This window comes from Rhodoplanes sp. SY1 (assembly GCF_046000175.1).
Classification (GTDB): domain Bacteria; phylum Pseudomonadota; class Alphaproteobacteria; order Rhizobiales; family Xanthobacteraceae; genus Rhodoplanes.
The window spans coordinates 56535-112864 of sequence record NZ_JBEOMB010000064.1 but is presented as its reverse complement, the minus strand read 5'-3'; the positions used below and the strand labels follow the sequence as shown (position 1 = coordinate 112864).

The 56330-nt window shown below is 69.1% G+C and carries 54 protein-coding genes, 1 tRNA gene and 3 pseudogenes (1 of these 58 only partly in view); 30 read left to right on the top strand and 28 right to left on the bottom strand.

Going from position 1 to position 56330, the window contains the following annotated elements:
• Both ABTU92_RS17985 and ABTU92_RS17980 read left to right on the top strand, forming a co-directional pair.
• Positions 1-242 carry the end of an ABC transporter ATP-binding protein gene (locus tag ABTU92_RS17985; protein WP_408093005.1) on the top strand. The gene continues 538 nt to the left of window position 1, outside the view, so 242 of the gene's 780 nt are visible here — the last part of the coding sequence; the start codon falls outside the window, past its left edge; it ends in the stop codon at positions 240-242.
• A 281-nt stretch (positions 243-523) separates the two neighbouring features.
• Entirely contained in the window at positions 524-1333 is an 810-nt protein-coding gene (locus ABTU92_RS17980) for an ABC transporter substrate-binding protein (protein WP_408093004.1), read from the top strand.
• On the opposite strand, the gene ABTU92_RS17975 is transcribed toward ABTU92_RS17980, so the two are convergent.
• The 6 genes from ABTU92_RS17975 to ABTU92_RS17950 form a co-directional block, all read right to left on the bottom strand.
• Entirely contained in the window at positions 1334-1720 is a 387-nt protein-coding gene (locus tag ABTU92_RS17975; protein ID WP_408093003.1) for a Na+/H+ antiporter subunit G, read from the bottom strand.
• 8 nt (positions 1721-1728) lie between these two features.
• Positions 1729-1998 carry a K+/H+ antiporter subunit F gene (locus tag ABTU92_RS17970; protein ID WP_408093026.1) on the bottom strand — a complete coding sequence of 90 codons (270 nt, stop codon included), beginning with the start codon at positions 1996-1998 and terminating at the stop codon, positions 1729-1731.
• 5 nt (positions 1999-2003) lie between these two features.
• Complete coding sequence (locus ABTU92_RS17965) at positions 2004-2510, bottom strand: Na+/H+ antiporter subunit E (RefSeq protein WP_408093002.1); 507 nt, start codon at positions 2508-2510, stop codon at positions 2004-2006.
• Positions 2507-4096 (bottom strand): monovalent cation/H+ antiporter subunit D, encoded by a 1590-nt coding sequence (locus ABTU92_RS17960; RefSeq protein WP_408093001.1) that lies wholly within the window; start codon positions 4094-4096, stop codon positions 2507-2509. Before ABTU92_RS17960 ends, ABTU92_RS17965 begins: the two co-directional genes overlap by 4 nt.
• A 106-nt stretch (positions 4097-4202) precedes the next feature.
• A complete protein-coding gene (locus ABTU92_RS17955; RefSeq protein ID WP_408093000.1) occupies positions 4203-4568 on the bottom strand; it encodes a Na+/H+ antiporter subunit C in 366 nt (121 codons plus the stop codon).
• Positions 4569-7460, bottom strand: a complete 2892-nt coding sequence (locus ABTU92_RS17950; protein WP_408092999.1) for a monovalent cation/H+ antiporter subunit A — start codon at positions 7458-7460, stop codon at positions 4569-4571.
• Between the two features lie 565 nt (positions 7461-8025).
• Between ABTU92_RS17950 and ABTU92_RS17945 the strand changes: the two genes are divergently transcribed.
• The 3 genes from ABTU92_RS17945 to ABTU92_RS17935 all read left to right on the top strand — a co-directional run bounded on the left by ABTU92_RS17945 (position 8026) and on the right by ABTU92_RS17935 (position 10069).
• Positions 8026-8739 carry an AAA family ATPase gene (locus ABTU92_RS17945; RefSeq protein ID WP_408092998.1) on the top strand — a complete coding sequence of 238 codons (714 nt, stop codon included), beginning with the start codon at positions 8026-8028 and terminating at the stop codon, positions 8737-8739.
• A 244-nt stretch (positions 8740-8983) separates the two neighbouring features.
• A tRNA-His gene (locus ABTU92_RS17940) sits at positions 8984-9060 on the top strand.
• 79 nt (positions 9061-9139) lie between these two features.
• Positions 9140-10069, top strand: a complete 930-nt coding sequence (locus ABTU92_RS17935; protein WP_408092997.1) for an SDR family oxidoreductase — start codon at positions 9140-9142, stop codon at positions 10067-10069.
• Positions 10070-10101: 32 nt separating this feature from the next.
• Here ABTU92_RS17935 and ABTU92_RS17930 read toward each other — a convergent pair.
• The 3 genes and pseudogenes from ABTU92_RS17930 to ABTU92_RS17920 all read right to left on the bottom strand — a co-directional run.
• Positions 10102-11889 (bottom strand): annotated as a pseudogene (locus ABTU92_RS17930) (thiamine pyrophosphate-requiring protein); the annotation flags it as partial.
• An 88-nt stretch (positions 11890-11977) separates the two neighbouring features.
• Positions 11978-13072: an SDR family oxidoreductase gene (locus ABTU92_RS17925; RefSeq protein ID WP_408092996.1), complete on the bottom strand. Its 1095-nt coding sequence runs from the start codon at positions 13070-13072 to the stop codon at positions 11978-11980.
• 76 nt (positions 13073-13148) lie between these two features.
• The gene (locus ABTU92_RS17920; RefSeq protein ID WP_408092995.1) at positions 13149-16547 is read right to left on the bottom strand and encodes a DEAD/DEAH box helicase; all 3399 of its coding nucleotides are present in this window, start codon (positions 16545-16547) and stop codon (positions 13149-13151) included.
• Between the two features lie 466 nt (positions 16548-17013).
• Between ABTU92_RS17920 and ABTU92_RS17915 the strand changes: the two genes are divergently transcribed.
• Positions 17014-17880: a c-type cytochrome gene (locus ABTU92_RS17915; RefSeq protein WP_408093025.1), complete on the top strand. Its 867-nt coding sequence runs from the start codon at positions 17014-17016 to the stop codon at positions 17878-17880.
• Between the two features lie 19 nt (positions 17881-17899).
• Here the strand turns inward: ABTU92_RS17915 and ABTU92_RS17910 are convergent, their stop codons facing one another.
• From ABTU92_RS17910 to ABTU92_RS17885, 6 genes and pseudogenes are all read right to left on the bottom strand, one after another.
• On the bottom strand, positions 17900-18289 hold the full coding sequence (locus ABTU92_RS17910) for a c-type cytochrome (RefSeq protein ID WP_408092994.1): 390 nt from the start codon (positions 18287-18289) through the stop codon (positions 17900-17902).
• Complete coding sequence (locus ABTU92_RS17905) at positions 18277-18738, bottom strand: hypothetical protein (protein ID WP_408092993.1); 462 nt, start codon at positions 18736-18738, stop codon at positions 18277-18279. Before ABTU92_RS17905 ends, ABTU92_RS17910 begins: the two co-directional genes overlap by 13 nt.
• Positions 18739-18755: 17 nt before the next feature.
• Positions 18756-20135 (bottom strand): annotated as a pseudogene (locus tag ABTU92_RS17900) (cbb3-type cytochrome c oxidase subunit I); the annotation flags it as partial.
• Between the two features lie 89 nt (positions 20136-20224).
• Positions 20225-21232 (bottom strand): cytochrome c oxidase subunit II, encoded by a 1008-nt coding sequence (gene coxB, locus ABTU92_RS17895; protein ID WP_408092992.1) that lies wholly within the window; start codon positions 21230-21232, stop codon positions 20225-20227.
• Positions 21229-21792 (bottom strand): c-type cytochrome, encoded by a 564-nt coding sequence (locus tag ABTU92_RS17890; protein WP_408092991.1) that lies wholly within the window; start codon positions 21790-21792, stop codon positions 21229-21231. Before ABTU92_RS17890 ends, coxB begins: the two co-directional genes overlap by 4 nt.
• Positions 21793-21902: 110 nt before the next feature.
• On the bottom strand, positions 21903-23051 hold the full coding sequence (locus tag ABTU92_RS17885; protein ID WP_408092990.1) for a DUF305 domain-containing protein: 1149 nt from the start codon (positions 23049-23051) through the stop codon (positions 21903-21905).
• A 337-nt stretch (positions 23052-23388) separates the two neighbouring features.
• On the opposite strand from ABTU92_RS17885, the gene ABTU92_RS17880 reads away from it, so the two are divergent.
• Positions 23389-23616 (top strand): hypothetical protein, encoded by a 228-nt coding sequence (locus tag ABTU92_RS17880; protein ID WP_408092989.1) that lies wholly within the window; start codon positions 23389-23391, stop codon positions 23614-23616.
• A gap of 127 nt (positions 23617-23743) precedes the next feature.
• On the opposite strand, the gene ABTU92_RS17875 is transcribed toward ABTU92_RS17880, so the two are convergent.
• From ABTU92_RS17875 to ABTU92_RS17855, 5 genes are all read right to left on the bottom strand, one after another.
• Positions 23744-24640, bottom strand: a complete 897-nt coding sequence (locus ABTU92_RS17875) for an MBL fold metallo-hydrolase (protein WP_408092988.1) — start codon at positions 24638-24640, stop codon at positions 23744-23746.
• Positions 24641-24806: 166 nt separating this feature from the next.
• Positions 24807-25337, bottom strand: a complete 531-nt coding sequence (locus ABTU92_RS17870; RefSeq protein WP_408092986.1) for a DUF2243 domain-containing protein — start codon at positions 25335-25337, stop codon at positions 24807-24809.
• 58 nt (positions 25338-25395) lie between these two features.
• Positions 25396-26700: an NAD(P)/FAD-dependent oxidoreductase gene (locus ABTU92_RS17865; RefSeq protein ID WP_408092984.1), complete on the bottom strand. Its 1305-nt coding sequence runs from the start codon at positions 26698-26700 to the stop codon at positions 25396-25398.
• Positions 26701-26786: 86 nt separating this feature from the next.
• Positions 26787-27158, bottom strand: a complete 372-nt coding sequence (locus ABTU92_RS17860; protein ID WP_408092982.1) for a hypothetical protein — start codon at positions 27156-27158, stop codon at positions 26787-26789.
• 151 nt (positions 27159-27309) lie between these two features.
• The gene (locus ABTU92_RS17855) at positions 27310-28458 is read right to left on the bottom strand and encodes an ABC transporter ATP-binding protein (RefSeq protein ID WP_408092980.1); all 1149 of its coding nucleotides are present in this window, start codon (positions 28456-28458) and stop codon (positions 27310-27312) included.
• Here ABTU92_RS17855 and ABTU92_RS17850 point away from each other — a divergent pair.
• From ABTU92_RS17850 to ABTU92_RS17760, 19 genes and pseudogenes are all read left to right on the top strand, one after another.
• A complete protein-coding gene (locus ABTU92_RS17850; RefSeq protein WP_408092978.1) occupies positions 28451-29440 on the top strand; it encodes a Ku protein in 990 nt (329 codons plus the stop codon). The genes ABTU92_RS17855 and ABTU92_RS17850 overlap by 8 nt on opposite strands.
• 19 nt (positions 29441-29459) lie before the next feature.
• Positions 29460-29675, top strand: coding sequence for a hypothetical protein (locus ABTU92_RS17845; RefSeq protein WP_408092976.1), 216 nt, complete (start codon positions 29460-29462; stop codon positions 29673-29675).
• Positions 29676-29904: 229 nt separating this feature from the next.
• Positions 29905-30738 carry a chemotaxis protein CheW gene (locus ABTU92_RS17840; protein WP_408092974.1) on the top strand — a complete coding sequence of 278 codons (834 nt, stop codon included), beginning with the start codon at positions 29905-29907 and terminating at the stop codon, positions 30736-30738.
• Between the two features lie 57 nt (positions 30739-30795).
• Positions 30796-31749 (top strand): annotated as a pseudogene (cheB, locus tag ABTU92_RS17835) (chemotaxis-specific protein-glutamate methyltransferase CheB); the annotation flags it as partial.
• A gap of 154 nt (positions 31750-31903) precedes the next feature.
• Entirely contained in the window at positions 31904-32533 is a 630-nt protein-coding gene (locus ABTU92_RS17830; protein ID WP_408093024.1) for a HEAT repeat domain-containing protein, read from the top strand.
• Positions 32530-33402 carry a CheR family methyltransferase gene (locus ABTU92_RS17825; protein ID WP_408093023.1) on the top strand — a complete coding sequence of 291 codons (873 nt, stop codon included), beginning with the start codon at positions 32530-32532 and terminating at the stop codon, positions 33400-33402. The genes ABTU92_RS17830 and ABTU92_RS17825 overlap by 4 nt, the downstream gene beginning before the upstream one ends.
• Before the next feature lie 7 nt (positions 33403-33409).
• Positions 33410-33787, top strand: a complete 378-nt coding sequence (locus ABTU92_RS17820; protein ID WP_408092972.1) for a response regulator — start codon at positions 33410-33412, stop codon at positions 33785-33787.
• Positions 33784-36441, top strand: coding sequence for a chemotaxis protein CheW (locus ABTU92_RS17815; protein ID WP_408092970.1), 2658 nt, complete (start codon positions 33784-33786; stop codon positions 36439-36441). Before ABTU92_RS17820 ends, ABTU92_RS17815 begins: the two co-directional genes overlap by 4 nt.
• Positions 36441-36704 carry a hypothetical protein gene (locus ABTU92_RS17810; protein WP_408092968.1) on the top strand — a complete coding sequence of 88 codons (264 nt, stop codon included), beginning with the start codon at positions 36441-36443 and terminating at the stop codon, positions 36702-36704. The genes ABTU92_RS17815 and ABTU92_RS17810 overlap by 1 nt, the downstream gene beginning before the upstream one ends.
• Positions 36701-37522 (top strand): ParA family protein, encoded by an 822-nt coding sequence (locus ABTU92_RS17805; protein ID WP_408092966.1) that lies wholly within the window; start codon positions 36701-36703, stop codon positions 37520-37522. Before ABTU92_RS17810 ends, ABTU92_RS17805 begins: the two co-directional genes overlap by 4 nt.
• Complete coding sequence (locus ABTU92_RS17800; RefSeq protein WP_408092964.1) at positions 37519-37893, top strand: response regulator; 375 nt, start codon at positions 37519-37521, stop codon at positions 37891-37893. Before ABTU92_RS17805 ends, ABTU92_RS17800 begins: the two co-directional genes overlap by 4 nt.
• Before the next feature lie 3 nt (positions 37894-37896).
• On the top strand, positions 37897-39192 hold the full coding sequence (locus tag ABTU92_RS17795; RefSeq protein WP_408092962.1) for a methyl-accepting chemotaxis protein: 1296 nt from the start codon (positions 37897-37899) through the stop codon (positions 39190-39192).
• A gap of 128 nt (positions 39193-39320) precedes the next feature.
• A complete protein-coding gene (locus ABTU92_RS17790; RefSeq protein WP_408092960.1) occupies positions 39321-39701 on the top strand; it encodes a response regulator in 381 nt (126 codons plus the stop codon).
• Between the two features lie 110 nt (positions 39702-39811).
• Positions 39812-40675 (top strand): STAS domain-containing protein, encoded by an 864-nt coding sequence (locus tag ABTU92_RS17785; protein ID WP_408092958.1) that lies wholly within the window; start codon positions 39812-39814, stop codon positions 40673-40675.
• Complete coding sequence (locus ABTU92_RS17780; RefSeq protein WP_408092956.1) at positions 40672-41070, top strand: STAS domain-containing protein; 399 nt, start codon at positions 40672-40674, stop codon at positions 41068-41070. The genes ABTU92_RS17785 and ABTU92_RS17780 overlap by 4 nt, the downstream gene beginning before the upstream one ends.
• A gap of 189 nt (positions 41071-41259) precedes the next feature.
• On the top strand, positions 41260-41487 hold the full coding sequence (locus ABTU92_RS17775; protein WP_408092954.1) for an ATP-binding protein: 228 nt from the start codon (positions 41260-41262) through the stop codon (positions 41485-41487).
• On the top strand, positions 41484-41894 hold the full coding sequence (locus ABTU92_RS17770; RefSeq protein ID WP_408092952.1) for an anti-sigma regulatory factor: 411 nt from the start codon (positions 41484-41486) through the stop codon (positions 41892-41894). The genes ABTU92_RS17775 and ABTU92_RS17770 overlap by 4 nt, the downstream gene beginning before the upstream one ends.
• The gene (locus ABTU92_RS17765; RefSeq protein WP_408092950.1) at positions 41891-42475 is read left to right on the top strand and encodes a SpoIIE family protein phosphatase; all 585 of its coding nucleotides are present in this window, start codon (positions 41891-41893) and stop codon (positions 42473-42475) included. The genes ABTU92_RS17770 and ABTU92_RS17765 overlap by 4 nt, the downstream gene beginning before the upstream one ends.
• Complete coding sequence (locus tag ABTU92_RS17760; RefSeq protein WP_408092948.1) at positions 42472-43485, top strand: sensor histidine kinase; 1014 nt, start codon at positions 42472-42474, stop codon at positions 43483-43485. The genes ABTU92_RS17765 and ABTU92_RS17760 overlap by 4 nt, the downstream gene beginning before the upstream one ends.
• Before the next feature lie 329 nt (positions 43486-43814).
• On the opposite strand, the gene ABTU92_RS17755 is transcribed toward ABTU92_RS17760, so the two are convergent.
• Complete coding sequence (locus ABTU92_RS17755; protein ID WP_408092946.1) at positions 43815-45284, bottom strand: amidohydrolase family protein; 1470 nt, start codon at positions 45282-45284, stop codon at positions 43815-43817.
• Positions 45285-45296: 12 nt separating this feature from the next.
• On the opposite strand from ABTU92_RS17755, the gene ABTU92_RS17750 reads away from it, so the two are divergent.
• Positions 45297-45668 carry a DUF892 family protein gene (locus ABTU92_RS17750; RefSeq protein WP_408092944.1) on the top strand — a complete coding sequence of 124 codons (372 nt, stop codon included), beginning with the start codon at positions 45297-45299 and terminating at the stop codon, positions 45666-45668.
• Between the two features lie 354 nt (positions 45669-46022).
• On the opposite strand, the gene ABTU92_RS17745 is transcribed toward ABTU92_RS17750, so the two are convergent.
• From ABTU92_RS17745 to ABTU92_RS17715, 7 genes are all read right to left on the bottom strand, one after another.
• Positions 46023-46262 (bottom strand): hypothetical protein, encoded by a 240-nt coding sequence (locus ABTU92_RS17745; RefSeq protein WP_408092942.1) that lies wholly within the window; start codon positions 46260-46262, stop codon positions 46023-46025.
• Positions 46263-46576: 314 nt separating this feature from the next.
• A complete protein-coding gene (locus ABTU92_RS17740; protein WP_408092940.1) occupies positions 46577-47803 on the bottom strand; it encodes a hypothetical protein in 1227 nt (408 codons plus the stop codon).
• A 684-nt stretch (positions 47804-48487) separates the two neighbouring features.
• Positions 48488-49987, bottom strand: a complete 1500-nt coding sequence (locus ABTU92_RS17735; protein ID WP_408092938.1) for a sugar ABC transporter ATP-binding protein — start codon at positions 49985-49987, stop codon at positions 48488-48490.
• Between the two features lie 31 nt (positions 49988-50018).
• Positions 50019-51071 (bottom strand): substrate-binding domain-containing protein, encoded by a 1053-nt coding sequence (locus tag ABTU92_RS17730; protein WP_408092936.1) that lies wholly within the window; start codon positions 51069-51071, stop codon positions 50019-50021.
• Between the two features lie 20 nt (positions 51072-51091).
• Positions 51092-52087 (bottom strand): ABC transporter permease, encoded by a 996-nt coding sequence (locus ABTU92_RS17725; protein WP_408092934.1) that lies wholly within the window; start codon positions 52085-52087, stop codon positions 51092-51094.
• A complete protein-coding gene (locus ABTU92_RS17720; RefSeq protein ID WP_408092932.1) occupies positions 52084-53001 on the bottom strand; it encodes an ABC transporter permease in 918 nt (305 codons plus the stop codon). Before ABTU92_RS17720 ends, ABTU92_RS17725 begins: the two co-directional genes overlap by 4 nt.
• Before the next feature lie 32 nt (positions 53002-53033).
• Positions 53034-53657 (bottom strand): cysteine hydrolase family protein, encoded by a 624-nt coding sequence (locus tag ABTU92_RS17715; RefSeq protein WP_408092930.1) that lies wholly within the window; start codon positions 53655-53657, stop codon positions 53034-53036.
• A 136-nt stretch (positions 53658-53793) separates the two neighbouring features.
• Between ABTU92_RS17715 and ABTU92_RS17710 the strand changes: the two genes are divergently transcribed.
• The 3 genes from ABTU92_RS17710 to ABTU92_RS17700 all read left to right on the top strand — a co-directional run bounded on the left by ABTU92_RS17710 (position 53794) and on the right by ABTU92_RS17700 (position 56292).
• Complete coding sequence (locus ABTU92_RS17710) at positions 53794-54636, top strand: helix-turn-helix domain-containing protein (protein ID WP_408092928.1); 843 nt, start codon at positions 53794-53796, stop codon at positions 54634-54636.
• A gap of 1084 nt (positions 54637-55720) precedes the next feature.
• Positions 55721-56011, top strand: a complete 291-nt coding sequence (locus ABTU92_RS17705) for a transposase (protein WP_408092926.1) — start codon at positions 55721-55723, stop codon at positions 56009-56011.
• Positions 56008-56292, top strand: coding sequence for an IS3 family transposase (locus ABTU92_RS17700; protein WP_408092924.1), 285 nt, complete (start codon positions 56008-56010; stop codon positions 56290-56292). Before ABTU92_RS17705 ends, ABTU92_RS17700 begins: the two co-directional genes overlap by 4 nt.
• Positions 56293-56330: the final 38 nt, after the last annotated feature.

The following is a 56330-nucleotide window of genomic DNA, read 5'->3' as shown; positions in this document are numbered from 1 at the left end:
TGCTCGGCCTTCTGCAGCGCACCGCGCGCGCCGGCGCGCTCGTCCTCGTCGTGACGCACGATCTCGGCCTCGCGGCCCGCTTCGCCGACCGCGTGCTAGTGCTCGCCGCTGGCCGCCTGGTGATCGACGGCGCGCCCGAGGCGGCGCTCGGCGAAGGCCCGCTCGCCGACGTCTTCCGCATCACGGCCTGGCGCGGCGGCGCCGCCGACCAGCCGGTCGTGGTGCCATGGTCGGCGGTGTGATGCTGCTGCTCGGACATCGGCGCATGACTGCGTGGCTTTCCCCCCACCCCCGGCGCGCTCCGCGCGCCAAAGCCCTCCCCGCCATTCGCAAGGGCGAATGGGGGGAGGGGAGTCGATCGATCTCGACGGTCATCGGGCTGGGCGCCTCGGCTCCCCTCCTCCCATGTGCGCCAGCACATGGCGGGGAGGGGTCGGGGGTGGGGGGCCTGCAGCGTCTCCACAGCCTCCGTCGTTCATGGTCCGGAGCGGGTCTCGCAGCCTCGCTCCTCCTCGTCGCCCTCGTGCCGGCCGCCGCCGAGCCGCCGAAAAAAATCGTCTCCCTCAATCTGTGCACCGATCAGCTGCTGCTCAGCCTGGCCGATCCTGATCAGATCGCGGGCCTGAGCCCCTATGCGCGTGATCCGACACTGTCCTGGGCGGCCGCCGAGGCGGCGCGGTTCCCGATGATGTCGGGCGGCGCCGAGGATGCGATGATGCTCAAGCCCGATCTCGTCGTCGCCGGCCGCTTCGAGCGGCGGGCGACCCGCGAGCTCTTGGCGCGGCGCGGCCTGAGGGTCGCCGACTTCGACATCGTCCGCTCGATCGACGAGGCGAAGCGGCAGATCGCCCGGATGGGCGCGCTCGTCGGGCATCCGGAGCGTGCGGAGGCCCGGATCGCGGCGATCGACGCGGCGGTGGTGCGGCTGCGCGCGGTCGCGACCCGCAAGGGGCTGCGCGTGCTCGCGGTGTCGCGCCGCGGCTGGATTCCCGGCGCCGACAGTCTCACGAGCTCGCTCCTGGCGGAGGCAGGGCTGATCAATGCGGCATCCGAGATGGGCATCGCCACGGGCGGATTCGCGACGCTCGAGCAGATCGTCGCGACCAAGCCCGACCTCGTGCTGGTCGCCTCGGACCTGACGACGGCCGAGGACCAGGGCCAGGCCTTTCTGCTGCATCCGGCGCTGCAGCGCCTCTATCCGCCGGAGAAGCGCATCGTCATCCCCGAGATGCTGACGATCTGCGGCGGCCCGATGCTGGCGGCGGGGCTCGATCGTCTCGCCGAGGCGCTGGCGCGTGACGCGCCCGGCCACGACTCGCGCGTCGCGCCCTGATCAGCTCTCGCGGGCGTCGACGGAGGGTGGCGTCAGCGTCGCCCAGCCCGAGTCGGCCGCCGGCGGCAGCGCCTCCTGCGTGGCTTTGTCGCGAAGCATGTGCGCCTTGGCGATCATGTGGGCCGAGACCGGCGCCGTCATGAACAGGAACAGCGCGATCAAGAGCTCGTGGAACGACAGGGCGTCGTGCTGCAGGTCGAACCACAGCATCGAGGCGATCAGCATCGCGCCGATGCCGAGCGTCGTCGCCTTGGTGGGCGCGTGCAGGCGGCGCATCAGGTCGGGCAGCGTCGCGAGACCGAGCGAGCCGACGAACAGGAAGACGGTGCCGACCAGAATCAGGCCGGTGACGACGATCTCGGACGCGGTGATCTGTGACAGGTCCATCGCGGGGCTCACTCGATCACGTTGCCGCGCAGCAGGTACTTGCAGAACGCCACGGTGGTGAGAAAGCCGACCATGGCGAACAGCAGCGCCGCCTCGAAATAGATCGCGGTGCCGTACCACACCCCCATCACGACGATCAGGGCGATGGCGTTGATCACCATGGTGTCGAGCGCCAGGATGCGATCGAGCACGTCCGGGCCGACGACGAGGCGGTACAGATTGAGCAATGCCGCGACGGCGATCGCCGCGAGCGCGATCATGCAGGCGATCTCGATCAGTCCGGTCATTCGAAGATCTCCTTCAGGCGGCGCTCGTAGCGGGTCTTGATCTGCTGCACCACGGCGTCCGGATCGGCGGCGTCCAGGCAATGCACGAGGATGCTGCGGCCGTCGGCGGAGAGGTCCGCCGAGACGGTGCCGGGCGTCATGGTGATGGTGCCGGCCAGCATCGTGATCGCTTCAGGCGTCTTCAGCGCGAGCGGCACCGTGACGAACACGGACTGCAGCGAGGCGCCGCGCCGGAACAGGATCAGCCGCGCCACCTCGATGTTGGAGACGACGATGTCCCAGGCGACCACGCCGATATAGGCCGCGATGGTGAGCGGGCGCTTGATCCTCGGCCGCTCCGGCCACCAGCAGGCCGTCCAGGCGGGAATCGCGAGGCCGAGCGCCGCGCCGAGCACGATGTTCCCGACCGAGATGTCGTTGGCGAGCCCGATCCAGACGATCGCGACGACGACGCTGAGCATCGGGTGCGGCAGCAGCCGTTCCCGCGTGGAGCGCGCGCTCATGGCCCGACCTCCCCGTCGGCGACGGCCGCGGCGGTGCGGGCCGGGAGCACGGCCCGGCGATAGGCAGCGGTGTCGAAGAGCTGCGCTGTCGTCGCCTCGAGCTCCGACGTCAGCGGGCCGGCGAACACGGACAGCAGCGCCGTGGCGGCGAGCAGCGCCGCGCAGATCGCGACGGCGAGGCGCGGCGGCGCCGCGGGGCGGTGATGCGCGCCGGGCTCGGCGTCGCCGTCGGGCCGCGCCGGAAGCGCCTTCCAGAACACGGTGCTGCCGGCGCGGGCGAAGCCGAGAATCACGATCAGGCTGGTGGCGAGCAGCACGGTCCACACCACGGCCGCGCCGGGCGCCGCCCCGCTCGCGTCGAGGATCAAGAGCTTGCCGAGGAAGCCGGAGAGCGGCGGCATGCCGGTGACGGCGATCGCGGCAGCGAAGAACAGGCCGGCGAGGAGCGCGGCCGCCGGCAGCGGCGGCGTCGCGGCGATACGGTCGACGGCGCGCCCGCGCAGCGGGCCGAGAAGGTCGACCAGCAGGAACAGCGCGGCGCCCGCGATCGTCGAGTGGACCAGATAATAGAGCCCGGCCGCGACGCCGCCCCGGTCGAACAGGCCGATCGCGACGAGCAGCGAGCCCATCGACCAGACGACGGCGAAGCAGGCCAGCGCCGAGAGCGTGCGGCTCGCCAGCACGCCGGCGGCGCCGATCACCAGCGTCGCCAGCGCGGCCGGCAGCACGAAGGGTGCGGCGAGATCGGCGAGCGCGCCGGCCTCGACGCCGAACACCAGCACGGAGACGCGCAGGATCGAATAGGCGCCGACCTTGGTCATGATCATGAACAGCGCCGCCACCGGGCCGGGCGCGGCGCCGTAGGCGCCGGGCAGCCACCAGTGCAGCGGCACCAGCGCGGCCTTCAGGGCGAACACCACGAGCAGCAGGAGGCCGCCGGTGCGCAGGATCGCGACGTCGCCCGGCGGCACGGTCGCCACCTTGTCGGCGAGGTCGGCCATGTTGAGCGTGCCGGTGACGGCGTAGATCAGGCCGACCGCGAACAGGAACAGGGTGGAGCCGGTGAGATTGATGGCGACGTAGCCGAGGCCGGCGGTGAGACGCCGCGCGCCGCCACCGTGCAGCATCAACCCGTAGGAGGCGATCAGCATCACCTCGAAGAAGACGAACAGGTTGAACACGTCGCCGGTCAGGAACGCGCCGTTCAGCCCCATCAGCTGGAACTGCAGGAGCGCGTGGAAGTGCCGCCCGCGCATGTCCCAGCCGCCGAGCGAATAAAGTGCGACGGCGAGGCCGAGACCGGCGGTGAGCACCAGCATGGTGGCGGAGAGCCGGTCGAGCACCAGCACGATGCCGAACGGCGCCGGCCAGTGGCCGAGATAGTAGGGCGCGACCGCCCCGTCGCGCGCCACCGCGTAGAGGCCGAGCGCGACGGCGAAGAGCGCTGCCGTCGCCCCGAGCGAGATGACGCGCTGCACGGCGCGGCGGCCGCGGAAGAACAGCACGAGCGCGGCGGCGACGAGCGCCGGGAGCGCGATCGGCAACACGATCGCGGCGGTCGCGGGCGAGGGCAGGGGCGGGGTCATACCGGCGCTCCTTGGTGCGCCGGGTCGGAGCGGCCGGGGTTCCCTCTCCCCGCACAGCGGGGAGAGGTGGCGTGCCGGCGCTCGGGGCACTTTGCTGCGATCGTCATCACGGCCGCTCTCCGGCGCGGTCGGTGACGGGGGCATCGTCGTCGCGCGTGCCGTCGACCCGGTCGGTGCCGGTCTCGAGATAGCCGCGCAGCGCCAGCACCACGACCAGGGCCGTCATGCCGAACGAGATCACGATCGCGGTCAGCACCAGGGCCTGGGGCAGCGGGTCGGTGTAGGCCGTCGCCGCCTTGTCGACGATGGGCGGCCGGTCGATCACCAGGCGGCCCATGGCGAACAGGAACAGGTTCACGGCATAGGAGAGAAACACGGTGCCGATGATCACCGGGAAGCTGTGCGCCCGGAGCAGCAGATAGACGCCGACGGCGGTGAGGATGCCGATCGAGGCGGCGACGAGACCCTCCATTCAGGCCTCCGTTCCGGCGAGCGGGGCCGGTGCGGCCGTCGCATTCTCGTGGGGCGGCGCAGGCGCGGCGGGCGCCTTGGCGGGCGGCGCGCGTTCGGCGCGGCGCTGCACCAGCGCGATGCGGGCGAGCGACAGCACCACGGTTCCGACCACGGCGAGGAACACGCCGGTGTCGAACAGCATCGCGGTGGCGAGCTCGATCTCGCCGATCAGCGGCACGTGGAAATAGCCGTAGGAGCTGGTGAGGAACGGTCGCGCGAAGGCGAGCGCGCCGAGCCCGGTCAGCCCGGCGACCAGCACGCCGGCGCCGATCAGCGCGTGGCCGTCGAAGCGGCGGCGCGACGCCGTCCAGTCGAAGCCGGAGGCCATGTACTGCATGATCAGCGCGATGGCGACGACCAGGCCGGCGATGAAGCCGCCGCCAGGAAGATTGTGCCCGCGCAGGAAGATGTAGACGCCGACCGTGAGGGCGAGCGGCAGCAGCGCGCGCGAGACGACGACCAGCACGGTCGGATGCGCGTCGGCCGCCTGGACGCCGTGCTTGAGCGTGTCGAGCCGGCGCGCCGCGGCGCCCTTCAGGGCGGTGTCGAGCAGCGCCACGATGGCGAGCGCCGCGATCGACAGCACGATGATCTCGCCGAACGTGTCGAAGCCGCGGAAGTCGACCAGGATCACGTTGACGATGTTGGTGCCGCCGCCGCCCGGCTTCGATTGCGCGACGTGATAGTCCGAGATCGTCGTCCCGTCGCGCGTCATCACGGCGAAGGCGAGCGCCGCCGCGCCGAGCCCGGCCGTGCCGGCGATCACGCCGTCGCGGACGAGGCGCCCGCGGCCGGCCGCGCGCGGCGTGCGCTTCGGCAGGAGCTCGAGGGCGAGCAGGAGCAGGATCGTCGCCACCACCTCGACCGTGATCTGGGTGAGGGCGAGGTCGGGCGCCGAGAACTGCAGGAAGGCGAGCGAGACGACGAGCCCGACCACGCTGGTGAGCACCAGCGTGAGCAGCCGGCGGCCGTGCACGGCCGGCACCGCGAGGCTCGCCGCCGCGAGCAGCACGAAGGCGACCACGGCCGGCAGCGACACGGGCAGCATGGGCCGTTCGCCCGGCGCATGCGTGCCGCCGAGGTAGCCGGCGGCGCCGACCGCCAGCACCGTGACGGTGATGATGCCGAGATAGCGCGGCAGCGACTCGGTGTGCAGCCAAGCCGTCGACTTGCGGCAGGCCAGCACGGTCGCCGCCACCACGGCGTCGAAGGCGGCCTTGGCGTCCGGCCGGGCGAGCCGTCCGTGCAGGCGGGTCACCGGCGCGAGCGCCGCGTAGACGAGGGCCGCGCCCGCGAAGGCGACGAGGCTCATCACCAGCGCCGGCGTCACGCCGTGCCAGAGCGCGAGATGGATGTCGGGCAGCGGCGCGGCGCCGATGGTCGCCTGGCCGACGAGCGCCACGATGCCGCCGGCGACGCGCTGCGGCGCGACGCCGATGGCGATCACCGGGACGATCAGCACGGCGACCGGCAGCCACATCCCGGCCGGCGGATCGTGCGGATGATGCGACAGCGCGGCGCGCGGCCGACCCAGAAACACGCCAATGCCGTAGCGGGCCGAGTAGGCGACCGAGAGCAGCGCCGCGAGGGTCGCGAGCAGCGGCACCGGCCAGGCGAGGCCCGCATAGGGCGTGTGCCAGGCCGCCTCCAGCATCATCTCCTTGGAGAGGAACCCGTTGAACAGCGGCACGCCGGCCATCGACGCGGTGGCGACGAGCGACAGCCCGGCGGTGATCGGCATCAGCCGCGCGAGCCCGCCGAGCTGCCGGATGTCGCGCGTGCCGGTCTCGTGATCGACGATGCCGGCGCCCATGAAGAGGGCGGCCTTGAAGGTCGCGTGATTGAGGATGTGGAACACGCAGGCGAGCGCAGCGAGCGGCGTCCCGAAGCCGAGCAGCATGGTCATCAGCCCGAGATGGCTGACGGTCGAGAAGGCGAGGATCGCCTTCAGGTCGGTCTTGAACAGGGCGATCCAGGCGCCGACCAGCATGGTGATCAGCCCGGTCGCGGTGACGAGATAGAACCATGCCTCGGTGCCGGCGAGCACCGGCCACAGCCGCGCCAGCAGAAAGACGCCGGCCTTCACCATGGTGGCGGAGTGCAGATAGGCCGACACCGGCGTCGGGGCCGCCATGGCGTGCGGCAGCCAGAAGTGGAACGGAAACTGCGCCGACTTGGTGAAGGCGCCGCCGAGCACCAGCAGGAGGATCGGCAGATAGAGCGGCGAGCCCTTCACCACGTCGCCGCGTAAGAGAATCTCGGAGAGCTCGTAGGAGCCGGCCGCCTTGCCGAGCAGCAGCATGCCGGCCATCAGCAGCAGGCCGCCGCCGCCGGTGACCACCAGCGCCATGCGGGCGCCCTGGCGGCCCTCCGGCGTGTGATGCCACCAGCCGATCAGCAGGAACGAGGAGAGGCTGGTCAGCTCCCAGAACACGACCAGCAGCAGCACGTTGTCGCTGATCACGATGCCGACCATCGCGCCCTGGAACAGCAGCAGATAGGCGAGGAAGCGGCCGACCGGCTCGTCGCGCCCGAGATAGGCGCGGGCATAGACGATGATCAGGAGGCCGATGCCGAGGATCAGGGCGGCGAAGAACAGGCCGAGCCCGTCCAGGAAGAAGCGGAACGACAGGCCGAGCTGCGGCACCCAGGCGGTGCCCGCCTGCACGATGTCGCCGCCGATCACGGCGGGTGCCGCGGTCGCCAGCACGGCGAGCGCCGCGAGCGTCACGCCGGCGGCCACCGCCGTGCAGGCATCGCGACCGGCCCGGGCGACGAGCGGCGGCAGAACGGCACCGAGCAGGGGAAGCAGCGTGACCAGCGCCAGCCGCATCACGTCCCCGCGCGACACGGGTTCGGATGCGGGCGCGCCGCCGTGGGGGGCCACGAGCGGGTCGCGAGCCTGTCGATCGCGAGTCTCATGGCCGACACCTCGACATCCTCCGGAGCACGCCCTCGGGGTATATGAATCATCCCGGGGTGAATCGCTGTGACATGATGTCCGTAGAATCCCGCAGCCTTCGCGACCGCACCGAGAGCGGCGTCTCGATCGGCGCGACATGGGGCCGTCGGGCAACGACAGGCGCCTGACGCGGCGACGCGCGACGAACGACGCCCAGGCCCGGGAACCGCTGGTCCGCATGCCGGTGATTCGGCGCGACCGCCCGCTCCAGGGGACAATTCGAGGGCCAAGGGTGGACGTCGCGGGCGGCTATGCCGAATGCCTTAACGGTCCCTTCGCAATTGCGGCAAGAATTTGAATCTCGCGGCAAATTCATGACGACTTGATCGGGCCGCTGGCGTCGAGGCTCGCCACCCGACTCTGGCGCGGGGCGGAAAATGCCAGCCCCACAGCCGTTTACCGGCTGTTAACCATGTTCCCCTCAGGCTCGGTTCAGGCAGCCGAGGAGAACCCCATGAACGTCATTACCTTTGCATCTCGCAAGGGCGGCGCAGGGAAGAGCACGCTCACCGCGCATCTCGCGGCCACGGCGCACCTCGCCGGGCATCGCTGCCTGCTCATCGACGCCGACCCGCAAGGCTCGCTCACCCTCTGGCAGTCGCTGCGGCCGGACGGCAAGCCGATCGTCAAGAGCGCCGCCCGCGGGGTCGACGGCCTGCTCGCCGTCGCCATGATGGAGGGCTACGACTGGGTGTTCATCGACACGCCGCCGACCATGTGGGTGGTGGTGTCCGAGGCGATCCGCGCCTCGACCCTGGTGGTGATCCCGGCCCGGCCCGGCCTGTTCGACCTCCACGCGGTGCGCGAGACCGTGAAGACCGCGCAGGACCGCAACAAGCCTTATGCCGTGGTGATGAACGCCGCCCCGGCGCGCCGCGACGACAAGGAGTCGCCGGTCGTCGCCTATGCCCGCAACCATCTCGACAAGCTCGGCATTCCGGTGTGGTCCGGACAGATCACCCAGCGCGCCGGCTTCGCCCTGTCGCTCGCCGCCGGCGCCTCGGCCCCGGAGGTCGACCCGACCTCGGCGGCGGCCGCCGAGATCGTCGGCCTGTGGACGGCGATCTCCCGCTCGGTCGACGCCGTCAACCTCGCCCACGCCCGCGCCGCCGATCCGCGCGGCACCGATCCGCGGGTCATGGCCCCGGTCGCCAGCCGGGCCGCCTGACGGCCGCCGGTCGTCCAGGCGCCGGTCGTCCAGTCGCCGGTCGGCCGATCGCCCGTCCGGTTCGGACGTGTGCGGCCGGCCTTCCGCGGCCCGGCAGCACGTGCGGGCGGCCGCGAGCCGCCCGGAACGCACCCGTCCGGGGCGATGATCGCGCAAACCCGGACGGCGCCTCGTCCGGCTTGCAAAAAAAACCGTCTCCGCCTAGGTTCCGCGCGCTCGCCGGTGCCGCACCGCGAACGGCCGTGCAGCTGTAGCTCAGTTGGTTAGAGCGCCTGACTGTGGATCAGGAGGTCGGTGGTTCGAGTCCACCCAGCTGTACCACCAAATCAAATACTTAACGCCAAAAGCTCGCCGGCCGAAGAGCCCCAAACCTCATCTGGGGACACGCCGGGGGCACGGAATGCGCCGCTTCGTCGCCGCGAGCCGACCAACGCGCATGCGCAGCCGTCCCGCCCGGCCCGAGCCGCTCGCCCGACTCGATCTGTCGCAGCATCGCGTTGAATCGGGCTTCGACCTGCCGCGAGACCGCCCGCGGGTCGTTGGCGCCCGAGATGGTCCAGTGGTTCGTCATCTGAATATCGCCGCCGCGAGCCGCGCTGCGCTCGGCGAGCGCGCTCGATCCGTCCGCCGTGAGGCTAAGGAGCGCATCGCTCGGGATGACCGTCCCGGACCGGCCGGGCACGAACAGCTCCGGCCCACGCTCACCGACGATGTAGGCGCGGCCGAACTGGACCGGCCCACCGCGGGCGCGACCAGGCGGGGTAGCAGCGCCGCCAGCCGGCGTGCCCACGCCGACCGCACTGGCGCCGCCCACGGCACCCGTGATCGCGCTCTTGATCTTCGACCCGATGCTCGACGCGAACACGCGCTGGACTCGATCTCCGAGCTGACTACCGAGCTGCTCGACTGGACGCTAAAGACGAACATCTACGCGATGTTCTGGATCACCAAGGCGGCGATCCCGCACTTGTCAGCCGGCTCGGCGATCATCAACACGACCTCCGTCGTGGCCTACCAGCCGCCAAAGAATCTCCTCGACTATGCCGCGACCAAAGGCGCCATTATGGTGTTCACCAAGTCGCTCGCCAAGCAGCTCGCGGATAAGGGCATTCGGGTCAACGGCGTCGCTCCGGGCCCGGTGTGGACTCCGCTCCAGGTGACGGGTGGCCAGCCGCCTGACCGCATCCCGCAGTTCGGCGCGACCACCCCGATGCAGCGCCCCGGACAGCCGGCCGAGCTCGCCGGCCTTTATGTCCTCCTCGCCTCGGCGGAGTCTAGCTACTCCACGGGCCAAATCTTCGGCGCCGTCGGCGGCGAGGGTGGTCCGTAACGCATGGGCGCGCGTCCCGCGCGCCCCTGTCCTCAAGGCTTGCCGCTGCCGCTCGGCAGGACGGAGCCGAGCACCTGGCGGGCCGTGTCGAGGATCATGTGGTGCTGCTCGGGGTCCCCCTTCCAGAGTGTCGAGGCGAAGCTCTTCGCCTGATCGAAGCTGATGTGGGACGGCAGCGGCGGCACCTCCGGATCGGTCTTCACCTCGAGGACCACCGGCACCGGAGAGGCGAGCGCCTCGTCCCAGGCGACGCCGAGTCGCTCGGGGTCATCGACGAAGAGGCCGCGCAGCCCGATCAGCTCGGCGAACCGGTGATAGGGCACGTCCGGGATCTTCTGCGAAGCGTCAAAACGCGGATCACCCTGCATCACCCGCTGCTCCCAGGTGACCTGGTTCAGATCCTCGTTGTTGAAGACGCACACCACGAACGTCTTGTTCGCCCAGCGCTCGTGATACTTCGCTACCGTGATCAGCTCGGCCATGTTGTTCATCTGCATGGCGCCGTCGCCGACCAGCGCGATCACGGGCCGGTCCGGATGGGCGAACTTGCCCGCGATCGCGTAGGGAACAGCCGCGCCCATCGAGGCGAGGCCGCCCGAGAGCGAGCACATCATGCCGCGCCGAATTTTCAGGTCGCGGGCATACCAGTTTGCGCAGGAGCCCGAATCCGATGTAACGATGGCGCGGTCCGGCACCCGTGACGACAGCTCCCAGACGACGCGCTGCGGATTCACTGGATGGGCCGCGACCATGGCGCGGTCCTTGAGCGTCCTCCACCAGGAGGCCACGTTCTTTTCGATCCAGTCGCGCCAGCTCCGGTCGGATTTCTGCTCGAGCAGCGGCAGCAAGGCCCGCAGCGTCTCGGCAGAGTCGCCGGTCAGGCTGACCTCCATCGGGTAACGCAGGCTCAGCATGGTAGGCTGGATGTCGATCTGCACGCCGCGCGCTTGGCCCTCCTTTGGCAGGAACTCCGAATACGGAAAGGCGGATCCGATCATCAGCAGCGTGTCGCAGCCGGTCATCAGGTCCCAGGACGGCTCTGTTCCGAGAAGTCCGATCGAGCCCGTGACCCAGGGGAGATCGTCAGGCAGCGTCGCCTTGCCGAGCAGCGCCTTGGCGGCGCCCGCCTGCAGCCGATCGGCAACCGCGATCACCTCGTCGGTGGCGTGGAGCGCGCCGGCACCGACCAGGATCGCGACCTTGCGACCGGCGTTCAGAACCTCGGCGGCGCGGCGCAGATCCGTCTCGTAGGGGACCACCTTGGGGTACGCAAAACCGACGCCCGAATGCACGGTGCCGTGCTTGCGAGCGGGCGGCTCGTATGCGATGTCCTGCATGTCGTTTGGAAAGACGATCGCGGTCGGGGCGCGGTCGGCCAGCGCGGTGCGCACGGCGCGATCCACCAGGTATCGGGTCTGCTCCGGCACGCTCGCCTACTGGACGAAGGCCGATGCCACGTCGTTGAACATGCTGACGAGATCGAGCTCCTGCTGATAGTGGCCGCCGAGCGCGGCCCGCGCCTGCTGGCCGGAGATCGCCAGAACCGGCATGTGGTCGAGCTTGGCGTCGTAGAGGCCGGTGATCAGATGGGCCGCGCCTGGTCCGGAGGTCGCGATGCAGACGCTGATCCGGCCGGTGAACTTGGCATAGGCCGAGGCCATGAAGGCCGCCATCTCCTCGTGCCGGACCTGGATGAACTCGAACCGGTCGCCGGCGCGGTTCAGGGCGCCGAGCAGCCCGTTAATGCCGTCGCCCGGGTAGCCGAAGATCGTTCTGACGCCCCAGGCTTCCAAACGGTCCCACAGGAAGTCGCCGACCGTAGTGGTCGTGAGAGGTCCTTTTGCGGTATGCGCCTGCTTGCGGCCGGATTGCGCGGCGTGATCCCGCGTCGTCGGATTTTGGGGAGCGTCATCGTCGTCCGAGGGTCTGGAGTCGCCCGCCGGTGGTGCGGGCCGTTTGAACCACGCGGTGGTCCGCGCGCGTCGGGTGTCCGGTCCGTCCGCGGCGCGCCTGGTCGTGGCCGATCAACTGCCCGACGGCCCATGCGCCGGCGAGCACCCCGACCAGACCGACCAGCGCACCGGCCCGCAGCCACGCGGGATTGAATGCACGGAGCCGCCGCGGTGACGTGGCGACGAAGCGACCGCGCGTGCCGGGATCGCCGGGAACAGGGGTGAGAAGATTGTCGGGCTGGTCCTTCGGACGCGCCTCGGACGTGATCTGGCCGCTGTAGCCCCGTGTGGCGAGCAGGCGGTCCGCATAGCCCGGCACGAGCATGTTGCCGATGATCGCCTTCACGGCCGGGACACCGAGCCAGACCTCGCGCGGCCGTCGGCGTGCTGCCCGCACGATCTCGTGTGCGATCGACTCCGGTTGATAGATCGGCGGCACCGGCTGAACCTTGGTCGGCAGCTTGTTGCGGGCCCAGTCGAACTGGGGCGTGTTGACGGCCGGAAGCTGGACCATGGTGAGCCGAACCTGGCTCCGGTCGTGGAGAAGCTCGCTGCGCAGCGCGTCCGTGAAGCCGCGGATCGCGAACTTCGCGCCGCAATAAGCGGACTGTAGCGGGATCGCCCGGTAGCTCAGCGCCGAACCGACCTGGACGATGACGCCGCGGTTTCGCCGACGCATCCGCTTCAACGCCGCCAACGTGCCGTGCACATAACCGAGATACGTCACCTCGGTGACGCGGCGGAACTCGTCGGCCGTGATCTCGTGCACGGGCGCGAAGATCGTGACCATGGCGGTGTTGACCCACACGTCGATCGGCCCGAGCGCGCGCTCGATGCGCTCGGCCGCCGCTTCGACAGCCGCGGCGTCGGCGACGTCGGCCGGGACGACCAGCGCGTTGGCACCCTGGGCGCGCGCCTCGTTCGCCGCCGCCTCCAGCCGCTCCGGTCCCCGGGCGACCAGCGCGACGTCGTATCCGGCCCGCGCGAACGCGATCGCCGTGGCGCGTCCGACGCCGGCCCCGGCGCCCGTGATTACGACGACCCGCGCCATATCAGAACTGCTCCATATGATCCCGGTGGAGGCGGTCGACCAGAGATGCGGGCGCCATCCGGGGCCACCGAGGGCCTCACTCGCTCTTTTCGGACAACCGTCGCGACGCGACATCGTTCGTCCGGCCGGAGAGGCTTTCCGGGCGCCGCGGGGCCGGTTCGTCCGATCCAGGACTCTCCTCGGCAGCGCGGCCGAGTGGATCCTCCGAGCCGGTGGCCTCCCCGAGCGCGAGTTCATCGAGAAGCTCCGTGACGGTCGTCAGCCGATCGTCGGCCGTCGTGGGCACTTCGGCGACCAGGCGTTCGCCGCTGCGGCGCCAGCGGGCTTTCGGGGTATCGTGGCGAACACCGGCGCGCGGCGTGAGCGCGATCGCTTGCGGACCCGCGTCGACCCGCGCGAGGCCCAGATCGCGGCACCGCACCCGGAGGCGGGCGATCCCGATCAAGGCGCCGAGCTCGGGCGGAGGGTCGCCGAAGCGGTCCTGGATTTCGGCGGCGATCGTGTCCAGCGCCTCCTCGTCGCGGGCCCTGGCGAGCCGGACATGGAGCGACAGCCGCGTGTCCGGGTCGGGCACGAGGTCGGGCGGAAGCCGCCCCTCGATTCCGAGATGCAGCTCCGGCATCACGTCGTCCGGCACAGGCTCGCCGCGGGCCTGGCGGAGGGCGCGATCGAGCAACTCGGCATAGAGCTCCGGCCCGGCGATCGCGATATGGCCCGCCTGGGCCTCGCCGAACAACGCGCCGGCGCCGCGCAGGTCGAGGTCGCGGTTGCTGAGCGCGAAGCCGGCACCGAGACCGGAAAGGTCGTCGATGGCCGCCAGCCGCTTCTCGGTCGCGGCGGTCTTGGTCTGCCCCGGCTCGGACAGAAAGTACGCGAAGGCGCGCCGCGCGCCGCGTCCGACCCGGCCCCTGAGCTGATGGAGCTGGGTGAGCCCGAAGCGATCGGGGCGCGTGATCAGGATCGTGTTCACGCGCGGCAGGTCGAGACCGCTCTCGATGATGTTGGTGGCGAGCAGGATGTCGCCGTCGCCGTCGGCGAAGCGGATCATAACGTCATCGATCTCGGCGGCCGGCATGCGGCCATGGATCACCCGCACCGCGAGCTCCGGCGCGATGGACCGCAGCCGCTCGGACATGGCCGGAATGTCGTCGATGCGTGGGCAGACCACGATCGACTGGCCGCCGCGCCGGTGCTCGTGGCGCAGCGCCGCCGCGACGATCGTCGCGTCGAAGTCGCGGACGATGCTGCGAACGGGCAGGCGCCGGGCCGGCGGTGTGGCGATGACGCTGAGGTCCTGCAGCCCGAGCGTCGCCGCCCGCAGCGTGCGCGGGATCGGCGTCGCCGAGAGGGTGAGGAGATGGAGGTCCTGCGCGAGGGCGCGAAGGCGTGCCTTCTCCCGCACCCCGAAGCGGTGCTCCTCGTCGACGACGACGAGGCCGAGCTCGGCGAAGCCGACGCCTTTTCCCGCGACCGCATGGGTGCCGACGACCAGCCGCAACGTGCCGTCGGCGAGCTTCGCCTTGATGTCCCGGGCCTCCGCCGGGCGGGTCATGCGTGACAGATGCCCGACCGCGATGCCGAGCGGCGCGAAGCGCCGGCGGAACGTCTCCGCGTGCTGGGAGGCGAGCACCGTGGTCGGCGCCACGATGGCGACCTGACGGCCCGCCAGCACGGCGGCCGCCGCCGCCCGCAGCGCCACCTCGGTCTTGCCGAAGCCGACGTCGCCGCATACGAGCCGGTCCATCGGGCGACCCGAGGCGAGATCCGCGAGCACGGCCGCGACGGCGGCGCTCTGATCGGCGGTCGGAAAGAACGTGAACCCGGCCGCGAAGCGCTCGTATGCGGCAGCGGGTGGTTTCAACGCCGGTGCGGTTCGGGCCCGGCGCTCGGCCGCGAGCGCCATCATGCGTCGCGCCGTCGCGTCGATCTCGGCCTTCAACATCGCGGACCGTCGGCTCCAGGTCGCGCCGTCCGCGCTGTCGAGGGTCAGGGTGTCGGGATCGCCGCCGTGGCGCCAGACGGAGGCGAGATCGTGGACGGGCAGGAGCACGTCCGTCTCGCCGGCGAAGCGCATTCTGATCATCTCGGCCGGGCCGCTGTCGGGAGCCTCGATCGTCTCCAGCCCGGCCAGCATGCCGAGCCCGCGCCCGAGATGCAGCACCGCATCTCCGACCTGCATCGGCTCGACGTCGGACAGGGGCGTCGCGATCCGGGCTCCGAACGGCGCATCGTGGCGAACCCGGCTTCCCAGTAGGTCCGCGGCGGAGATCACCGCGACTCCCGCGGACGGTGCGACGAAGCCGGCTTCGAGGTCGGCGCGCAGCGCCAGCGCGATGCCGCCGGGCGCCTCGCACGCCTCGCGCCAGGACGCGATGCGTGTCACGGCCTGGACGCCGGCACGCCGCAGCCGGCTTTCGCAGATGCGCAGGTCCTGCGGGTCCGCGGCCGTGATCACGATCCGTCGTCTGGCTCGGACCGTTTCGGCGACGAAGGATCGGAGCAGGCGGCCCTGCGACGTCTCGGTCGCGAACAGCGGCACGCGCTGCTCGGCCCTCGGCGGCGCTTCCGGAAGGAGGACCGTGCCGGATCGCCGGGTCACCGCGTCCCAGGCGGTGCGGTCGAGGCACAGCCGGTCGGGCGGGAGCAGGGGACGCGCATCCTGTGCCACCCCGGCCGGCATGTTGCGGCGGGTCTCCCAGGCGTCGCGGACCGACTGCAGGAAGGCCGCAGCTCGAACATCGGCCCCGGGGTGGACCAAAACCAGCGCTTCGGGCCAGTAGTCGAAAACGCTGGCCTGCGCTTCGGTATCGTTCTGGACGCAGTTTTCGGAGGCGACGTCCAGCATTACATTGTCGAGCTCGCCGGTGGTGCGCTGAGTCAGCGGATCGTAGGCCGACAGCGCGACGACGGAGCCGTCCGCGTGCTCGATGCGCACCGGGCCGAGCGCGCCGGCCGGATACACGTCGACGACCTGTCCGGTCAGATTGGCCTCGCCCGGATCGTCCACCCGCGCCTCGACGTCGTAGCCGCCGCGCGCGAGAAAGTCGCGCAGCGCCGCGAGGTCGAGCGTCTGCCCCACCCGCACGGCGAAGACGGCATCGGCCCACGCGTCCGGAGTCGGCACCCGCTGCAGCACGGCGTCCGGCGTCGCGATGACGATCGTTCGGCCATGCTGCGCCATCCGCCGCAGCACCGAGGCACGGCGGCCGGCGACGGCCGGCGACGGGTCGTGTCCGTCATAGGGCAGCACGTCGGCGCGCGGCAGCACCATGGCGCCGCAGTCGGGATCGAAGGCGTTCAGGATCGCGCCGAGCATCTCGGCCCGCCGTTCGCTCTCCATCAGGACGAGGATGTTGTCAGTGTCGGCGTGACGGGAGAGGACGAAGGCGGCGATCGCTCCGAGCGGTGACCCGGAGGCGATCGTCGCGCCTTGAAGGATTTTCGGTGAAGCACCGGGACGGAGGTGGGAAGCCATGGGGCGGGACGAACTCGCGACACGGAACGGCCTCCAGACAACCTCTGGACCGCGCCGGAGTTCAGACAGAAGCGAGGCCCCCGCCGGACGACGCCTCGTCCGGAACGTCACGATCCGGGCAGCGGGGACTAACCGCCGCGGCGACGCATGAGATAAGCGCGAGAGTAAAAGGGGCATGGCTGGTGCTCGGAGGGGGCCGCAAACCTCGGAAAATCGCCCGCGGTCGTCGCGGCTCGGGTGCGCCGGCTCTCGGCGAGCACGCACATCCGGAGCTGACACGACCGAAATCGGTCCGGGGAACGCCGAGCGCGCCGACGGATTGGTCCATCGACACGGTGTGACCTGGGCGAGTGAGCACATGCGCGGTGGCGCGGCGCGTTCAGTTGCCGGGTGGAGGGCGAGCGTTGCTCGGCATCTGCGATGGCGGCTCACGATGCTGGCCGCGATCGCCACGGCGGTGACGACGATGGCCGCCGGCGCGGCCGCCTGGGTGCTCTCGGCGCCTCATCCGGCGGTGCCGCCCGGAACGGCGCTGACCGACGGTGACGCCGCGCGCGGCCAGCTCGTCTTCGCCGCGGCCGACTGCGCCTCGTGCCATGCCTCGCCCGGGCAGGGCGACCGGCTGCGCCTCGGCGGCGGGCTCGCGCTGCCGTCGCCCTACGGCACGTTCCGGGTGCCCAACATCTCGGCGCATCCGGAGGACGGCATCGGCCGGTGGAGCACGGCCGAGCTCGCCAATGCGCTGCTCGCCGGCGTTTCGCCGGACGGGCGTCACTACTATCCAGCCTTCCCGTACACCAGCTACGCCCGCATGCGGCTCGACGACGTGCGCGACCTCGCCGCCTATCTGCGCACCTTGCCGGCGGTCGCGGGACGCGCACCGCCGCACGAGATCAGCGTCGTGTTCCGCCTTCGTCGCGTGCTCGGCCTGTGGAAGCTGATGTTCCTCGACACCACGCCGATCGGCGACGAGCCGTCGCGTAGCGCCGCCTGGAACCGTGGTCGTTATCTGGTCGAGGCGGTGACGCACTGCGCCGAGTGCCACTCGTCGCGCAGCATCTTCGGTGCGATCAAGCCAGAGACGCGTTTCGCCGGCGGCACCGATCCGGAGGGCGTCGGCTTCGTCCCGAACATCACGCCGGCCCGCATCGGCCACTGGTCGGCGGCCGACATCGCCGAGGTGCTGCGCTCCGGCCGCACGCCCGATCACGGCCGCGTCGGCTCCTCGATGGTGGGGGTCGTCACCAACACGGCGATGCTGCCGCAGGCCGACCGCGACGCCATCGCGGTCTACGTGAAGTCGCTGCCGGCGCGGCCGACGCCGCAGCCGTGATCGGAATTCTCTCCGCAGCTCACTGCGCGTAGAGATACGCGGCGACGTGGCGGGCCTCGGCTTCGTCGATGCCGGTCGCCGGCATGGCCGAGCGCGGCGAGACCGCCTGCGGCGAGACGATCCAGCGCACCAGATCGTCCGGCGCGTTCCGCGCGACGCCGCCGACATAGACGCGCTGCCGCAAGCCCGCGAGCGAGGGGCCGACCACGCCGTCAGCGCCCGGAATGCCCGGGATGGTGTGGCAGCCGGCGCAGCCGTAGCGGCGGATCAGCTCCGGCGCCCGTTCGGGATCGCCGCCCGTGATGGCGCGGGCGACGCGCTCGGTCCGCTCGCGCGTGCGTTCGACCGCGAAGGCCGTCGCGGCGACGACGGTCGACACGATCACGGCGGCGACGATCAGCGTTCGCATCCGGTCAGCACCAAGCCCGCGGCGAGCTGTAGCAGCAGCGCGAACAGAAGCACGAAGGCGACGAGGCCGCCCGTCATGGCGACGAAGCGCAGCACCGGACGCTTGTGCGTGCCGGCGCGATCGCGACCCCAGCGCCACGACACCACGCCCGCCGCTCCGGCGAGCACGGCGGCGCCGACGGCGGTGAGGGCCGATGTTCGCAGGCCCGCGCCGCAGTCCACGTAAGGAAGAATCTGCCCGAGCTGGACCGCGACGGCCCAGGCCGCCGGCGCGCCGAGCAGCGCGATCCAGACGGGCCAGGCGGGGCGATGGCGCAGGCGGGCCGTCATAGGGACCGCGCTGGCGATCAGGATCACGGTGACGAGCGTCCCGGCCCCGAGGTCCGGGGGCGGTGCACCGATCGGCCAGGTGGGCGCCACGCTCATCAGGTAGAGATAGGCCGCGATCACGACGGAGAAGCCGGTGCCTGCCAGGTGTAGATGCGGCGCGGCATGCCCTGGAAGCCGAGGACGTGCATCGGGAAGAAGGTCAGGTTGAAGCCGACGACGATCAGCCAGAAAGCGACCTTGCCGAGCCGCTCGCTCATCATCCGGCCGGTGATCTTCGGGAACCAGTAGGTGACGGCGCCGAGCAGCGGGAACACGGCGCCACCGACCAGCACGTAGTGGAAATGCGCGACGACGAAATAGGTGTCGTGCGCCTGGGTGTCGAACGGCACCGAGGCGACCATCACCCCGGTGAGGCCGCCGATCACGAAGGTGACGATGAAGGCGATCACCCAGAGGAGCGGCGTCGCGAAGCGCGGCGCGCCGCCCCACAGGGTGGCGATCCAGCAGAAGATCTGGATGCCGGACGGCACCGCGATGGCCATGCTGGAGGCGGTGAAGAAGCTCTCGCCGAGCCGCGGCAGGCCGGTGACGAACATGTGGTGCACCCACAGCCCGAACGACAGGATGCCGGTCGCCACCATAGCCATCACGAGCGCCAGATAGCCGAACACCGGGCGGCGCGCGAAGGTCGGCACGATGGTCGACACCATCCCGACCGCCGGCAGGAAGATGATGTAGACCTCCGGATGGCCGAAGAACCAGAACAGGTGCTGCCACAACAGCACGTCGCCGCCCGCCGCCGGATTGAAGAAGTGGGTGCCGACCAGACGGTCGAGAATCAGCATGGTCGATCCCGCCATTACGGCCGGCATCGCCATGATGACCAGGAAAGACGTGACCAGCATGGCCCAGACGAACAGCGGAACGCGGTCGAGCGACATGCCGGGCGCGCGCTGCTTGAACACCGTGACGACGATCTCGATCGCCACCGCGAGCGCCGCGAGCTCGGTGAAGGTGATCATCTGGGCCCAGATGTCGGCGCGCTTGCCGGCGGCGTATTGGGGGCCGGACAGCGGCACATAGGCGAACCAGCCGACATCCGGGCCCATGTCGATCGCGAAGGCGACCCACAGCAGCAGGCCGCCGAACAGGAACATCCAGTACGAAAAGGCGTTCAGCCGCGGAAACGCGATGTTGCGGGTGCCGACCATCAACGGCACGAGGTAGACGGCCATCGCCTCCATCACCGGCACGGCGAACAGGAACATCATCGTGCTCCCGTGCATCGTGAAGATCTGGTTGTAGCGGTCGGGTCCGACGATCCGGGCTTCGGGCACGGCGAGCTGCAGCCGCATGACGAGCGCCAGCACGCCGCCGAGCAGCAGGAACACGAAGGCGGTGACGATGTAGCGCCGGCCGATGACCTTGTGATCGACACTCGACAAGATGCCGCGCAGGCCGGGGGCGCCCCCCCAGGTGACGGCGAGCCGGCGGGTGAGCGCGTCGCGGTCCAGCATGGTGTCGCGGATAGCCGGATCGGACCGCGCGTGCCCGTCGCCCGCCGGTGGACGGACCTCGTCGTCGCGGCGCGTGGTCGTCTCGACGCTCATTCGAGGCTCGCCATGTAGGCCGAGACGGCGCGCAGCGCCTCTGGGTCGAGCGGCACCAGCGGCATCAGGTTGCCGGGCTTCAGCGTCTGCGGATCGGCGATCCAGGCGGCGAGCGCGCCGCGCGTCGTGTCGAGGAGACCGGCCGCGATCATGCGCCGGCTACCGACATGGGTGAGATCGGGGCCGGTGGTGCCGGCCGCGGCGGTGCCGCGGATGGTGTGGCAGGCGCCGCATTGCCGCGTCTCGACCAGCACGCGGCCGGTCTCCTGATCGGCGGTGAGCGGGGTGGCGGCGGGCCGGCGCTGCCTTCCACGCCACACCTCGAAGGCCGGTGCTTCCTCGGCGATCACGAGGAATGCCATGTGGGCGTGCTGCAGGCCGCAGAACTCGGCGCACTGGCCGCGATAGACGCCCGGCCGCTCCGCACGGATCGTCAGCACGTTGGTGCGGCCCGGGATCATGTCCTGCTTGCCGGCGAGGTTCGGCACCCAGAACGAATGGATCACGTCGTCGCCTTCGAGGCGCAGCCGTACCGCCCGCCCGACCGGGACGTGGATCTCGTTCGCCGTCTGGAAGACGTTCGCGGGATCGGGGTCGGGATACTCGACCTCCCACCACCACTGCTTGCCGCGCACCACCACGGTCAGGTCGTCGTCGGCCGCGGCGCCGAGCCCGCGCGTCGTCACGAAGCTCGCCAGCGTGAACACGGTGACGACGACCACGGTCGCGGCGATCGACAGGCCGACGGCGGCCGTCATCCGCCGTTCGGCTGCGTGATCGATGGCGAGCGGCTCGGGGCGCGGCGCGCGGCGTCGCAGCAGGACCGGCACCAGCGCGGCGACCACCAGGATCCAGACGATCGCGCAGACCGCGACGATGAACCAGATGAGCGAGGCGAGCCGGGCCGCGTCGGTGCCGTGCGGGTCGAGCGCCGATTGCCAGCCGCTGCAGCCGCCGAGCACCAGGGCGGCTGCCGCCGCGAGGGCGCGTGACAGGCCCGTCACGGCTCCGGCCCCTGATCGGGATGCAGCGGTGTCGGTCCCGGGTCGAAGCGGATCGCCGCGGGCGCGCGGTTCTCGGCCGGGCGCGTCGGTGTCGTGTCGCTGCGGCCCGGCGCCGCGATCTTCGCCGAATAGGCGCCGATCGTCTGTACGTAGCCGGCGAGCTGCCAGATCTGCTCTCTGGTCAGCTTGTCACGGAACGCCGGCATGCCGTGCGGGCGGCCGTCGCGGATCGACGCGACGATCGACACCATGTCGGGACCGTAGGCCCACCAGCCGTCCAGGAAGGCCGGGCCCTTGCCGCCTTCGCCGTCGCCGTGACAGTCACGGCAGCCGAACCAGGCGTAGAGCCGCTTGCCCTCGGCGATCGCGTAGGCGTTGGTCTCGTAGGGCTTGTCGAGCGCCGTGTAGACCTGCGGCGGTGCCCCGCCGATCCGGTTCGGCATCAGTCGGATGCCGTCGAGCGCCGCAGCGACCGGCGGGTCGAGCCGCAGTTCGCGTGACTCCCGCTGGCACGCGGCGGTCGCGAGCGTGATCACGAGCACTCCGAAGATCGGCCTCATGGGTCTCTGCCGCAGCGGGCGCGCAAACGCGTCGACGCGGAGTCAAGTGTCGGGACTGCTGGAGGTTTCATGATCGTGGCGCGGAGCGCACCGGCGTCGGGTGCGCTTCGTCAAGGCAGGTTGACGATTCCGGTGATCGCGCCGACGCCGATCCGCACCGCAGCGAAGCCGGGTTCGATGCCGTGCATGAGCGCGATCTCGCCTTGCTGAGCGTGACGGATCACCTGGCCAATGATGCGGAGGCGAACGTCGCCGGCCCGACGAACCGCCTCGTCGGCCATCAGCACGGCTCCGCGATGGTGCTCGGTCATCACGGCCACGAATGTCGCGTCGAAGTCGGCACCCGGGATCGAACGCAGCGCTGCCACACGGGCCGAATCGATCATGCCCGGCATGCTCGCATGTTCGTCGGCACTCGCGTGCGGCAGCGCGCCGCCGAACCAGCTGCGCAACCACGCCTCCAGCACTTTGATCTCGGAGCGCTGCGTGGCGCCCATCAGATGTGCGACGGCGCGCAGATGGGGATCACCGACGCGCTCTGCCGCGATCGCTGCGAGCAGCACACCTTGCGCGTGATGCGCCGCCATGCGCCGCATCCAGGTCTGGTCGAAGCTTTCGTCGCGTCCGCGCCACGCGAGCTCGCGCCCTTGCGCGGCGAGAACGGCCGCGACGCCGAATACTAGAATCGTGGCGAATGCGATCCCGCCCCAGGCCGCAGCGAAGCGGGCGTTGGGTGACGGACGCTGCCCGGCCACGCGGTCACGTAACCACGGGAACAGCGGATACATTGCCGCCGAAAAGGCGTGCACAACGAGTCCGAGCCACCACGGCTGCTCCAGCGTGAAGATCGGCTGAGCGAACGGAAACACAGGGACCAGAAACAGCCATTCGAGCGCCGAGGTGAAGACGGCCCAGGGCAGGGCGATAACAGCCAGTTTCCATGGGCGCAGGCGGCGGGTCCACGGCCCGAATAGGCCGAAGAACACCAGCGCCCAGGAGAAGTCCGCCCATTGGTGGAACAGGATCCCGACGACGACGCTGGACCAAGGCGGCACCGTTAGGAGGGCCGCGTCGCCGAGCGGGATCGAGGCGACCACCATCCAGTCGACCGCGGCGTCACGTCCGATACGCCCCGCCCCGAGCGTGCTCAGGACGGTGGAAAATGTGCTGCTGACGATTCCGAGCAGCGACGCCGCGATCCAGTCGGTCGCCCATTCGGATCGGTTCGAGCGAGGTAGCATTCTCATGTTGGTGGACATCCGATGAGACTTGCTCAGATCGCGACAGAGATAGCGAGCGCCCGCGGCCGTGACTATCACGAGGCACAACGATCGTCGAAGCAATCGGTTGTCCGCCGCGCGTGACGTCCTGTGGTAGCTTGCGGCGTTCCAGTATTCGGGATCTCAATCCAGAGCCTAGACTGCCGGGGATTGCGCCGAAAGCCGCGCGGATCTTGTCGGAGACGAGACTCAGGAACGCCGATATGGAGTCGGCATTGTCTCGGCAGGCGAGGTCGTCGGACCTTCACCTGTCGGACATGATCGGAGCGACTATGAGAGAGCGCATTCGTGAGTATCGCGCACCCTGAGCGACGTCGTGTTGCGCCGGACCGATAGCAGCCGCAGGATCGATCGCGTCAACGTGCTGGTCGGCGGCGCCTTCGCGACGCTGTTCGTGGTCCTGCTGCTGCAGGCGTCGCTCGAGGCCGGCACCGACGTCGCGCGGTTCGCGAGCCTTCCCTTCGTGGCCATTACTGTCGCGATCGCGGCTTTGCTTACCCTCGAGCTCGCGGCGGCGATAGGGCGGCTGACGTCCGATCGTTGAGATACGCGCTCCCTCGAGCGTCATTCGGCGTAGCTTGGGGGGCGACATCCGGCCCGCGTCCGATGTCGTATGCGTCGATCTTCCCGGGCCGCCCGCTGTACTGAACCAAAACAGGGTGGGGTCCCTGCTACCCGTCGTATGCGCTGCCGTTCTCCGATCGGGCAGGGTGGTCGACATAGTAGCCGTGCTTCGGTACGGCGACCTCCTCGAAGTTCGCGGCGAGCTCTTTCAGAGCGGACTGCATCACCGGTCCCCTCATCGGGCGACCGTGGCCGACAACGACGATCTCCGGCGCCAAGGCTGCGAGCCGCCGGACCGAGGCGGCGGCCGCTGGCCAGTCCGTCGTGTAGTACATGGGCGGCCCGTGCATTTCGGGGCTCTGCGTCGTGGCCGCATAGATCGACTCCTGCCGGGTGGTGACGAAAGCGTCGCCCGCCACCAGGACCGCGTCCGCGTCCCGCCAGAACGAGACATGCCCGGCCGAATGCCCGGGCGTGTGGATCCACCGAAACCCCGGAAGCGCCGGGACGCTGCCGTCCTCCGGCAGCGCGCGGAGCCGTTCTCCGATGTCGATCGGTCCTCGCGGAAAAAGCGGCGAAGCGAGCGACATCAATCCGCCGCCGACCGTCGGGTCGGGCGCCGGATACGATGCCCTACCGTCGAGATAAGGATGCTCGAGTGGATGCGCGAACACCGGAACGTCCCACGCATCGGCGAGTGTCGCGAGCACGCCGACATGATCGAAATGAGCGTGGGTCAGTAGGATCGCCGCCGGGCGGCTCGCCATCCCGAACCGTCGTGCGGCCGCGGACCGGATGAGTTCGGCGGTTCCGAACAGGCCGGCGTCGATCAGCACCCAGGTCCTGTCGCCCGCCTGCGGCGGTCCTGCGAAAGCGATATTGACGATCGCCAGCCGCTGGGCGGCGAGGTCCGGCAGGACCTCCATAGTGCCGTCGCCACGGGCTGCATCGCGGTCCGGGTCATCGGCGCGCGCGGTGTCGTCGAGCGAAATTTGGCGGGCCATGGGCGGATCCTCTGCAGTCGGCCAACGGTCATGCGTCAACCGGCTGGCGAGCCGCCGTGTTCCGCTCGGCTCCGGCGGAGTTCGGCGGACGCTGAGCCGGGAGCCGTTCGGCGGGCCTCTCTATGGGGTCTTCCGAATGGTGTCTCTCGATCGCCGCTGAACATCCTTAGCCGGGCGCCGAGCGGTGGCGGGCCGCGGCCATCGCATTCATCTCCTCGCGGCGCCCGCGCTTCAGGAGCGCCAGCCCGCCGAGCAGCATCGCCGCGCCCCAGACGAGGAAGCCGATGTCCCAGGCCAGCCAATGCTCGCGTGGCGCGGTCTCGTTGACATGATGAATTCCGAGGATCTGATGATTGACCAGGCCCTCGACCAGATTGAATGCTCCGAAGCCGATCAGCAGCGTCGCCACCAGGAGCTTGTTCGACCAGTATAGGTGACGTCGGTGCGCGGCGCGCCACAGCAAGACCAGGCCGATCACGACGAAAACGTAGGTCGCGCTGTGGAAAAGGCCGTCCCAAAAGGTGTTCAGCGCCAGGTTCTCGACGCTGTCGCCGGGATACCGACTGCTCACCATGTGGTGCCATTGCAGCACCTGATGAAGCACGATCCCGTCGAAGAACCCGCCGAGCCCGAGGCCGAAGAAGACGCCGGCAGCGACCGGAAAGCGGCGCAGCTCGGGTGGGGTGGTGGCGGTCATGAGCGGCTCCGCGACGGAGATATGCGCCGGACCGTCCGCGGTGCCGGGAGCTGAAGAATCACGAGTTGATCAGGCGGGCACCGCGTTGGAACGTGAGATAGCTCCACAGCCACGTGAACGCGACGACGATGCGATTGCGCGCGCCGATCAGGTACCAGACATGCGCGAGACTCCAGAACAGCCATCCGACGAAGCCCTTGAGGTGTAGCCGAACGATACGCACCACGGCGGCGCGACGGCCCACCGTCGCGAGGTCGCCGTGATGGCGATAATGGAACGGCCGTGAAGCCCCGGCCGTGTCGCCGGCGACGCGTGCGGCAATCGAGCGTCCGACATGCCGGCCCATCTGCTTGGCGGCGGGTGCGATGCCGGGGATCGGCTTGCCGTCCTGTCCCGTGAGATGGGCCGTGTCGCCGATCGCGTACACGCCGATCATTCCGGGCACCGAGAGGTCCGGCCCAACCGTGATGCGACCGGCGCGATCATGCGCCGCGCCGAGCCACCGCGCCGCCGGCGAGGCCGTGACGCCCGCCGCCCAGATCAGCGTCTCGGCGTCAAGCCGTTCGCCGCCCATCACGACCCCATGTGGATCGCAAGCCGTGACTGCCGAGCCGGTACGCACCTCGACGCCCATCCGACGTAGAGAGTCCTCTGCATAGGTTGAGAGGTCCTCGGGCAGCGCCGGCAGCAGCCGCGGCCCGGCCTCGACCAGCACGATGCGCGACACCGCCGGGTCGATGCGCCGGAAGTCGCGGCGCAGCGTCTGGCGCGCCACCTCGGCGATGGCACCGGCCATCTCGACGCCGGTCGGGCCGCCGCCGATGACCACGAAGGTTGTGAGACGGCGCCGTGTCTCGGGGTCGGTCGCCACCTCGGCCTTCTCGAAGGCAGCGAGAATGCGTCCGCGGATGCGGGTCGCGTCTTCGACGCGCTTGAGGCCGGGCGCCACGGCGGCCCATTCGTCGTGGCCGAAATAGGAGTGCGTCGCGCCGGTGGCGATGATCAGATGATCGAACGGAAGCACAATGCGATCGGTGACGACGTGGCGTCTCTCGCGGTCGATCCCGGTCACGGACGCCATCACGGCGCGAAGATTGGCCTGGTCGCGGAAGATTGCGCGGATCGGCCAAGCGATGTCGGCCGGCGACAGCGCCGCCGTTGCGACCTGGTAGAGCAGCGGCTGAAAGCAGTGATGGTTCTGGCGGTCGACCAGCGTCACCTCGACCGGCGCATCAGCCAGGGCCTTGGCCGCCTCCAGTCCGCCGAACCCGGCGCCGAGGATCACGACACGAGGGCGATACGGGATTTCGGGCGAGACCGCGCCGACGATCGGGGGATCGTCGGTGCCTCGCGACGCGTTCATGGCCGTGCCGGTGGGGATCGTTTCTGGCGCGGTCGCGGGTCGGTCGGTGATGGTGCTCGGTGCGTCGCTCACGCGTCCCCCGCGGTTCACGCGTCGCCCATCACAAGGCCGGAGCCCGGGCGGGTGCGCGTCGTCAGGCTCGCCGCGATCTCGAACAGCCCGATCAGCAGATGCGGCATGTAGACCTGATCGGCGAAGCCGAACAGCCAGGGCGAGGCGGCGAGCAGCACCCCGCTGCCGGCATCGAGCCCGAGATGGACCGGCATCGGAATGGCCCGGACCGCGCCGAGCTCGTAATCCGTGAAGAAGCTGTAGATCACCGCCGCGAAGCCAAGCGCGACGGGGATGAATTCGGCGGCGCCGCCGTCGGCGAAGCCGAGCAGATAGGGCGCCGCCATCAAAACGAGCCCGACGACATAGTCGATGATACCGTGGAGGCGGGTCGGGATGACGCGCATGCGGGCCGTTCCTGTTCGAGACCGAGGGGCAAACACCGCCTCGCGCTCGACTGTTCCGGCGACCCCGTGCGCTGTCGTCCGCCGGCGGACACTGGCGAAAGCGACATTTCGCGTTCCGCCGGCTCGGTCTCGACCCGGCGTGATCGCGATTTCAGGCCGATGCGTCGCGACCGATGTCCGAATGGATCGGCGTGCCGCGCCCGTTCACGGACCCCCCCGATCGCGAGGCGCCGCCATGGACGCGCTCCGGCGCCGACAACCCGCCGGCAGCCTCGTCGTTGTCGTGCCAAAGTCCCTCGGCCTGCAGATGCCACATCTGCGCGAACGCGCCGCCGCGGCGGCGCAGGTCGGCCGGGGTGCCGTCCTCGACGATCCGTCCGTCGATCATCACCAGCACGCGGTCGAAGCTCGCCAGCGTGGAGAGGCGATGCGCCACTGCGATGACGGTGCGCCCCGCCATGGCGCGCAGGATCTCGCGGTGGACGGCGATCTCGGACTGAGTGTCGAGCGCCGACGTCGCCTCGTCGAGGATCAGAATCGGGACTTTTTTCAGGAGCGCGCGGGCAATTCCGTTCCGCTGCCCGCCGGAGAGCTTCAGGCCGCGCTCCCCGACCACGGTGTCGTAACCGATCGAAAGACCGCGGACGAAGCCGTCGCACTGGGCGGCCTTCGCCGCGGCGAGTACCTCCGCGTCGGAGGCGTCGGGCCGACCGAACCGGATATTGTCGCGCACGCTGCGGTGAAACAGCGTCACCTCCTGAGGCACCACCGCGAGGTTGGCGCGCAGGCTTTCCTGCGACACGTCCGCGATCGGCGTTCCGTCGATCAGGATGGCTCCGGCGTCGATATCGTGGAGGCGCTGGAGCAAGGCCACGAAAGTCGACTTCCCGGCGCCCGACGGACCGACGATGCCGACCGTCTGGCCCGGCGGGATGTCGACGTCGACGTCGTGGAGCACGGCGCGACCGCCACGACCGTAGCCGAAGCGCACGCGCTCGAACCTCAGGCCGCCGCTGGCGTGGGGCAGGGCCGGGGCGCCCGGCCGGTCGCGAACGTCCTGGCGGCGGCCGATCACGCCCAGCGTGTCCTCGATGGCGCCGAACTGCTGGACCATGTCGACGAGCGCCAGCGCCATGTCGCGCGAGCCGTGCAGGATGCGGAACGTCAGGGCGCTCACGACGACCACGTCGCCAGGCGTTATGCGGCCGGCGATCCACGAATTCACGGCCCAGGTGAGCATGCCGCCCGCCATCGCCCAGAGCACGACATCGTGGAGGAGCCGGGCTTTCTCGGTGTACATCCAGCTCGCGCGCTGCGCGCCCGCCTCGATCCCGCAGGCCGCTCCGAGCCGCGCCCGCTCCCGTGCCCGCGACGAGAAGGCCTTCACGGCCCACATGTTCGAGATCACGTCGACGAGGCCGCCCGAAACGTCGCTCGCCAGCGCCGCATACCCGCACCTTCCTGGCGCGAGATGCGCGGGGCGACACGGCGAAACACTGAGCCATCATTGCAGACTGCTGGAGGCCCATTGCCGGCCGCCGCGGGCTTCGAGCTGTTCTATAAGTTCGGGCGCAGGCGAAGCGAAGGATGCGTCGGGGAGCACTCGCTCCATCGAGATCGACGCCTTCGTCCCACGCGACGAGATCGACACCCGCTTTCTGGACGCACCGTATTTCGTCGTGCCGAACGACAAGGTGGGGCAGGAGGCCTTCGCGGTGATCCGGGAGGCCATGCGCGGCAAGGGCATGGTGGCGCTCGGCCGTGTGGTGCTGGCGCGGCGCGAGCGGGTGCTGGCGCTAGAAGCCTTCGGAAAGGGACTTCGCGGAACGCTGCTTCGTTACCCTTACGAAGTGCGCAGCGAGGAGCCGTATTTCGACGAGATCCCGGAGATCAGCATCCCGACGGAGATGCTGACGCTGGCCGAGCACATCCTCGACAGCAAAACGACCGGGTTCGACCCGGCGCACTTCAACGATCGCCACGAGGAGGCACTGGTCGAGCTCCTGCGCAAGAAGCAGGCGGGCCTGCCGGCCGAGGCGCCGGCGCCGGAGCGCTCGCCGGCGACGGTGATCAACTTGATGGATGCGCTCAAGCGCAGCATCGCGGCAGAGGAGGGCTCCCGGACCGCCCCGGCGCCGAGCAAATCAAGACGCTCGAAGAAGGCCGCGAAGCCATCGAGCGGACAGCGTGAGATGTTCCTGCCCATTCCGGGGAAGCGAACCGGCAAAGCGGCCGCGGAGGAACCGGCGCGACCGCGGACCCGCGGCCGCAAGACGGGCTGAGCGGCGAGGCGCCGCGGCCATGCTCGCAGCCACGGACCACGTCGTCTGCATCGAATGCCTGCGCTGCGGCCATCGCGGCGCCATCGACGGAACGACGCTCGCCGGTCATGGCCTGCGCCCCGACGTGAGCCTCGCCGAGCTGACGCGCGCTCTGGTGTGCCAGGTCTGCGGCAGCCGGGCCACGAAGGCGTTCCGGAGCGAGCCGACGGAAGTCGCGGGATTCCTGGCAGGGTGACGAGCCGGCAGATTTGGTCCGGCCCGGTGGACGACCGGCGCGACGGCCAGGTCACCCCGAAGTCGGACGATTTGGCGCTCTCCTCGCTCGGCAGGATTCCTTCTTTCGCGAGCCCGCGTTTGAGAAGCTCCCTTGCCGACGCACGGCTCGGCATCGTCGAGCGAAGCGCCAGTCGTCCAATGCCCTGATCTCCTCGTGCGTCAACATCACCTGCAGCCGTTCTTCTCGTTTGTCATTCATCAGCCACGGCATATCGGAAACAGAGTGGTCACCTTACTCATTCGGCGGCAGTGAAGTAAACGGTGGGAAGGGCAGCATTGTCACTTCGTCCGATGAATACGATGAGTTACATATCAGTATTATCTTGATAATCGAGAACTTTCGGATCAACCGCGATCTCGTCGAGCCGATGCCGACGCTGCTCGACAACGGCAACCGCGACGGCGACCTGCAGTCGATCTGCCGGCTCGACGACGGCCGTCGGCTGGTGTCGATCCTGGCGACCGGGCGCATGTTCAACGCCAACGAGATGGACGGGATCGTGGCGCGTGCGGAGGGCTCCAAGATGGCCGCAGAGTCGCAGATCGAGAGCACCGGCGACGGCGACGACGAGGAGCAGTTCGTCGTCTTCCGGTTGATGGACGAGGAATACGGCGTCTCGATCGAGGCCGTGCAGGAGATCGTGCGCGTTCCGGACGAGCTCACCCGCATCCCCAAGACGCCGCACTTCATCGAAGGCGTGATCAACCTGCGGGGCGTCGTCCTGCCGGTGATCGACCAGCGTCGCCGCTTCGGGCTCGCCTCGACCCAGCGTAACGATCGTCAACGGATCATGGTGTTCACCATTCACGGGGTTCGCACCGGCTTCATCGTCGACCAGGTCTCGGAGGTGATGCGGATCCCCGCGAAGGTGATCCGTCCGGCTCCGGAGCTGTCGGAGGAGCAGAAGCGCATGATCCGCCGTGTCGCCAATCTCGAGCAACAGAAACGGATGATCCTGCTGCTGGAAGTGACCCAGCTCCTCGACGTGAACGAGGTCGAGGGCATGGCGACCCGGCATTGACGCGTGCTTCGGCGCGGGCGTTCGGCCCGCGCCTCCTCTCCGACCCGGTCAGGCGACATGATCAAGGTGCTGGTGGTCGACGATTCGGCGCTGATGCGGAAGCATCTCACCGACCTCTTTGAATCCGAGGGTGACTACGCGGTGCGGACGGCCCGCAACGGCGTCGAGGCGCTCGCCGCTCTCGAAACGTTCGATCCCGACGTCGTCACCCTCGACATCAACATGCCGGAGATGGACGGGATCACCTGCCTGGCCCGCATCATGCAGCAGCGCCCCAAGCCGGTGCTGATGGTCTCCTCGCTGACCGAGGAAGGCGCCGAGGCGACCCTGCAGGCCCTGAGCCTCGGTGCCGTCGACTTCGTGCACAAGCCGGGCGGCACGATCTCGCTGTCGATCGATCAGATCCGCCGGGAGATTCTCGTCAAGGTGCGTGAATCGATCGGGGCGCGGGTCCGCCGCAGCGCCGGCCTGCGCGGCCGCCTGAGGGCGGAACGCGACCGCATCGCCGGACGTCCCGACTTCGGCCCGCGCCGCCCCGCGTCGACCACGAGCCGCGGCGGGTTCGGCCTCGTCCTCGTCGGAGTCTCGACCGGCGGTCCCGGCACGTTGGAGGAGATCGTCCCGCGGTTGCCGGCCGACTTTCCGTGGGCGGTGCTGATCGCGCAGCACATGCCGGGCACCTTCACCACCGTCTTCGCGCGGCGTCTCGACGAAATGAGCGACGTCAAGGTCGTCGAGGCGTCGCACCAGATGCCGATCGCGCCCGGCACCGTCTACGTCGCCAAGGGCGATGCCGATCTCGTGGTGAGCCGGCGCGCCAGCGGCATGATCGCCACGCCGGTGCCGAGCAGCCGCGACCATGTTTGGCATCCGAGCGTCGCCCGCCTGGTCGCGAGCGCGATCGACGCTGTCCCGGTCGCCCAGCTCGTCGGCGTGCAGCTCACCGGCATGGGTGACGACGGCGCCGCCGAGATGGCGCGCCTCAACCAGCTCGGCGGACGCACGATCGCCCAGGACGCCGAGACCTGTGTGGTGTTCGGCATGCCGAACGAGCTGATCCGCCGAGGCGCGCCGATCGCGTGCTGCCGGACGACCGGATCGGCGAACAGCTCGTCGACTGGGTGCTGGCCGCACCACAGACCTTCAGATCGAGGCGGGCGTGAGCATGGGACTGGTGAAAGCTGCGCGAGTCCGGTCCTCGGGCGAGCATCCGGCGCCGATGCCCGTGGTGCTCGATCTTCCGACGCGCCTCGCCGCCCTCGACTCGCCCGACGCCGCCGGACGGCGGCGCGCCGTTCGCGATCTCGCGGGCGAATCGTCCGCGGTGCCGGCGCTCTGCGGGCGTCTGCTCAAGGAGCAGAACTTGAGCGTCCGCACCGCGCTGTTCACGGCGCTGATCCGTCTGCAGTCTCCCGCCGTGGTGAGCGGCCTGCTGCCGCTCCTGCGGCTCGACGACGCGAACCTGCGCAACGAGGCGATCGACGCCTTGCAGGACATGCCGGAGGAGGTCGGTCCGTTCATCGAGGGCCTGCTCGGCGATCCCGACAGCGACGTTCGGATTCTGGCAATCCAGTTGCTCGGTACCCTGGCGCATCCGCACGCGCCGGGCTGGCTCGTCGACGTCGTCGAAACCGACGGTCACGTGAACGTCTGTGCGGCCGCGGCCGATTGCCTCGCCGAGGTCGGCGGACCCGACGCGATCGGACCGCTGCGACGGCTCGCGCGTCGCTTCCCGGAGGAGCCTTTCGTGGCGTTCGCCGTGGACATGGCCATCCGAAGGATCGAGGGACGATGACGGCGGCCCAGGCCCGCTCCCTCGAGGAGACCATCTCGATCACCCCGGAAGAGTTCGCGAAGCTCTGCGAATTCTTCTACCGGCGGACCGGGATCGTGTTCTCCGAAAAGAAACGCTACTTCGTCGAGCGAAGAGTCCAGGAGAGGATCGCGAAGACGAGGTCGTCGGGCTTCCGCGACTATTTCGGGCTGCTCCGCTTTCAGGCGAGCGGCGAAGAGCTGCAGCAGCTCGTCAACCTGATGACGGTGAACGAGACCTATTTCTTCCGCGAGGACTATCAGTTCACGGCACTGACCCGCGGCATGTTGCCGGAGCTGGCATCCACGCGGAGGCCGGGTGAGCGCATCAGAATATGGTCGCTGCCGTGCTCGACCGGCGAGGAGCCCTATTCGATCGCCATTCATGTGCTGGAGAACTGGCCGCAGTGCGACCAGTACGAGATCCAGATTCTCGCCTCCGACATCGATTCGCGCGTGCTTGCCGACGCCGTCCGCGGCGTCTACGGTGAGCGATCGCTGCAGCGCGTCGGGCCGTCGTTGCGTCAGAAGTATTTCGAGAAGACCAAGGCCGACGAATACCGCCTGCGCGACGAGATCCGCGAGTCGATCGACTTTTCCACCGTGAACGTCGTCGATCGCATGCAGATGGCCGGCTTTCACGGCCTCGACGTGATCTTCTGCCGCAACCTTCTCATCTATTTCGACGACCTTGGTCGCCGCGAGACGGTCGAGACGCTTTACGAGTGCCTCGCCCCTGGCGGCTTCATCTGCCTCGGCCATTCCGAGAACATGAGCCGGATGACCTCGCTGTTCCGGCCGCGCAAGTTCGCCGACACCATCGTTCACCAGAAGCCAATGGACGCCGAGTGAGGCCGCGATGAGCAAGAAGAGCGTATTGGCGGTCGACGACGGCATCACGATGCGGCTGTTCTACCGCGAGGTTCTCGAGAAGGCCGGGTTCGTCGTGGAGGAGGCCGCGAACGGGATCGAGGGGCTCGAACGCGCTCTCATGACCCGTTTCGACCTGATGGTCGTCGACATCAACATGCCGAAGATGAACGGGTACGAGATGGTGCGCCAGATGCGCGACAATCCGGCCCTGAGATCGATTCCCGTCCTCACCGTCTCGACCGAGGAGAAGGAGGGCGACGTGGTCAAGGCCTACGACGCCGGCGCCAACTTCTATCTCGTAAAGCCGGTCCGTCCCGACGATCTCGCTGCAGCGGCACGTCTGCTCACCGGGAGCGTCGCATGACCAACGCGCTGCTCGCCCGCTTCATTCCCGAAGCGCGGGACCTGCTCCAGTCCTCCGCCTCGGGGCTTCTGCGGTTGGAGAAGAACCCGACCGACGCGACCGCGATCAACGAGGTGTTCCGCGCCGTCCACACGCTGAAGGGATCGTCCGGCCTGTTCGACGCGGTGGCGCTGACGCGCCTCGTCCACGCCGCCGAGGATCTCCTCGGCGAAGTGCGTTCGGTCGACCGCGAGCTCGATTCCGATCTGGTCGACACGTTGCTCGACAGCCTCGACCAGGTCAGCGTCTGGATCGACCACCTCGAGCGGCACGAGAGCCTGCCCGAGGACGCCGATCGGGTGTGCAAGGACGCGGTGGCGCGGTTGCGGGCCCATGGTGCGCCGACCGGAGCCCCGGCGAGCGAGGCTGGGGCCGCGGCGGCCGCAGTCGCGGCCGTCGATCTCGATTGGATCGCCGATCTGCCCGAGGCGGACCGCATCGCCGTGTTCGGCCGCGCGTCCCGCGGGCACCCGATCGTCGCCGCCCGGTATCGTCCGGTCGCCGGCTGCTTCTACAGCGGCGAGGATCCGTTCAATCTGGTTCGCCAGGTGCCCGAGCTGGCGGCACTGCGCGTCGCGCCGCAGGCGCCGTGGCCGGCCTTCGGGGATTTCGACCCGTATCAGTGCAATCTGGAGTTCTTCCTGCTCAGCAACGGCCCGCGGGTCGAGATCGAGCATCTGTTCCGTTACGTGTTGGAGCAGGTGGAGATCGAGCAAATCCAGGCCGAGGTCCTGATCCGGCTCGCGGGCGAACACCATGCCGGCCCCGTCCACGACGACTTCGCCGACGACGCGCGAGCGCTCGTCGCGGCGCAGGACTGGGCGACATTGCGGGACGCGACCGCTGCGCTGCTGCGCCTCACCAATCCGGAACTCCACAACGCCGCGGCACTGCGCTGGCTCGCCGCCGTGCTCGGTGCGCCGTTTCCGAACCCGGCCTGGGCGGCGGCCCTGGCCGAGACGGTCGCGGTCGGTGGGGCGCCGGCGTTCGGAGCGCCGCTGCCGGAGTTGCCACGTCCGGTGCTGGCGACGGTGTCGCGTCCTGCGTCAATTGAGCCCGGCCCGAGCAAGGTCATGGCCGACGCCTCGCTCCGTTGGCGGATCGTCGCGGCACAGCGGCGCATCCTCGCGGACGCGCCGGACGCCGATCAGGTTCGCCGTCGCGCACCGGCGGTCGCGCAGGTCCTGGTCGGCCTCGCCCGCAGCGCCGGAGACGAGCGGCGGGCGGCCGACATCGCCGTGGCCGGCGAGACGGCGGAGGTCGAGGGCAGCGCGGCCATGCTGCTCGCGCTGGTGGACGGCTGGCTCGCGACCGACGCAGTGACCGACGATCCGGCCGTAACGGCGCTTTCGCAGAACCAAGACGATTCGGCCGATGGAGCCCCGAGCGCACGCAATGGCGTGCCGACCAAGGCGGACCCCGCACGCGACGAGCGCAATGGGCCGGCCCGGATGCTCAAAGTCGACCAGGCCAAGGTCGATCTTCTAATGAACCTGATCGGCGAGCTGGTCGTCTCCAAGAACAGTCTGCCGTTTCTCGCCAAGCGCGCCGAGCAAATCCACGGGTCGCGAGAGATGGCGCGCGAGATCAAGGACCAGTACGCGGTGATCGATCGCCTTACCCAGGAGATGCAGGGCGCGATCATGCAGGTGCGCATGCTGCCGGTGAGCGAAGTATTCGACCGCTTCCCGCGACTCGTGCGCGATCTCGCTCGCAAGTTGTCGAAGAAGATCGAGCTCGTCATCGAAGGCGAGGACACGGCCGCCGACAAGACGATCGTCGAGGCGCTCGGCGATCCGCTGCTGCATATCGTCCGCAATGCGCTCGACCACGGCATCGAGCAGCCGGCCGACCGCGTCCGCGCTGGCAAGCCGGAGCAGGCGAGGCTGGTGCTGAAGGCGTCTCAGGAGGCAGACCAGGTCGTCATCGAGGTGACGGACGACGGCCGCGGGATCGATCCCGACAAGGTGCGCGCCGCCGCCCTCTCGAAGGGCGTGATCGACGAGGCCGAGGCCGCCCGACTGACCGAGCAGGAGGCGATCGAGCTGATCTTCCGCCCGGGATTCTCGACCGCCGCGCAGGTTTCGGACCTCTCGGGGCGTGGCGTCGGGCTCGACGTCGCGCTCACCACGGTCGAAAAGCTCGGCGGCCGCATCGGAGTCACGTCCCGGCGCGGAGCCGGAACGACGGTGCGGATCGGACTCCCGCTCAGCATGGCGGTGACCCGCGTGATGGTCGTCGAGGTCGCCGGAGAGCTCTACGGCATCCCGATGGACATCATCGCCGAGACGGTCCGGGTGCCGCGCCGTCGGGTCAAGACGATCAAGCAGGCGCCGGCCTTCGTGCTCCGCGACACCGTCGTTCCGCTGCTGCGGCTGTCGCACACCCTCGGCTGCGCCGACCGCCTCGCGGCCGAAGACGGCGACGAGGCCGTGCTGGTGTGCCGCATCGGGGGCAACCCGATCGGACTTGTCGTCGACAGCTTCCGCGAAGGCATGGACGTCATCCTCAAGCCGTTCGACGGGGTGCTCTCCGGGATGCGCGGCTTCGCCGGCACGGCGCTGCTCGGCGACGGGCACGTGCTCCTGGTGCTCGATCTGAAGGAGCTGTTGTGATGCCGCTGCGTTTCGAGGGGCCGAACGTGGTCTTTGAGGGGGCCTGCATGGTGGAGGAGGCGCTCGGCCTCGCCGAGCACTGGCGCGCCGAGCCACCCGGCACTGCCGACCTGTCCGCCTGCACATATCTCCACACCGCGCTCCTGCAGGTCATCGCGGTCGCGGCCCCTACCGCGGTCGTCGCACCGGCCGATCCGCTGCTCGCGCGCTGGATCATGCCGGTCCTCACGCCATCCGCCCTGCCCGGGAATGCCGCGTCATGAGCCTCGTTCTCTCCGTTTCCAACCGGAAGGGCGGCTCGGGCAAGACCACCACCGCCGTCAACCTCGCGGCCGAGTGGGCGGCGCGCGGCCAGCGCACGCTGCTCGTCGATCTCGACACCCAGGGCCACGCCGGTTTCGGCTTCGACATCGTTCCGCGCCGCGGCGAGCCGACCGTGCACGCCCTGTTCGAAGATCCTACCTTCGATCTCGGACGTGCCGTCTATCCGACGACCTACCCGAACCTGTTCGTCGCACCGGCCGACCAGATGTACGAGGGCGTACCGGCCGGCACCGACCGGACCTTGCTCGCCCGCCAGCTCCGCCGGCCGGACATCGCCGCGGCGTTCGACGTGATCGTGATCGACACGCCGCCGGCCGGCGACGCCGTCCTGCTCAACGCGCTGGTCGCGGCCGATGCCGTGCTGATTCCAATCGTCCCGCATGCGTTGTCGGCGGAGGGCGTGAAGCAGCTCACCCGCCTCCTGTTCCGCGTCGCCTCCCACCTCAATCGCGATCTGAGGCTGTTCGGGATCCTGCCCGTGATGCTGAACAGCAGAATCAATCTGCATCGCGCCGTGGTCGACGAGGTGACGACCCAGTTCGGCAGGAACAGGCTGATGAAGGCGATCCGCAGCGACATCCAGGTGGCCGAAGCCTTCGCGGCCCGCAAGCCGGTGCGCGCCTATGCGCCGCGCAGCCGCGGCGCCCTCGACTACCATCTCCTCGTCGAAGAACTCGCCGCTCTGTGGCGCTGGCCCGGTTCGTCTCCCGCTCCTCCCCTCCTGTCCAGTTCGGCCGCGAAAGGCGCCTGCCAATGAGCATCACCATCATGATCGTCGACGACTCTCCCACCATGCTGATGAGCCTGGAGGGCGTGTTGACCAAGGCCGGCTTCGCTGTCGCTCAGGCGAAGAGCGGCGAAGAAGCGCTCGACAGGCTGCGCGCCGGGCCGCGACCCGCCATGGTGATCACCGACCTGAACATGGGAGCCATGAACGGAATAGAACTTATCAGAAGCGTTCGTAAGCTTCCTGGTCATCAATTCGTGCCCATGGTGATGCTGTCGACGGAGTCCCAGCAGGACAGGCGGATCGAGGCGAAATCGGCCGGGGCCACCGGCTGGATCGTAAAGCCAGTCGAACCGGCCGCCCTGCTCCAGGTCATCCGTCAGCTCGTTCCGGGTGCATAGGCCGTGACCCTCGCCGCGCTGCTGGCTCGTCCGAATACGATCGTCCCCGCCGTGGCGGCCTCCGTTGCGGCGGCCGCCGCCGGGACGCTCGTCGGCGGCACGTCGGCGGGTCTCGGGCTGCTCCTCGCGGCGAGCGCGGTCGCCACGCTGGTCGCGGCCCTCGCAGCCTCCGTCCTGGTCGACAAGCTTCGCGGTGAGGCCGGCACGTCGCCAGACACACCGAAGATTGAACTCGCGGCCGAGGTCGCGAGGTCCGCCGACGGCGTGCCGCACCAATCCGCGGAGACCGCGTTGTTGGTGCCGCGGGAAGACGCCGGTCGCAGCCACGCGGCGGCGATTGCCGAGGAGGTCCGGTTGTACCGCCCGGCACTCCAGGCGATCCGTCGCGAGGCGACCGAGGTCAGCAGTGACACCGAGCAGGCGGCCATCGCGATCATCGGTCGCCTCAAGACCGTCGACAGCGAGATCGAGGCTCTGCTGAGCTTCCTGAATACGTCGAGTTCCAACGAAAAGGTCATCGAGATCATCGCTCGGACCGAGCAGAGCCTGCAGGAGAGCCGGTCGCTTCTGGAAACATTCCTCACCCAGCGCACCGAGGATATCGACGACAGCCGTACCCGACTGGTCGGGATCGAGGGCATGACGGCCGAGGTCGCGAGCGCGGTCCAGGACATTCGGACGATCGCACGCCAGACCAACGTGCTCGCGCTGAACGCGACCATCGAGGCGGTTCGGGCCGGCGATGCGGGACGCGGCTTCGCGGTCGTCGCGAAGGAAGTGAAGGACCTGTCCCATCAGTCGGACGCGAGCGCGGCGCGGATCGACGAGAAACTCGTCAAGCTTCACGGAGTCGTCGCGGACAGCATTTCGGTCCTGGTGGAAAGCCGCACGGAGCAGGAGCGTCACGCCCTCGACCTGATCGCCAAGTCGATTTCGGGCCTGGCCGGAAACCTGGAATGCCTGGTCACTCACCAGCGCGAAGTCTTGACCAAGGTTCTCGACGAAAGCGGTCGGCTTTCGGACGACATCATCGGCCTGGTCGGCTCGATACAGTTCCAGGACTGCACCCGGCAGCGCCTGCAGCAGGTCACCCGGCTCGCCGACGTGGTCGACGAGCATCTCGAAATCCTCGGATGTAGCGAGGAGGGAACGGCTCTCGGAGCCGAGGCCAGCATCCGGACGAAGCTCGATGCGCTGATGGCGGGTTATGTGATGGCCAGCCAACGGAACATCCATCGAGCAGCGTTCGACGCGACCGCGGCTCAGGAGGACGTCGGTGCGCGCATCGAGCTGTTCTGAACGTCGCGGCCCGAATGGGCCGTATGGCTCGGCCGATGGGGCCAGCCCTCGCGCATCTCTGGACGTGCCGCAGCATCGCGGCCTTCGACAATCGGCCGCCGGCCGGCTCGTAAGAATGTGAGGGTGTCATGGCTTCGGTTCTGCTCGTCGACGACGTCATGATCGCCCGCTACACGCTGCGCCTGTTTCTCGAACGAGGCGGTCATTCCGTCACCGAATGCGGCGGGGGTGACGAGGCGATCCCGATCCTTTCGGCGCAGCGGTTCGATGTGCTTGTGACCGACGTCTGGATGGCGGGCGGAGACGGGCTCAGCCTGATCCGTCGCATCAAGACCGCAGAGCTCGGACTTCCCGTCGTCGCCGTGACCGGCGGGGCACCGCGCGCGCCCCAGGAGTACTCCGTCGACGAAGCACAGAAGGCCGGTGCCGACCGCGTCCTGATGAAGCCGGTCGGTCTCGACGAGCTGCTCCGCGCCGTCGCGGAGGTGACGGCCGAGCGGCTCGATTAGACGAAGCCTCGAAGCGCCGAGAATCCGACCTCAGCACATTCAAGAGCAAAGGTACGGAGCGAAACCACAGCCTCGACGCGACAGCGTCGCGCTCCCCGGACCCCAGGACGATGTCGATGACTGCAATCGCCACCACTCTCGCCAAACACGAAGCCGAGATCCGCGAAGCGTGGTTCGAGCAGATCACGCAGCTCGCGGCCCGCCTGAAGCTGCCGCATCTGGCGCAGACGTTGCGTGCCGACGCCGCCGAATTCCTCGGCGTGTTCGTCGGTGCGGCCCAGACGGGCGATCCGGATAGCCAAAGCGCCGCGCTCGCGAGCCTCCTCCGCAAGACGGCGGAGATCAGCGCCTCCCGGGCGCGGGACGGATTTACGCCGACCGAGACAGCCGGCTTCGTGATGGGACTGAAGGACGTGCTGCTTCCGGTCGTTATTGCCGAGCATGGGACCGACCCCGACGCGCTGGCGGCCGCCCTCACACAGGCCAACAAGCTGGTCGACGACCTCGCCGTCGAAACCTTCGCCACCTTCACCCGCACCCGCGAGGAGATCATCGAGCGGCAGAGCCGGTCGATCCTTGACCTCTCCACCCCGACGCTGAAGATCTGGGACGGAATTCTGCTGATGCCGCTGGTCGGAATCATCGACACGCAGCGTGCCCAGCAGGTGATGGAGGCGATGCTGACCGCGATCACGCGTGAGGAGGCGCGGGTCGCGATCCTTGACGTCACCGGGATTCCGGTGATCGACACCCGCGTCTGCCTCCACCTCACCCGGACCGTCAGTGCCGCACGCCTGCTCGGGGCGCAGGTCGTCGTGACCGGGATCAGCCCCGACGCGGCCCAGACGCTGGTGAAGCTCGACGTCGACCTGAGCCGCATGATCACCCGCGGCTCGCTGCGTGCCGGACTCGCCGAGGCGATGCGACTGCTCGGCTCCGCAGGCGGTCCGGCACCGCGGGAGGCGTCGCGATGAAGGTTCCGATCCTCAGGCTCGGGCGCATTCTGCTGACTTCGGTGCTGGCCGATCTGATCGACGAGCAAGCGGTGCAGCTGCAGTCGGAGATTCTCGCCCTCATCCGCGACGATCGGGCCGACGGTGTCGTCATCGACATCTCGGGCCTCGACGTGGTCGATTCCTACATTGCCCGCCTTCTCAACGAGACGGCCCGCATGGTCAGGATCATCGGGGGTGAGGCGGTGCTGACCGGCATGCAGCCGCTCGTCGCCCTCACTCTCGTCGAAATGGGACGCGAGACGCTGGAGATGCAGACGGCGCTCGATCTCGAGGCGGGTGTGGCCGTTCTGAACGAGCTCATCGCAGCCAAAGGCCCACCGCGGACGATTGCGGCCCCTCACGTCGACGCGTGAGAAGGAAGCGACCATGGACGACCGGCAGGTCCTGCAGACCGTCAAGGTACAACAGGACATCATCAGCGCCAGGCAGGCCGGACGAGACCTCGCCCGGGCAGCAGGGTTCGGGATGGTGGATCAGACCCGGATCGCCACCGCGATCTCCGAGCTCACGCGCAACGCGCTGGTCTACGCAGGCGGAGGCCATTGCGCTATCACGATGAAGCAGAGGAGCGGTCGACGACGATCCGCATCGTTGTGTCCGACCAGGGTCCCGGCATTCCGGACGTCTGCAAGGCGGTCGAGCCCGGTTACTCGGGCGGACGTGGACTGGGGCTGGGGCTCTCGGCCGTCCGCAACCTGATGGGATGTCTGAGCATCGAGAGTCGCCCCGGCCGAACCGAGGTTACCACTAGCATGACGCGACGACGGTGACCCGAACCCTCGCCATGGAATGCCGCGTCACGCGCGAGCTCGACGTCGCGGATGCGCGGCGCCATGCCAAGCAGACGGCGGAGAGTCTTCGGTTCCGGACCGTGAGGGTGTACCGGCTGGTCACGGCCGTGTCCGAGCTCGCGTGCAATCTCTGCTTCCACGCGAGCCGCGGCGGCGTCGTGCGCCTGTTCGTCGTTCGGGCAGGCGACGTCGACGGGATCGAGGTCGTCACCGAGGACGACGGACCCGGCATTGCCGATATCGCACTCGCAATGCGCGATGGCTATTCCACGATCGGTGGATTGGGCTCCGGGCTTCCCGGGACTCAACGTCTGATGGACGAGTTCGTCATCTGGTCCGAGTTCGGGCGCGGCACGCGGGTGACGGCGGTGATTTGGAACAGATGATCGTCGGGGGCGCTACACGTTCATTCCGCGGCGAGACCTGGTGCGGTGACGCCTGGGCCTGTCGCCGGATAGACACCGTCGAGCAGGTCGCTCTCGTCGACGGGCTCGGGCACGGCCGAGAGGCCGCCGCGGCGGCAGAGGCGGCGCTTGCGTCGTTCGCGACGACGGATCGAGCCGGCCCGGATCGGATCCTGTGTCGCATGGACGAGGCAATCCGGACGACGCGTGGGGCCGCCGTCGTCGTTGCCTCGATCGAACCGGCGACACGACGGCTCGTCGTCGCCGGCATCGGAAACGTCAGGGCCGCCCTGTTCGGGCGACGGCGGGTTCACATCGAGTCGGTGCCGGGGATCGTCGGCACCGGGATCCGAACGCCGCGGCCGCTCGAACTCCATTGGACCGATCGGGATCTGCTGGTGCTGTGGAGCGACGGCGTCGCGGCCGGCCTCGACGTCGATCGGAGCCTCCTCCGACTGAAGCACCAGCCGGATGCCGTCGCCCGGCGGCTGCTGGACGAGTTTGCGACCGGAACCGACGACGCGGCCGTCGTCTGCACGCTGCTCGGCGGAACGTCGTCATGAGAGATCTCTCCCTGCGCTACACCGAGCAGATGCTCGTCTATGTTCGATCGGAGGACGAGGCTGCGCTGGCGGCCATCGTCGCAATAGGGTGTGAGATCGTCGCCTCCGATCTGCCGATCGAGGAGATCGCCGGACTCCAGGAGGAGGCCGTGCTGGCGGTCTCGCGGCTGCATTGGACTGAATCACCCGACGTCGTGGTGCGGCGCTCGTCGGTCTGCCTGGCAGAGCTGTTGATCGGCTATTCGGTCGCTTATCGAGACCGCGCCGAGCTCGTCGCGCGCGAACGCCGGCGCATTGCGCAGCACGATCGCCGCCTCGCCGCCCTCGGCCAACTCGTCGGTGGTGTCGCGCACGAGCTGAACAATCTGCTCCAGCCGATCCGCGGCATGGCCGAGCTCGGCCTGCTGGACGTGCCGCCGTCGGGAACGCTGCACACCTATTTCGCCGCCGTTCTTTCGTCGGCCGAGCAGGCGGCCTGTATCGTGCGCGGCATATTGGGCTATTTGCGCCAGGAGGCTCCCCAGCTCCGCCCTATTGGTATCGGTCATGCGTTGGAGCGGAGCGTCGAATTCGCTCGCATGGGCATCGTTCCCGGTTTGCGGCTCCGGCTGGAGGTCGCAGAGCGCGATGCGGTCGTGATAGGCGACGAAAGCGAGCTGACCCAGATCATCGTCAATCTCGTTCAGAACGCGGCTCGTGCGATGCACGGCAAGGGAGACATCGTGATCCGCGTTGAGCGGACTCCGGCCCGGTCGTCCATGGCCGGCGAAGGAGTTCTGATCACGGTTCGCGACGATGGTCCGGGCATGGACGCGACCGTGGCCGCGCAGGCTTTCGACCCGTTCTTCACGACTCGTCCTCCGGGGGAGGGAACCGGCCTTGGACTCGCAATCGTTCGCGAGATCGTGCATGCCTGGGGTGGGGAGGTGAGCCTCGACACCGCGCCCGGACGAGGCACAATGGTCATTGTGAGGCTGCCGGTACAATGCGGTCAGAACAGAGAGCATTGATCGATCGACCACGTTGGAAATATTACCATCGGTCTGATCGGTCACTGTCGTTCGACACTTTCGCGACAGCTGGATAACCGAATGTCAGATCTCGCGGTGGTCGGGAGTATGTGCCTGACGTGGGTCGGCCAGACCGTTCCCTTGGCCGAAGTTCAAGAAACCTGCCGGTGTGCTCCGCCTTGGACGACTCCAGCAGGAGATCCGGACTCTCGGCTGGCTTCCGGGTCTGGCGCGGAGCTTGTCATCGGGCCCGGCCAAAGGCCGGACCCGATGGTGCCGTCCGGAACGACCATCCAACCAACCGAAGTGCCGCTTCAGCGGCCTGCGGCTCACGTCGGCCACTTGGCTTTCTCGCGCAGGCCCAGGGCCGCGTCGCGTGCCTCGGTGACGACCTTACCGTGATCCAGCGCCGTGTAGGCGCCGGCTCGGCGCAGGATGCGGCCGTCGACCATCACGGTATCGACGTTGGTCGGCAACGCGCGTGCGACGACCGTCTCGTAGGGATCGCTCATCGGCGCCAGGTTCGGGTCGCCGACGCGGATCAGCACCAGGTCGGCGCGCTTGCCGGGTGTGATGGAGCCGGTCCGGTCGGCAATGCCGAGATCGACGGCGCCGTCGATGGTGGCGAGCTGCAACAGACGTTTCAGGGTGAGCGGCACCTTGGCGCCGATGCGATGCTGGTGGAGGGCGAACAGCAGGCGCATGGACGCGAACGGATCGACGCTCGCCGAGGCGACATGGTCGGTCGACAGGCTCACCTTGACGCCCGCCTCCAGGAGCTCGCCGAGCTGGATGACGCCGAGCTGCGAGGCGCGGCGGGCCTCGAGCTGTGGCGACATCGAGTAGCTCACGCCGCGCTCCTTCAGGATGACGCGCTCCTCCGGCGTGGTCAGCAGCGGGTGGACGAGCTGCACGTCGGGGCCGAGCAGGCCGGCCTTCTCCAGCTCGGTGATCGGGCTGGCACCGGACGTGTGCATGGTGATCGGGACGCCGAGCGCACGGGCGCCGTCCCAGTCGCGCTTGATGTTCTCGATGGTCAGGATGCCGCGCGACGCGGTGGCGGCGGAGCCGCCGATGGTCATGGCGCCGAGATTGCGCGAGCAGATGCCGAGCGTGAGCAAGCCCGCCGGGTCCGGCATCCAGTCCTTCTTCACACGCGCGAGGCCGGCGAAGTCCATCGGCGCGTCGTCCGGAAGGCCGACCGGCGTCCCGTAGGCCAGTCGGCCCCGGATGCCGACGTCACGCATCGCGGAGAGCTCGGCGTCGGCGTGGTCGGGACTGCGGGTGTTGTGCGCCCAGTTGTGGACCGTGGTGACGCCGGCGGCGAGCGCCTCGGCGGCGCCGAGCCGGGCCGATCGATAGGCATCCTCTGGCGCCATCAGCGGTCCGAGGCGCGCCGTCACCGGGAAGTAGCCGAGGGCCGGGACGTCGGCCCGGACGAACAGCCGGAACATGCTGTTCCACAGATGGAAGTGGGTGTCGATGAAGCCCGGGAGGCAGATCGTGCCGGTGCCGTCGATCACCTGGGCGGCCGGCGCGTCGATCCTTTCGGCGACCGCCACGATGGCGCCGTCGCGCACGTGGACGTCGCCGGCGGCGAGATCCGGCACGGCCGGGTCCATGGTCAGGACGGTGGCCCCGCGGATCACGACCTCGCCTCGGGGTGGCAGCGGCGCGGGCGGCGCACTCGCCGATCGCGACGGCTGTTGCGCCAGGAGCCGGCGCGGCATCAGGGCCGCGCCGCCCAATGCGGACGCCCCCAGCAACAGCCGGCGTCGGCTGAACGACGTGTCGATCATGACGGTCCTCCCATGGGTGATCCCAAGATCGCGCCCCCCACCGCCGGCCGTTCGGCAGGGCGAGGCGCTCCGGCGATTCGGATTTTTGACTATGGGAAAGTGGCACGGGCCGTCGACCTACGGCAAGATCGCCGGCGCGCCGAATCCGCGGCGGCGCGGGCGCTGCCGGGCTTTCCGGTGGCGGCGACACGAGCAGATCATGAAGGAGATCGGCGTCCAGGATGTTCAGAACTGCGCTCGAAGATCGAGACGCATCTGGAGCAGACGAGGAGCCAGGCGGATCGCCTGCGCAGCTGCATCGAACGGCAAGCGGGCAGCACATCCACCTTCAAGGACACGACCGCTCGGGTCTCGGTCTCGGTCAGGCGCTCACCGGTGTGTTGACGAGCGACGGGTGGTGAAGACATCGGTCGCCAGCTTCGCCTTCGAGTAGATGGAAATCGCGATCTACAAAGCGCTCGTCGCTGCGGCGGAGAGCGTCGGCGATCTCGCAAGGAGGTCTGCCAGCAGATTCTCACCGAAGAGCAGGAGCTGGCTGCCTGGTTGGACGAGAACCTGCCGGACGTTACCCGCGCCTTTCTGGCCCGGGATGCATCGGCGACACGAGCCGGAGGCTCATTGGTTGGAGCATCTTGATCGACGGCGTGGCGGTCGAAATCGAACCACCACGCCGCTCATTGTCGTTCTGAGGCCAATGCCTCGATCCCGGACGGGGAGCGCTCGCCGCCTGTGGAGGTGTCAGAACGACTTGAAGTTGCACTTCATGGCCGGGACCACGATGATCTTGCCAGTAGCCGGATTGAACCGCGTGTCCTTGCCGAAGACGCACGCCTTGCCGTCGAGCTTCCCGTCATCGTGGAGGGTCTTGCCGGTCTCCTGATCGAAGACCTTGAAACGCTGTGGGCGGGCGTCGGCCGAACCGGCGGCAGTGGTCAGCACCAGGGCGGCGGCGGCGAAAGCGAGCACGGCACGGGTCATCGGAGCCTCCGAGGGGTTGGGCTTCATGTCGAAGCATGTTCGTATTGATGCCTTGTGCCGGACCTCCGGACCGTGACCTTCCTCACATTGCCTCCGACCATCAGCAGCGGTTTCGACGATCGGGCGCTGCCCGATGTTGACGGTAATTCGAAGGGGTTTCCTGAGCGACTGGAAGCAGCCCGGTGTCGAGGCCGAGGTTCGGGCCACCATTGCCGTAGTTTTTCAGGCTACCGCGGACGGCCATGCGCTGAATGCGTCGCTGCGGGTACGGCTCGCCAGCGCATCTGATCAGCTCGAGGACGCCGCGAAGGCGCTCACGAAGTTACGGCACGCTGGAGAGGAGGCACGTCGTTCGCGGCGTGCTCCTCGCCCCACACATCCTTCATGGACAGGGCGGCGCGGTCACAGGCTGCGCGCATGGGTGCCGGCCAGTGGCCGCCGATGACGATCCCGCAGGCCCGGGACACACCATGACGGCGGTGGTGCCCGCGAAAAAAAGTGGCTGGGGTTTCCGCCGCCCCAGCCACTCGATTTGCGGACCGCGACGGCAGTCCGGCGGACAGGCTAGCGAGCCCAGTAGCCGCCCCAGCCGCCGCCCTGGCTGCCGCGCGAGCCGCCACCGTAGCCGCCCGCACCACCGCCGTAGCCGCCGCCACCACCGCCCCAGCCGCCACCACCGCCCTGGCCATAGACGCCGCCCTGACCGCGGCCGCTGCCGCCACCGTAGACGCCGCCCTGGCCGCGACCGCCTCCCGAGTTGCCGTAGACGCCGCCCTGGCCGCGACCGCCTCCCGCGTTGCCGTAGACGCCGCCTTGGCCACGGCCACCGCCACCGTAGACGCCGCCCTGGCCACGGCCGCCGCCCGCGTTGGTCTTGCAGTTCGTGGCACCCGGCACGCAGGATCCGGGATTCGAAGCTCCGCCGCGTTCAAATAGACCGGACGCGCATCGGACGTGACAAGGAGAACAGCCGCAGTCAGGCGGTCGAGAGCGGCCGACAGCGCGACCTCGTTGGTCCGGTGAAAATCGATGACTTTGCCGATCGAGGCTGCGCGGCGGACGTGCGGAACGAGCAACGCGAAGCGCGCTTTGGCGCTGTCGTCGAAGAGCCTGTCGCGCTCGAGACGGCGAATCGCCAGGGCAGCGGCGCCCGTCGCCGTCCGCTCCAGATTGGAATAGAGCACATCGAGGATGCCTTGCGGCTGCACCCACTCCTGATAGAGCCGCGAGGTCCGGAATTCGTCCAGCGGCATGATATCGTTCACCGCGTGGACGGTGCCGACCTCCAAGAAGGACGACGCCGGAAACAAGGGGTTCAGCGGCGCGTATCTTTCGAAGTAGAGCTGCCGATAATGAAGGTCTTCGCCCCAGGAATGAAACACGACGACCTTTTGAGTCACAATGTCCTGGAAGAACAGGTTGGCGGTGCATCCCTGCACGAAATAACATGCGTGGTGCAGGACATCGGGCCACAGGCTCGCGTCGAGAGACGCATCGTAGATGCGCTCGATCAGCCGGAAGACTTGTTCGAGTTCGTTCATGGACGGCTTTGCTGCACGAACGGCGACACCGACGAATGATCACGCGCCGGCCGGTGCAAGCGAATATCTTTTCACCGAAGCCGGGAACTTCTTGGGTGTGAGTCGCTCGGGGCGGCAAGGGGGGATTTGATGCGGATGGGAATAATAGGCCGTTTTGATTCGCGGTACCAAGCGCGACGTTCTGCCGTGCGCACTGGCCCGGCGATTTCTGTTCGAGACCATTCACGACGGGGCGCTGATTACCATCGGGAGCGGGCCGGCCGCGCAAGGCCAGCCCGAGCGCAGCGGTAACCCACGGTCGCCCGCTGCATCAGGTTTCGATACACGGCCCTGCGTGAGGGGCGACGTGCCCTCGATCGAGCGCGCACGCGATAGACCATACCGCAACGCGAACGCGCGGACACCGCCACCGCCGGTTCATCCGCGGTCAGTCCCGGTGTCGGCGCGGATCGGCTTCGTAAACCGCTCAGGCCGCCCGGGCGGTGTCGAGGAATTTCGTCACCTCTGAGCGGAGTTGGTTGCTCTCGGAGGCTAGATGACCGGCGGCTCTGAGTACTTCGCTCGACGCCTCTCCGGTCTCTTCCGCCCCGCGGTTCTCCGGCGGGTCGGCCGGTTCGGATGCACGTTAGCGGCTCCGTGGCGCGGGGGAAGGCACGACGGCCGGCCCCGGAGACACCGCGGGAGCTACGGTCGAGCGACGGCCAGCACGGCGGGGTCGCCGCTCGCGGCGCGGAACAGCGTCGGCTCGTCGACGGCGCCGCGGGGGAACGCGGCGACGACGGCTCGATCGCGCATCACCAGGATGCGGTCGGCGACCGCCAGAAGCTCGGCGAATTCCGAGGAGACGACCAGCACGGCGAGCCCGCGTCCGGCGAGCTCGACCAGCAGATCGTGGATCTGCGCCTTGGCGCCGACATCGACGCCGCGGGTCGGCTCGTCGCAGATCAGCACCCGCGGCTCCGCCAGCAGGGCGCGGGCGAACACCGCCTTCTGCTGGTTGCCGCCGGAGAGGTGGTTCACGGGGGCAGCGAGGCCGGGCGCCACGAGGCGCAGCCGCGCCAGCATGTCGCCGCCGAGCCGCTGCTCGCGACCTCTCTGCAGCAGGCCGAAGCGCGACACCCGGTCGAGCGCGCCGGCCGTGGTGTTGGTGAGCACGCCGAGCGGCACGAACAGGCCGTCGCGCTTGCGGTCCTCGGTGACGTAGACGATGCCGTGGCGCAGCGCCGCGCCGGGCGTACGCGGATCGACGGCCTCACCGTCGATCGTCGTCTCGATCTCGCCCGGGCGCGCGTGGCCGGCGAGCGCCCGCGCCAGATGGGTGCGCCCGGCGCCGACAAAGCCGGCGAGCCCGACGATCTCGCCGGCCCGCACGACGATGCTGCTCGTCGCTTCGCCGGCCCGGTAGGTCGCGGCCAGCCGAACCGGCCCGGGCGTCGCACGCCGCATCGCCGTGGCGGCGCCTGCCGCCTCGCCGAGCATCAGGCTCACCAGCCCGGCATGATCGAGGTCGGCGATGCGGCGCGTCGCTACGCGGACACCGTTGCGCAGGACCGTCACCCGGTCGGCGATGCGGAACACCTCGTCGAGCCGGTGCGACACGTAGAGAATCGCGACGCCCACGGCCTTCAGGCGCTCGATCACGGCGAACAGCCGCTGCTGCTCGGGCGGCGACAGCGCGGCGGTCGGCTCGTCGAGGATCAGCACCCGCGCATCGAACGACAGCGCGCGGGCGATCTCGACGAGCTGCTGCTCGGCGACGCTGAGGCCGGCGACCGGCGCATCGGGATCGAGCCGGAATCCGTAGCCGTCGAGCAGCGCCGCCGCGTCACGCCGCATGCGGGCCCGGTCGACCAGGCCGAGCCGGGTGCGCGGCTCGCGGCCGAGAAAGATGTTGGTGGCGACGTCGAGCAGCGGCGCCAGCGAGAACTCCTGGTGGACGATGCTGACGCCGGCCCGGTGGGCCTGCTGCGGCGTGGCGAAGCGCACTGCGTCCCCGGCCAGACGGATCGCGCCCGCGCTCGGCGCCAGCGACCCCGACACGATGTTGAGGAACGTGGACTTGCCGGCGCCGTTGGCGCCGACCAGGGCGTGCACCTCGCCGGCCTCGGCGGCGAAGTCGACGCCCGAGAGGACCGGCACGCCGGCGAAGGACTTCGACAATCCCTCGGTCTCGAGAAGAGCCATCGCCGGCGTGCTCCGTATCTCTCCGCCGCCGCTACTTCGGCTGCCAGCTGCCCGGCAGCTCGTTCGCCCAGACGTCGTCGGAGGCGTCCCGCCGCACATACTTGCCGACCTCCGAGGCCGGGATGACGACCGAGGGGACCTGGCGTCCGCGCTCGACTGGCTGACCCTTCAGGATCTCCAACCCCAGCTGGACGGCGTCGCGGCCGACCTTGGTCGGAAACGTGATGATGCCGCCCTTCTGGTTCTTGTCGACCCATTTGAGCCAGCCGTTGTACTCGTCGGCCGGCGACATCACGACCTCGTTCAGCCGGCCGGCCTCCTCGAACGCCTCAGCTAGGCCGGCGGACATCTGACCGGACGGCGAGAACACCCCGTCGATGCGCGGGAAGCGCTGCAGCAGGTTCTCGGTGATCTGCTTCGAGCGGGCCCGGTTCCAGTTGCCGTGCTCGGCCGAGAGGAGCTCGATGCCCGGGAACTCCTTCATGACAGCGTCGAGCGCCGCCTTCTGGTCCACCGTCGCCGAATGCCCGGCAATTGGCAGCATGGCGATGATCTTGCCCTTGCCGCCCATGTCCTTGAATAGCTGCCGGGCCGTCTTCTCGCCGAGGTCCCATTGGCCGATATAGGCGTTCGAGGTGGTGCTCGGGCTGTAGTAGAAGCCGCCGCCGGTGTTGACGGTCGGGATGCCGGCGTCGACCGCCTTCTGCAGGGCGCCGGCGATCGCCTTGTTGTCGACCGGCCAGTAGATGATCAGGTCGACCTTCTTGTTGATCAAATCCTCAATGTCGGCCACCTGCTTGGCCGGCTTGAAGCCGGCGTCGGTGACGACGACCTCCTTGATCTCGGGATGCAGCGAGGCCTCGTACTTGACGTGGGCGAGAGCGTAGACGACCCAGGAGTTGGTGAGATAGCCGGCCGAGACGCCGATCGTGTAGGGCCCCGGCTTCTTGAACCGCGCCGTGTCGACCTTCTCGGCCGCCTGGGCGACCAGCTCCTCCCGCTTGGTCTGCGCCGCCGCCGGCCCGACCGCCGACAGCCCCACGGCCACGACGGCCGACAGCATGATCACGCGTGCGTATCGCATGTCGTCACCCTTTCTCCGGTTCAAGCCTGCCGGACCTCGCGCATGCGCCGATAGAGAGCCGAGGCCGCAATGATGACGGCGCCCTTGACCACGAGCTGGGCGTGGTAAGGGAGGCCGACGACGTTCACGAGATTGAAGGCGACGAACAGGATCAGCACGCCGGCGACCGTGCCGCCGATCCCGCCGCGTCCGCCCTCGAATGTGGTACCGCCCAGCACCACGGCGGCGAGCACGTCGAACTCGTAGCCGCTCGCCGCCAGCGACCCCGAGACGCCCGACCGGGCCAGCAGCGCGAGGCCGCCGAGCCCGCCGAACAGGCCCGAGAGCGTATAGGCGATCAGGACGGTGCGCCGCACCGGCAGGCCGGCGAGGCGTGCGGTCGCCGGATTGCTGCCGATCAGATACAGCCGCCGGCCGAAGGTGGTGAGCCGCTGCACCGCGAGGCCGAAGCCGGCCACCCCCACGAAGGCGAGGCCGAGTATCGGCAGGACGCCGCCGATCCGGATGTTGAAGACCTCGCGGAAGCCGGGCGCGACGATGCCGTGCGCGGTGCCGCCGGTGATCAGCTGGGTGACGCCGTAGAGCGTGATCGCGGTGCCGAGCGTGAGGATGAACGGCGATACGCCCGTGAAGGCGATCATGGCGCCGTTGAGGGCGCCGACCGCGGCGCCTGCCAGGCAGGCGAGAACGACCGCGGGCGCGATATTCGCGGGATCGCCCGCCATGACGGCGGCGCACACGACGGCACCCAGCGAGATGGTGGCGCCGATCGAGAGATCGACGCCGCCGAGGATCATCACCAGCGTGACGCCGACCGCGGCGATGCCGATCGGCGCCGCCTGGCGCACGATGTTGCCGAGATAGACGGGCCGTAGGAAGGCGTCCGAGAGGGCGCCGGCGACCACCAGGAGCGCGATCAGGACCAGCCAGATCGCCAGCGTCTCCGGGATCCGGCGGGGCCGCCGCGGCGCCGTCCGCGGCAGAGCCGCGGCCGCCATCTCGTGGGGCCCGCTCATCGCGCCGCCTCCGGGCGGATCTGGCCGATCAGGATGACGACGATCACCACGCCGCCCTTGATCACCATCTGCAGGAACGAGGAGACCTCCAGCAGGTTGAGCATGTTGCTGACCATCCCGAGCACCACCGCGGCGGCGACGCTGGCGACGACGCTGCCGCGGCCGCCGGCGAGCGCGGTGCCGCCCAGCACCACGGCGACGATGGCGTCGAGCTCCAGCCCGACGCCGGCGTTCGGGTAGCCGGTGCCGAGCCGGCCGAGCAGCAGCAGGCCGGCGAGGCCGGCCGACAGGCCGCTGATCACGAAGGCGGCGAGGACGACACGGTCGACCGCGATGCCGGCCTGGCGGGCGCTCTGCACGGCGCCGCCGACCGCGGCGAGATGCACGCCGAAGCGCGTGTGGTGGAGCGCCACGTGCGCGAGCCCGGTCGCGATCAGCACCAGCAGGAACGACGGCGGCAGGCCGAGGACCTCGCCATTGGCAAGCCAGGTGATCGCCGGCGACGGCGCTCCGACGCTCTGGTCCGTGTAGATGAAGGTGACGCCCTGCAGGATGGTCAGCATCCCGAGCGTCAGGATAAGAGAGTTGATGCGCAGGGCGTTGTTGAGCAGCCCGGTGAGCGCCCCGATCCCGGCGCCGAGCGCGACGGTGAGCCCGACCGCCGCGAGCGTCGCCTCGGCCCGACCATCCATCAGGTCGGCGGTCAGCACCAGCACCAGGGTCGCCAGCATGCCGACCGAGAGATCCATCAGGCCGGCGACGACCACGAAGGTCTGGCCGATCGCCAGCAACGCCAGCACGGCCGACTGCCGCGCCACATTGGCGAGGTTGTCGGGAGAGAAGAAGCCGGGCAGCAGCGCAACGGCGAGCGCGAGCAGCACCACCGCGACCCAGATGATCGGCGGTCCGCTCACGGCGCGTCGGGTCAAGCTGCCGGCCGTCATGATCACGCCCCGAGCGCCGCGACGACTGCGGCGGAGCTGTCGACCCAGCCGAACTTCATGGCGAAGTTCTTCAGCGTCGCGGCGTGCAGTTCGGGCGCGAAGGACGACACCGCGTCCTCGACCATTGTGGTGCGGAAGCCGTGGTGGAACGCTCCGCGGGCCGTGTCCTCGACGCAGATCTGCGTCACCGTGCCGGTGACCACCAGCGAGCGCACGCCCTTCTGGCGCAGCCGGTCGGACAGCGAGGTGCCGTGGAAGCCGCCATAGCCGTATTTCTCGATGATCAGGTCTTCGGGCTCGGGATAGATCTCCGTCACCACGTCGGTGCAGTCGAGCGGGCCGTCGGCGTCGCCGTAGGTACGCGAGACGCCGCGGCGACACAGGCAGACGGGCGGTGTGCATTGCGGCGACCAAGTCCACAGCAGCGAGGGCTCCTCGGTCGACAGGAACTTGGTGTAGACGACCGGCAGGCCCCTGGCCCGGAACGCGGCGATCAGGCGAGCATGAGCCGGCAGGGTCGCCCGAGCGTCCGGCACCTCGAGCGGCGCGCCGACCCGCACGAAGTCGTTCTGCATGTCGACGATCAGCAGGGCCGGGTCGAGATAGTGGGCAGATGCATCGGGCATGGGCCGAACCCTCCGAACCGTGAGGCTGCGGCGAGGATGCCGAGGCTCCGGCACGCTGTCGTTACCGGACGGACCGGAAAATTACCTTGTAGTCCGATTTGGAGATCCCTAGCCTCCCGGCCCATGGAGGGTTGCGATGGCGGGCGAGGTTCGAGTCTTCGTCGGCCGGTTCGGCCGGATCGCGCTTCTGGAGCGCACGCCGACCATCGCCGAGCACGCTCATGCGCAGGCGCATGCCCTCATCAAGGTGTCGGGGGCGGATGCGACGTTTCTGGTAGAGGGCCTGGAGCAGGTTCTCGACGCCGGCTCGGCCGTGCTGATCGACCCGTGGGCCGTGCATGCTGGGCTGCCGCTGGCCGGCGGGGCGACGGCCCAGCTTCTCGCCCTCTACATCGCGCCCTACTGGTTCGAGCGTCGCGTGCAGGCGGCCATCGCGGCAGGTCGCCGTCGGGTGTTTTCCACTCCGCGCGCCCCACTGATGCCGACCGTGCAGGCCGAGGCCGACCGGGTGCTGGACCTGATGCGGGACGATGCCGCGGACGATGACGCGCTCGACCGCGCCTGCGACCTGCTGTTCCGGGCCGTGGTGACCTGCTACGGCGCCGCCGATCTCGGCGAGGGGCACTCTGCCGACCCGCGACCGAGCGACTACCGGATCCGGCGGGCCATCGTGCACATGCGGGCCAAGCCTGGATTGGCGCTCGACATCGACGCGTGCGCAGCGGTCGCGGGCCTTTCGCGCTCGCGGTTCTTCGAACTGTTCCGCACCTGCACGGGCGTGAGCCCGCGGGTTTACGCAAACGCGGTGTGCATCGAAGCGGCGATCGGGATGCTGGGCACATCGGCGATGCCGATCCACGCCATAGCCGAGCGGCTGGGCTTTTCGGCCCCGAGCCATTTTACCCGCTTCTTCCTGCAGCATCTCGGCTCGACGCCGCGGGCCTTCCGCAACGGCGTGCGTCGCTGTGCGGTGGCGTGATGAGCACGCGCACGCCCCGCACGGTCTGCTTGCGCCGGCCCCTTCATGGAGTGTGCAGAGGAGTCCGCCTTCGGCCTGCGCAGCCCCGAAATCGTTCACAGCGGAATAGTTGAACGCCCCTGGCCAGCGCCTTCAGAATGCGGACGCGCGGGTCGGCCATGTTCGCAACCTGCGAATCGACCTTTTCATTCGCAACAAGCCGTCAGTGTGGTGCCATCATTGGAGCGACGGGCGACTAGACGCGAAAGCGGCGATCGCCAGTTTGCCGGCAACCTGCGGATCTGGGTGGTTCGCAGGTTGCCCGCAACCTGTCGCCCGTCTGCGACCGTTGCTACGCACGCGCTTGCGCGATCTCGTTGACAGTCGATGTCCGTTGGTAGCCGCTCATTTGATGAGCTTGTCGACCAGCCCATGGCACTCGGCGCCCATCGGATCGGATGGCTGTCGAGCCTGTGTTTGTTGGCAGAATTGATGGTGTACGCGTGCAGGCTACGCGTTGGCGGGCAAAATCACGCGTGATTTGCTCCCCCCGTTACTACCCCCGTTTTGTAACGTTTGCTTCGGAAAGTGTAACGCTTGCTCGGGATTGTGGCGGTCTCACATCACAGCGATGCGCCGGTAAACCTCGCGCATCCGCGCCTCGGTCTCGGCGCGCATTTCAGCAAGCTCGCGGTTGAATGCGGCCCGCTCTTCAGGCGTCATGTAGTCCGGTTCTGGTGTCCGTTCGCTCGCTGGCGCAGCCTGTGGCTGCGCGATGCCGACGACCAGCTGCCGGTGCTGCCGCAGTATCGCCGCGACGTTCGTCGTCGCCCGGCGCGGGTGCGCCGGGCCGGTCGATGCGGTAGCGGCTGATTCAAGCTGTCCATGTGGACAGCAGCGAATCGGGGCCGGATGAGGGGCGACGCACAGATCAGACCTCGGACAAGCCGATCGCGGGTTTCGATGCACGCCCCTGCGTAAGGGGCGACCCGCAGCCGACGCAACATCGCGCAGGACAATGTGTTTCGATCCACGCCCCTGCGTGAGGGGCGACCTTCGACCGGCGCGTATCGTCGGCCGCCCCGTTTGGTAGACGGAGCAGACCATGACGAAGAGAACGAGACGGAAGATCGACGCGGGACTGAAGGCGAAGATTGCGCTGGAGGCGATCCGCGAGCAGGCGACGGTGGCCGACCTGGCGCAGCGCTACGAGGTCCATCCCAACCAGATTTACGCTTGGAAAAAGCAGCTTCTGGACAACGCGGCGCGGGCGTTCGACCCGAGCGTGGGTGTGGACGCCGAGAAGGTCGCGCAGAAGACGGTCGACGACCTCTACGCGAAGATCGGCCAGTTGACGGTGGAGCGGAATTTTTTAGTCAAGAGGTCCGGCAGATGAGCGCGGCGGACCGGCGAGAGATGCTCGATCGCGGCGACGAGACGCTGTCGGTGCGGCGGCAATGTGCCCTGCTCGGGGTGGCGCGGTCGAGCGTCTATCGGCCCGATCGGCCGGCGAACGACAACGATCTCGCCCTGACGCGGCGGATCGACGAGCTGTTCACCGCGTGGCCGTTCTACGGCTCGCGCCGGCTGACGGCGACGCTTCGGGCGGAGGGCGGGCTTGTCACCCGCAGGCTACGCCGACACGATGGGTGCCGAGCCCTCGTTCGGCGCGCATGATCCGATAAATGGACCGGGCGACGGTCCACGGTCGAACG

Bases quoted from the DNA above. Each gene is read 5' to 3' on its own strand.
- ABTU92_RS17725 (WP_408092934.1), bottom strand. From the start codon at position 52,087: ATGAGCGGGCCCCACGAGATGGCGGCCGCGGCTCTGCCGCGGACGGCG.
- ABTU92_RS17945 (WP_408092998.1), top strand. From the start codon at position 8,026: ATGAACGTCATTACCTTTGCATCTCGCAAGGGCGGCGCAGGGAAGAGC.
- ABTU92_RS17740 (WP_408092940.1), bottom strand. From the start codon at position 47,803: ATGAACGAACTCGAACAAGTCTTCCGGCTGATCGAGCGCATCTACGAT.
- ABTU92_RS17735 (WP_408092938.1), bottom strand. From the start codon at position 49,987: ATGGCTCTTCTCGAGACCGAGGGATTGTCGAAGTCCTTCGCCGGCGTG.
- ABTU92_RS17815 (WP_408092970.1), top strand. From the start codon at position 33,784: ATGACCAACGCGCTGCTCGCCCGCTTCATTCCCGAAGCGCGGGACCTG.
- ABTU92_RS17890 (WP_408092991.1), bottom strand. From the start codon at position 21,792: ATGAGGCCGATCTTCGGAGTGCTCGTGATCACGCTCGCGACCGCCGCG.
- ABTU92_RS17885 (WP_408092990.1), bottom strand. From the start codon at position 23,051: ATGTCCACCAACATGAGAATGCTACCTCGCTCGAACCGATCCGAATGG.
- ABTU92_RS17790 (WP_408092960.1), top strand. From the start codon at position 39,321: ATGGCTTCGGTTCTGCTCGTCGACGACGTCATGATCGCCCGCTACACG.
- ABTU92_RS17925 (WP_408092996.1), bottom strand. From the start codon at position 13,072: ATGGCGCGGGTCGTCGTAATCACGGGCGCCGGGGCCGGCGTCGGACGC.
- ABTU92_RS17830 (WP_408093024.1), top strand. From the start codon at position 31,904: ATGGGACTGGTGAAAGCTGCGCGAGTCCGGTCCTCGGGCGAGCATCCG.
- ABTU92_RS17960 (WP_408093001.1), bottom strand. From the start codon at position 4,096: ATGACCCCGCCCCTGCCCTCGCCCGCGACCGCCGCGATCGTGTTGCCG.
- ABTU92_RS17750 (WP_408092944.1), top strand. From the start codon at position 45,297: ATGGGTGATCCCAAGATCGCGCCCCCCACCGCCGGCCGTTCGGCAGGG.
- ABTU92_RS17860 (WP_408092982.1), bottom strand. From the start codon at position 27,158: ATGCGCGTCATCCCGACCCGCCTCCACGGTATCATCGACTATGTCGTC.
- ABTU92_RS17755 (WP_408092946.1), bottom strand. From the start codon at position 45,284: ATGATCGACACGTCGTTCAGCCGACGCCGGCTGTTGCTGGGGGCGTCC.
- ABTU92_RS17855 (WP_408092980.1), bottom strand. From the start codon at position 28,458: ATGTACACCGAGAAAGCCCGGCTCCTCCACGATGTCGTGCTCTGGGCG.
- ABTU92_RS17800 (WP_408092964.1), top strand. From the start codon at position 37,519: ATGAGCATCACCATCATGATCGTCGACGACTCTCCCACCATGCTGATG.
- ABTU92_RS17730 (WP_408092936.1), bottom strand. From the start codon at position 51,071: ATGCGATACGCACGCGTGATCATGCTGTCGGCCGTCGTGGCCGTGGGG.
- ABTU92_RS17780 (WP_408092956.1), top strand. From the start codon at position 40,672: ATGAAGGTTCCGATCCTCAGGCTCGGGCGCATTCTGCTGACTTCGGTG.
- ABTU92_RS17765 (WP_408092950.1), top strand. From the start codon at position 41,891: ATGATCGTCGGGGGCGCTACACGTTCATTCCGCGGCGAGACCTGGTGC.
- ABTU92_RS17825 (WP_408093023.1), top strand. From the start codon at position 32,530: ATGACGGCGGCCCAGGCCCGCTCCCTCGAGGAGACCATCTCGATCACC.
- ABTU92_RS17710 (WP_408092928.1), top strand. From the start codon at position 53,794: ATGGCGGGCGAGGTTCGAGTCTTCGTCGGCCGGTTCGGCCGGATCGCG.
- ABTU92_RS17845 (WP_408092976.1), top strand. From the start codon at position 29,460: ATGCTCGCAGCCACGGACCACGTCGTCTGCATCGAATGCCTGCGCTGC.
- ABTU92_RS17785 (WP_408092958.1), top strand. From the start codon at position 39,812: ATGTCGATGACTGCAATCGCCACCACTCTCGCCAAACACGAAGCCGAG.
- ABTU92_RS17820 (WP_408092972.1), top strand. From the start codon at position 33,410: ATGAGCAAGAAGAGCGTATTGGCGGTCGACGACGGCATCACGATGCGG.
- ABTU92_RS17865 (WP_408092984.1), bottom strand. From the start codon at position 26,700: ATGAACGCGTCGCGAGGCACCGACGATCCCCCGATCGTCGGCGCGGTC.
- ABTU92_RS17745 (WP_408092942.1), bottom strand. From the start codon at position 46,262: ATGACCCGTGCCGTGCTCGCTTTCGCCGCCGCCGCCCTGGTGCTGACC.
- ABTU92_RS17920 (WP_408092995.1), bottom strand. From the start codon at position 16,547: ATGGCTTCCCACCTCCGTCCCGGTGCTTCACCGAAAATCCTTCAAGGC.
- ABTU92_RS17975 (WP_408093003.1), bottom strand. From the start codon at position 1,720: ATGGACCTGTCACAGATCACCGCGTCCGAGATCGTCGTCACCGGCCTG.
- ABTU92_RS17910 (WP_408092994.1), bottom strand. From the start codon at position 18,289: ATGCGAACGCTGATCGTCGCCGCCGTGATCGTGTCGACCGTCGTCGCC.
- ABTU92_RS17760 (WP_408092948.1), top strand. From the start codon at position 42,472: ATGAGAGATCTCTCCCTGCGCTACACCGAGCAGATGCTCGTCTATGTT.
- ABTU92_RS17915 (WP_408093025.1), top strand. From the start codon at position 17,014: ATGGCCGCCGGCGCGGCCGCCTGGGTGCTCTCGGCGCCTCATCCGGCG.
- ABTU92_RS17965 (WP_408093002.1), bottom strand. From the start codon at position 2,510: ATGAGCGCGCGCTCCACGCGGGAACGGCTGCTGCCGCACCCGATGCTC.
- ABTU92_RS17935 (WP_408092997.1), top strand. From the start codon at position 9,140: ATGCGCCGCTTCGTCGCCGCGAGCCGACCAACGCGCATGCGCAGCCGT.
- ABTU92_RS17805 (WP_408092966.1), top strand. From the start codon at position 36,701: ATGAGCCTCGTTCTCTCCGTTTCCAACCGGAAGGGCGGCTCGGGCAAG.
- ABTU92_RS17700 (WP_408092924.1), top strand. From the start codon at position 56,008: ATGAGCGCGGCGGACCGGCGAGAGATGCTCGATCGCGGCGACGAGACG.
- ABTU92_RS17870 (WP_408092986.1), bottom strand. From the start codon at position 25,337: ATGACCGCCACCACCCCACCCGAGCTGCGCCGCTTTCCGGTCGCTGCC.
- ABTU92_RS17810 (WP_408092968.1), top strand. From the start codon at position 36,441: ATGCCGCTGCGTTTCGAGGGGCCGAACGTGGTCTTTGAGGGGGCCTGC.
- ABTU92_RS17715 (WP_408092930.1), bottom strand. From the start codon at position 53,657: ATGCCCGATGCATCTGCCCACTATCTCGACCCGGCCCTGCTGATCGTC.
- ABTU92_RS17875 (WP_408092988.1), bottom strand. From the start codon at position 24,640: ATGGCCCGCCAAATTTCGCTCGACGACACCGCGCGCGCCGATGACCCG.
- ABTU92_RS17705 (WP_408092926.1), top strand. From the start codon at position 55,721: ATGACGAAGAGAACGAGACGGAAGATCGACGCGGGACTGAAGGCGAAG.
- ABTU92_RS17955 (WP_408093000.1), bottom strand. From the start codon at position 4,568: ATGGAGGGTCTCGTCGCCGCCTCGATCGGCATCCTCACCGCCGTCGGC.